A 55,465-nucleotide genomic window follows, 5' to 3' on the forward strand; every position below is an offset into this window, starting at 1 on the left:
ACCGTCCCGTTCTCGATGAGGCGCACCATCGCCTGGGCCGTCGGTCGATGGTCGATCGCGTCGAGGCGCAGCACGGTGTTGAGCATGTCCTGATGGCTGCAAGCGGTGACCACGGGGCCGTAATCGGGGCCGTTCCGGAAGAGCTCGGCCGCCCACCACAGCCTGGCGAAGACCTGGGTGTGATGCGCTCCTCGGAAGCGGTTGGCCGCGACCGCAGAAGCCCTTCCGTCCTGTTTGGGCTCGGGCATGTGACGCCAGGTGACGTAGTCGGGAGCGACTCCCAGGGCCAGGTGATTCCATCTCCTGCGGTCGGCGGCCTCTCGCCGGTCGAGCCGCACGGTGGCGTGGAGCCTGGGAGCCAGCCAGGCGTCCGCCCTGGTTGGCTTGGAGTCGCGGTACCGGCGCATCGCCTCATCGCAGAGGTCGCGTACCGGCTCGAGCGCCACGCGGGCCTCGTCACCAGGGATTGGCTCGGCCACTTTGCCGAGCGCCATGGCCGGTACGTTCTCCCTGCCCGCGAGCAGCCCTTCAGTGATGTAGGCGGCTGCGTTGAGGTCGGACAGCAGCGCGAGTCTTTCGGGCAGATAAACAGGCTTGTCGGTCATACGTCGTTCCTCTGGTGAAGTCGGTCCAGGCCTCGCACGGCGGTGGCCAGGGCCTTGGGCACTTCGGCCCTACGGGTGGCGGCGAACTGGATGCGCGGCTGGAGGTCGATCCAGCCGAACGCTCCGGTGCGTCGTCGATGTACCTCTCGCAGAGCTTCCTCGACCGGGCGTCCGGGCACGACGTCCGGGAGCATTTCACGCAGCACTTCGCCTCGCCAGTCATGGGGGAAGAGCGGCATGCCGTCGTCCTCGACTTCGAGGTCTCCGATGGCGGTATGGAATACGGCGGTCCACACGTCCGTGCACATCTGGGCGATCAGCATCTCTCGGACCAGGCCTTCGGTCTCGGAACTGTCTCCGCCCACGAGTTCGGTGATGCCCTCGAAGTCGGTATTCACATGTACTGTGGGCAATTCGCCGGAGGTATCGACGATCCAGGGCACATCCCGGAAGGGGCGCAACCATTCCGGCCCTTCACGGAAGCCGATCTCGATCACATCGAGTTCACGCTGCCGCAAGGGTGCCCGGGCCCTCAGATCGACGACCCACTCCTTCTCCGCCGTGGCGATGACTCGTCCCGGCACCCCGTCGACGGTCGCCACCACGTGGACAGCCAAGGTGGCGCGGTCCAGGTGGTCGGCACGCCAGAGCTCGAGGGAGCCCACCCAGTCCCGACCGCTTGCCGTCTCGGGTTCCAGTTGAACCGTGACTCGTGTATTGGTGGCCTTCTCGGTCAACACCGCGACAACAGACACCTCGCTCCAGCAGCCGTTGGGCTCGGTCGCCCTAGCCGGAACCGTGGCGGACAGCTTGATCCGGGCACTCTCCCAGTCGTCACGCTCCGCCCGCCCCAGAGCGACCACCTGCTCGACGACGGAGTACGCCTTGGTGTCGAGCGGCTCCCTGTTGTCACCTGGTCCTCTCAATCCCACCGACGTCACGCGCAGCGAGACGACCCCCGGCAATCGCCGGTACGGGTAGGCCCTCATTACTTCTTCTCCTTGTCCGAACGGAGTTCGACGACCAGACCGGTGAGCGACGCGCGCACCGGGTGTGTGGAGGCGTCGGTAACACCCCGGAAGGTCGCCTTCCGCGCCCCGGGCTCGAACCGCAGCGCACCGTCCACCAACTCGCAGTTCCGTACGCCGACGAGTTCGGACCAGGCCACCACCGGCCGCGGGCCGGATCGCACATCCAACTTGGCCACGGGCGTCACGGCTACGGCGTCGACGCCCGCAGGGATCTTGACCTCAGCGGTGACGCACCACGAGCCGTCGGTGTCGATGCGTGCATCGAGTTCGTCGAGAACTGGAGTCCCCGCGCCACCCGCGTTCCGAGGTGTGCTCCTGCCCGATACGGCCAGGCGCTTGCGCAGTCGATCGGTCGCACCACGCCGCTCCGGTTTCGGTAGCGTGACGAGTGCGCGAACAGCCCTGTTCGTGTCGCGCGTCAGAGCCGCGATGCGCCGGTAGGCAGAGGGCGAGTACCGCATTCGCAGTTCCTCGGTCTGCCCCCACTTGTTGTGCTCCGGAGGCTCCGACGTCCGCAGAAACGCCTCCGCCTCGTCGGCGAGGGGCGCGTCGGCGCCTGCGGCATGTCCGACGAGAAGCACGGCCTGGAACGGGTTCGTGCCCAGTGCCAGGTCGGGTACCCGACTCGTTCGGACCGTCATGCGGTTTCCCCTCATGGCGACCACGGTGTTCGGCCGCCCGTCGGCGTCATCGGCGTCGGTCACCAGGAGAACCGCCTTGTGCTCGCCACATTTCTTTCCGCCCGCAAGACCCGGTACGGCCAGCGGTACGGTCGACATGGCGACCTGACCGGACTCGGTCAGACGCTCCACGGTCGTACCGTTCAGGAACGCCTGGAGAGCACGGGTACGGGAGGGCTGGGTCGTACTGGGATCGACTCGCTCCTCCTTGAGGATCTCGACACCGTTGCGCAACGTACGGACAGACGCTTCGAGCAGCGGCTGTCCACCATCGCCCGCGGTCATCGCGGCCCAGAAGTTGCGTCCGAGCGCCTGCAGCAGACGCTTGTGCATACGGTGGACGCTCTCCTCGTCCTCGCCCGCCTCGTTCTCGGCCGTCGAGTCGGCGTCGGCGAGGCTCGCCACGTCATGTGCGCCGACGATGAGGAACGAGGTTCCCGGCTCATCGCTCTCCCGAGCGAGATGCAACCGTTCCACGCTCTCCTCGTCGGCCCACCACGAGCGGGCGACGTCCGCTCCGTCCACACGTGGATCCTGCAGGCCGAACCAGGCCGGACCGGCCCAAGGTGTGCCGTCGACCTCGCGCCAGGGAAGATCGAGACGCCCGATCAGCCGCCTTTCAGTCTGTCCTTCGTGGGGCTCCGACAGCGTCGAATTCATGAGTACCAGGCCGAGGCGACTGGTCGCCCACAAGGTCGCCTTCCCCAGACCGTACGAACCGCCGGCGCCGTCCACGGACTTGTGGCTGTCCAACTGGCGTCGGACGACAGCGGCGAACCGACCGGTCTCGTAGTCGTCGCCGGTCAGACCTGAGGCGTTGAAGTCGTCGACGCGCAGCAGTACGAGCCGGTCGTGCTCGCGCATTTCGCGCAGCCCCGCGTCGATGACCCGGCCGACCTTCTGGTCCTGGGCCGCGGCGGCCTCGTAGTGCGGTAGGAGTCGAGCCCACTGGATCGCCTCACGAAAACGGGCCAAGGCCTCCCCGGTGAGCTCGTGCAACGTGTATCGGACGCGTACCGGGCGGGTGAGGTCGAGGCGTTCGTCCAGGCTGTTCTGCGTGGCTTCTCGGGCAAGCACCTCGACGTCCGCCTCGAAGGCGAACGCCGCCGCGTTACCGAAGTCCCGACCGCCATCCGCATACGCGGGACGGTGGTACCAGCCAGGGCATCCAGTCGATTCGGTCAAATCCTCTTCACTCTCTTCGAAATTCCCATGCCCGTCACGCAGCTCCGAGAGGGAATGGATCTTCTCCATCGCCTCTTCCGGGACGGAGCGTCCTTCCGTCCACTCCTCGACAAGCCCTGCCGACACCCCGAGCAGATCTGCAAGTTGGGTGGCCGTCATTCCGTTTCCACGCATTCGATCAACCAGCCAATCGCTGAATGATCCCTCGTTCGAAGTCAACGATCCTCCTTCAGTTTCCGATCGATGACTGACCCTCCGCGCGGCCCTGACCACGCCGATCGTCGCGACATTCCTCCGGCGAAGTCGGCTCAGTTTCTCGCGGCTCCGCGCAAGCCTGTCCATCACGTCTCGGCACCGCCGCTCGGTCGCGACTGCGGGGTCCGATTCCAGATCAAGAGCTATACGAAGGTCCTGGAAGGCTCGAACCTCGAGCTGGCGAATTCGCTCACGTGTCACGCCGAAGCGTTCCCCCAACGCTTCCAGCGTCCAGGGCTCCCCGTCCACGAGCCCATGACGGTACAAGAGCACATGGAGCGTGCGCTCGGGCAGGATGCCGAGCAAGGGGCGGAGCTCCTCCACGGCGAAGTACGAACGCAAAGCCTCATGGGGCTCCGGTGCGCCACGTCCCACCCCGCCGATCGCCCCGGTCATGTCCGAGCTCTCGTAGAGCCCGTCGAGCGACAGCACACCGCGCGTCAACTTCAGGTACTCGACGACCTTTTGGTGATCCATGTCGCACTCGGCCGCCAGGTCGACCTCGTCCGGTACCCGTCCCAGGCTCTGGAGCCTGCGTTGTGCCTTCCGGACCTTTCTGATCGCATCTCGCACATAGACCGGGTATCGGATCACGGATCCGCAGTCCGCCACTCCTCGGTCGGCCGCTTGCCTGATCCACCAAGTCGCGTAGGTGGAGAACTTCAACCCTCTCGTGACATCAAATTTCTCCACCGCACGTATCAGGCCGAATTCTCCGAACTGGGCCACCTCCTCATACTCCAACCCTTCTCTGTCGAAGAATCCATCCTTCACGATCGAATGAATCAGCCCCTGGTTATGAGCCACCAGCGACTCGTAAGCACGACGTGCTTCACTTGTGTCCGGCAGTTCTCGCAAATATCCCACCGGCAGGTCGCCAGTCAGTGGAAGGCCGGCCCTCAGGAGCACGAAGAGGCCGTGCTCCTCCTCCAAGGTCAAGATCCGTTTCTGAGGCCGCCGATTCCATCTATCGTCCTCCAGGACCTGTCGAGCCGCCGAGACCGCGGAGTCGAGGACCACCGCTTCCCGTGCCCGTTCAACGAGGTCGGGGGCTCCCTGCCGTCCGGTCGCACCGTCGGCGAGCTGCTCCGGAACAGCAAGCCGCTCCTCGGAGTCGGCGATCGCGACGCCGGGGCCCGTCGGGGACACCACCCATCCTTCGGCTTCCATCCAGGAAGTCAGCGCACGCCGGGCATCGGCATCGAGCAGCGCGGCGACGGCAACCTGCGAGACGGCGAAGTCACGGTCGACACCCTCAGCCCGAAACCGCCGCAGTAGTCGCCCGATCCGGTCCGAGTCGAGCGGATGCAGACCGCCGCCAACCGCGGAACGATGCTTCGCCGCCATATCCCCTCCCCGCACACTTGCTCCGTGACTGAGCCCAAGTCATATCGCTATCTTTACCTTGTTGATGCGAGTGCCGGGAGAGTTGATGAGGATCGTTCCGAGCGAAATCTCACGCAGGACCAGGAGCGCCGCCGAGCGGAGCGTCTTCGCGGCCCTCAAGGCCATACCGGACAAGGACAGCGTGGCCCTGCACTCCGTCCATCTACCGGCGCATCGCTACAAGCGCGTGGGCGAGATCGACTTCGTGGTGATCACACCCCAGTTGCTCCTGTTCATCGAGGTGAAGGGCGGCGGCGTCGCCTTCCGCGACGGCAAGTGGCACTACACCCGCGGCGACGGCAAGGTGTACACGCGGGACGAAGGCCCGTTCGAGCAGGCGAGCAGCGGCATGCACGAACTGGAGCGAGAGTTCCGAAACACGGTCGACGGCCTTCGCTATCGCGACGTGGTGGGGGGCTACCTCGTCATCACTCCGGATGTCGATCTCCCGAAGATGACCACGTACGAACCCGAACAATATCTGGGCAGCACGGCCTACGCCGGCGGCCAGGGCCTCGAGGCCGCGATTCGCCGTGCCGGTCGCTACTGGCCGAGCAAGGGCAAGAACAAATCCGCCATCTCTCCCATCTCGGCACAATTGCGCGCGGACATCATGAAAGCGGTACGCCCCGACTTCGATCTGGTGCCCAACCTCCGGTCACGGATCACCGATCTCGAGGCATCCTTCGAGCGCCTCACTTCCGAACAGCTGGTACGTATCGATGAGTTGGAGGAGAACCCTCGGCTCATCTGGTCGGGAGGAGCGGGGACGGGCAAGACTTTCCTCGCGGCAGAGGCCGCCCGTCGCAAGTCCGTCGGCGGCACCGTGCTCTTCACCTGCGCGAGTCGCACCCTGGCGGCTCATGTCTCCGGCATCCTCTCGGACGACTCCGTCGTCGTACTCCCCTACGACCATCTCGACCAAGTACGGGGACGCGTCTTCGACCACTTGATCGTCGACGAAGCGCAGGACCTGATGCGGTTCGAGTGCCTCGAAAGGCTCGAGACGTTCATCAAGGGCGGTTTGGACGAGGGCCAGTGGATCTTCATGCTCGACCGCAACAATCAGATCCTCGCCCCCAAGGGCTACGACCCCGCAGCACAGAAGTACCTTCGCGATCTGGGAGCGACACCGGCCTCGTTGACACGCAACTGCCGCAACACGAAGCAGATCGTGAGGCAGGTACAGCGTTACACGGGCGCCGACCTGGGAGTCGCGATGGCCGGGCAGGGGGAACAGGTGATCTTCTCCAAGGTCTCCTCCAGGGAGGATGAGGCCTCCGCCCTGGACGCGCATCTGGATCACCTGTTGGACGACGGGATCGCTCCCCGGGACATCACCCTCGTGTCGTCGTCGGGCGACTGGGAGAGCACCTGCGCCCGGCTTTCACGCCGCTTCTCCAAGATCGAGCGCTACGCGGACACAGTCGGACGCGCCGGGTCCAGGAATCGCATCACCTGGTCGTCGGTAGCGGACTTCAAGGGACTGGAGAACCAGGTGGTGTGTCTCATCGACCTCGGCGTCGAAGCCCTCGAAGGTCGGCTCGACTCCCTCTACGTCGCGTGGACCCGAGCCCGAGCACACTTGTGGATCGCCACCCTGCCCGAAGTCAACCGCGCGCTGAGAGACATCGGGGCTGCCACGCTCAAGAACGCGGGTGAGTCCGCATGACCATCTCCGAACAGGAAATTGCCGATTATCGGGACAAATTCGTCAAGTATCTACGCAGACAGCTCGTCGGCCCAGATGCCGACGTGGAGGAGACGCTCGTAGACCCGCCGGATCGGCGATATCTGATGGGCACTCTCTATCCACGTGGGACCGAGTTCCATGACCACACATCGGCCGCCGGTGAGCAGGAACTCTCGGAGAATGCCGCGGGCACCGGTGAAGAAGACGGCTTCGCCGACGATCCCGTGGCCGAGGCAAATGCCTGGATGCCGTCGTCGCTCGGCTTCTCGTTCTTCACCGACGCCACGACCATCGAGGTGACTTGTTCCGCCGCTCGTTACGAGACACAACGCGACGGCGGGCGCAGAATCTGGGTCAGGCACCCGGCCCGATCCCAGACGGTCCCGATCGTCCGGGGCACAAACGGCGAGAGCGTACTGGACGGACACGCACGTCTCTACATCCGCTGGCGGCGCCATGGGGTCGGCCATCTCGTCACCTGTGTACTCGCAAACGCCCACTACGAGGAAGAAGATCCCCGAAATTCCTGGAACCTCATGCTCTTCCAGGCTGGACTCGAGGCAAGGACCGTCGACGGAAAGGTCTTGGAGTACCCGAGCACGCGCCTCAACAGTCGGGATCCCGAAGAGGCGGAGCTCCGGGTTCAGTACCGTCATGTCTTGACACGCGCCGTCGGACACGGCTGCGCGGTCGAGTGGGACGAGTCTGATGAGGAGGTCACCACCCTCCACGCCGAAGTCATGCCCCGGAAAGTGGTCGAGCACATCCGCCCTGACGGCCCGAAGAACCTACCAGTGCTCAATCTCGCCCACCTGTACCGACGAGATCTTCCCGTCGAGACGTTGCGTACCGATCTCGAGTCGTTCGTCGAGGGCTATCGCACATGGTACGAAGCCCGTGTGGCCGAGGCGTCGTCCAATCTCCCCCAGTGGGCTCAGAAACCGGCCCGACGTATCCTCGGCCGCGTCGAGAATGCCCTGCGGCGGATGGAGTCCGGGACCAGGATCCTCACCGAGGACAGCGCAGCGGGCGAGCATGCTCGAGAAGCGCTCCGGCTTGCCAATCGGGCCATGGCATTGCAGATGCTGCACAGCCGAAGCGAGTTGGCGGGGACCCGGCGCCGCCGGAACGACGATGTCGTCGAAGTTTCCGAGCCGGACGGGAAGGCCAGCTGGCACCCTTTCCAGCTCGCCTTCTTTCTGCTCGTTGTCGAAGGGCTGGTGAACCCCAGCCACGACGACCGGGACACGGTCGACCTCATCTGGTTCCCCACCGGCGGCGGCAAGACCGAGGCATATCTCCTCACGGCGTGTTTCGAAATCGCCTGGCGTCGGCTGCACTACGGACCCGCGGGTGGGGGCACGGCTGTCATCAGCCGCTACACGCTCAGTCTTCTCACCACCCAACAATTCCAACGAACAGCGACGGCCATCTGCGCGCTCGAGTACATGCGACTCGGGCATGACGGTCCCGAGGGGGTGGCGCTGGGGAGTGAGCCGATCACCGTGGGACTGTGGGTCGGCAAAGACACGACACCCAACAAATACATCGACGCACAAACGGCTCTCGGCGAACTCAAACAGATGAGCGAGCCCGATGACAGGTTCCTCCTGGAACGCTGTCCCTGGTGCGGAACCGAGATCGTGCCCCAGCGCCATGCGCGGGAGAGCGACTTCGGAATCGTCGCCAGTGCCACCGAATTCTCGTTTCGCTGCCCTCGGGACACCTGCGTCTTTCACGACTTGCTGCCCGTCGCCGTGGTCGATCAGCACATCTACGACCAGCCACCGACCTTCCTGCTCGGCACCGTGGACAAGTTCGCTCGGCTGGCCTGGGAGCGGGATGCGGGACGCATCTTCGGCGGACGAGGCAGACGCAGACCATCATTGGTGATCCAGGACGAGCTGCATCTGCTGGCCGGCCCATTGGGGACGACGGTCGGCCTCTACGAGGCCGCGATTCTGGAACTCTGCGCATGGGACGGCATCAGACCGAAGGTGATCGCGTCCACCGCGACGATCCGCCGGTCCGAGCAACAGGTCCAAAGCCTCTACGGTCGCAGCACCCAGCTCTTCCCCCCTGCCGGGCTCGACGCCCGATACTCCTACTTCACCTCTCCCGACGAGAAGCGCCCGGGGAGGCTGTACGTCGGTGTCATGGCACAGGGGCACACCTCCTCCACGGGAACGGTGCACGTGGGCGCGGCGGCGCTCCAAGCCCCCAACGACGTGTGCGAGACGGATGATCTGCGTGATGCCTACTGGACGGTGGTCGCGTATCACAACAGTCTGCGGGAACTCGGACGCACGGTGACCATCGCCAGGGACGACATCCCGGCTCGGTTGGAGCACCTCACGCATGACGAATCGGCGCGCCGCGAACTCCCCGACCACTCCGTCGTCGAGCTGACGAGCAACATCCCACGCGCCGCGCAACCGCGGCTGCTGGACCGTCTCGGCCGGCCTTTCAGCGACGGCGAGAGCATCTCCTTCCTGGCGACGACCAACATGCTGTCCGTCGGCGTCGACGTGCCACGTCTGGGCCTCATGCTGATGAACGGGCAGCCCAAGACCACTTCCGAGTACATCCAGGCGACCAGCCGTGTCGGTCGTCGAACCGTTCCTGGGTTGGTCGTCACTCTCTTTCGATCGAGCAAGCCCCGCGACCGTTCCCATTACGAATCCTTCGGCGTCTATCACTCCTCGCTCTATCGGCATGTGGAGCCCACCAGCGTCACTCCTTGGTCGCCACCGTCCCGAGACCGGGCTCTCCATGCCGCACTCACCATCCTCGTCCGCCATGGCATCGGGCTGAGCGCCGAGGACAGAGCTGGGGACGTGCTCGATCACCGGGAGGCGGTCCAGCAAGTACGGGATCGCATCGTGAAGCACGTGAGCGACTCCGACCCCGAAGAGAGCGCAGCCGCGAGGGAACAACTCGACTCGAGGATCGAGGAGTGGATGCAGGAGGCGAACATCGCCCGGGTAGAGGGAAGTCGGCTCTATTACCAACCTCAGGGGCGTGGACACATGTCGCTGCTGACCGACTTCGGAAAACAACAGGGCCTCTGGGAGACTGCCCAATCCATGCGAAGCGTCGACCGGGAGTGCCTGGTGGCGGTCAGGGGGGCTTGAGGAATGAAGGACATCAGGAGAAAAGTCCGCAGGACTCAGACCATCTCCCCGTTCGGCGTCGGCGGCATCATCGACCTCCAAGGAGAGTCGTTCGTCGCCGCTGACATTCGAAGTTGGGGTAAGCATGGTGAACCGGTGGAATCGCCGCGGCTGGCCCGCAAGCTCGGCGTGAGAGGGTTCCGCGCGGCACCGGTGATCCCTTCGGGTAAAGCCCAGTTCGTCTCCCGCAGAGGCCCCGGATACGTACGTTTCCCTCGGTGGATCTTCTGCCCGAAGTGCAGAGTCATGACTCTGTGGCGCATCGAGATGGAAGAGAAGGACAAGCCTCCCAGATGCGGCAGATGCCTCAATACCCCGCAGCTGGCTCCCATGCGTTTCATCCAGGTCTGCAGAGAGGGGCACATGGCCGATGTCGACTGGCAGAGGTGGGCACACTCGCGGGCGACAACCCACGACCAACGTCAATGCCGGGTGAAGAGCCTCAAGTTTATCGCCACCCCGGAGTCGTCCGGACTCGACGCGCTGAAGGTTTCGTGCACCACCTGCGACGCGTACCGGACGCTCGAAGGAATCAGCCAGAAGCACGCGCTGAAACAGATCGGTGTGCGCTGTTCCGGGAGTCAGCCCTGGCAACCCGCCGACGACGAGCGCGACGAGTGCGAGGAGCAACCCCGTGTGGTTCAGCGGGGCGCTTCCAACGTTTATTTTCCGCTCGTTCATTCGGCCATTGAAATACCCACCTCTTTGGAATCGGAGGCTGACGGGACCACAGCCCGGAGAGTCATGGCCCACGACCTGTGGGGAGACCTCTTGGAAGAGGCTGATTCACCACTCGTAGAGACCCTCGTCACTTTCATTGCGAAGAAATGTGAAGTGTCCAAGGAATTCGTCGAATCCTTGCATCGGTCACACACGGTTGAGAACTCGACGAGAACGACAACCAGTACCGTGGTCGAAGATCTCAGCATCGCCGAGTGGGAGGCATTCGCCACTTCGGAGCCGGAGACGAAATCAACCAAGGACTTCAGCATCAGACAAATCAACCTCGGAGTGCAGGAGGTCGATTCTGATTCGCTGAAGTTGTTGCACCGCCGAGTGGATCGAGTCGTCGTGGCCGACCGAATCCGCGAGGTACGGGCACTCGAGGGCTTTTCGCGCTACGAATCGGAAGGCCGTGAACGTCTGATCTCGGTCAATCCTGTGGCAAGCACGCAGTGGCTGCCTGCCGTGGAGTCGTACGGCGAAGGAATCTTCATTTCCTTCGCCGAGGACGCGCTCCAGGAATGGGAGTCGCCGCAGACTGTACAAGGTTGGGTCGCGAGCATCGAAAAAAACCTGGAGGCATCCTTCCAGGTCGAACGCCTTCGCGAGAAGACGGGACCTCGCCTGCTTCCCAGGTTTGTGATGCTGCACACACTCGCCCATCAGTTCATCCGGCAGCTCTCATACGACAGCGGGTACAACGCGGCTTCACTCCGCGAACGCGTCTACGCAAGAAGTAATCCCGCAGGAAGTCAGGTTCCTCGGCAAGCAGGGATCTTTATCTACACAGCGGCCGGGGATTCAGAGGGAACGCTGGGCGGCCTGGTTCGCCAAGGGATGCCTCCTCATCTGAAAGAAACGATGGTGCGCCTTCTCGAGTCGGCCCAGTGGTGCTCCCAGGATCCTCTCTGCGCCGACTCCACGGGACGCTCTCTGGCGAACCTCAACAGGGCCGCCTGTCACGCCTGCGCGCTACTCCCCGAGACATGTTGCGAAATCGGAAATACATTGCTTGATCGCACCCTCCTCATTGGCGACGATCGAGTGCAGGGCTTCTTCCAGCCGGTACTTCAAGCTGCTTTCGAGGAATCTGCCGCAGCTGTCGATGCGCCATGAAACTCCCTAGCCTGCTCGACTTGACAGCAGACCAACAATCGGTCATGGACCTTCCGTTTGGGGGTCGTCATTTGGTCACCGGACCTCAAGGGTCCGGAAAGACCGTCATGGCCGCCTACAGGGCCTGGATGCAGGCTGTCACCGGACGCGAGAGCACCCTGATCACACGATCCAATCTGCTCAGCCAATATATCGACCAATCCTCGAATCGCCTGTCCGGAAGATTCCATGTCACCACTTTTCATCGTTGGCTGCACAAATTCTGGAATGAAATTTTCCAGGCCGAACCACCGACAGACGGCGCTGACGAGTGGAGTTACGATTGGCCCCGGATGCAGATCCAATGTCTGGGCCTACAAAAAAACCTGGGCCCGCCCATCCACCTGGTGGTCGACGAGGGACAGAACCTACCGCGTCAATTCTACGAGCTCTGCGGCATCCTCGACATTCATGCCACCGTTTTCGCGGATAAATTTCGCAGCTTCGAAGAAGAACAGATAACTCTCGCCGAAATCAGGAAAGGACTCGAAATCGAGACGGATACACTTGCCCTAAGAAATAACCACCGCACTTCACGCGCGATCGCTCTCCTTTCAGAGCATTTCCGAACGGGCGAAGCTCGCGATGAAGGAAATCTCCCCGAGAGTATCGGCGAGACCCCAAACCTGATGCATTGCTCCCCCCTGCGCCCTTTCGTGACGCAACTCGCCCAATACATTTCCAGTCGCCCCCAGTGCACTGTCGGCATCATCTGTAGAACCACCGAGCTACAGCGTGAACTCCATCGCCAGCTGGCCAGCCAGGGACTTCATTCCTCGACCGAGTCCTACATCTCGAGCGACAAGAACAGATCGAAAGTCGATTTCGCAACAAACAGAATTCAGATCCTGAACGTTGCGAGCATGAAGGGGCTCGAATTCGACATCGTCTTCGTTCCGGACCTCGACAGCTACTCCGAGGACTCCACTGGGGCGACGGCTCGTGAACGGTTTCACGTCTTGTGCATGCGGGCACGGCAGGAGTTGCACCTCGTTCACCACGGTGAACGAGAACCCGAGATCGTCGCGGACGTGCCGACATCCATGCTGCACCGACGGGCCATCTGAGCTGTCACCCCGGCGGCCCTCCCGGCACCCCAGGGGGCGGTTGCGGTCCGCGCCTCGCTTGACTCCGGTCAAGGCCCAGCGACACCGGGCAACCCACTGCGCACCAGCCCTAAAGGTCACCCGACCTGGCTCAGCTCTGCCTCGAAGCGCACCTGAGCCAGTTCCAACGCCTCGTCCGGGTCGCAGCCATGAGCCCGCAGCCAATGCAGGAGGTCGACGATCAAGCCGATAGCCGCCTTCTGCTGAGAGGCGGTACGGATCCGCCCCTCTCCGAGAGACGACGCCGCATCTCCCAAGTGCAAGGTCAGACAAGCCTCACCCTTCGATACCCTCGGGTCGTTGACATGCCCATCCGGCGAAGAAAGGGGCGTGGCGAGGTCACACCAGACGAGCTTGGACTCCGCGCCGAGAATCACACCCCACCGTTCCGACACGGCGTCCAGCATCACCAGCCCACGCCCCGACTCGTCGTGCGGGCCAGCAGACAGCAGTGAGGGCAGGGCCCGCGTGTCCGGGTCGCGAAGCGCGACCCGGAGGCATGTGCCGTTCATCTCGACCGCGAGCGTGCTCGGCGTACCCGCACCGACATGTCTGATCACATTCGCCACAAGTTCGCTCGCGCAGATCTCAGCGGCGGCGGCCACATCCGCCAGGCCCCACAGGCGCAGATGCAGCCGCAGGAGGCGCCTTACGCCAGCGACCTCTTCGGGCTCCGCCAGGAACGGCAGTTCCCAGGGCCTACGTGTCATGCAACCGCCACTTCCGTTCACCACAAGCACACGCCTTTCACACGACCGAACCGCCACACCTCACCATGCGTGAGATGTCATGACTCACGGTTGTCACGATCGAGAGAATGCCAACCTCACATCCCGATATGCAATGTGCACGGAGAGATTCCCTCCATAGGGTGATTGGCGATCACGGACGCTTCCGATGAGATGTGACTCCCGCTATCGGAAGAGGTGTTGACGTGGCCGGTTCACCCACAGCCCGCCGCCGACGTCTGGCGATCGAACTGAAGAAGCTCCGCGAAGAAAGCGGTCTGACCTGCAACCAGGTCGGCAAGGAACTCGATTGGAGCGGCTCCAAGGTCAATCGCCTGGAGACCGGTCAGGGGCGTGTGCAGCCTTCGGACGTGGACGCGCTCTGCCGCTTCTACGGCACGCCCGACGACATGCGCGACCTACTGCGCTCTCTTGCGAAGGATTCCAAGACCAAGGGCTGGTGGCACGCTCACGGCGATGCGATTCCCGCCTGGTTCTCGGTCTACGTGGGCCTGGAACAAGCGGCATGCAGCATGCGCACCTACCAGGGCGAGTTCGTGCCCGGTCTACTTCAGACCGCCGAGTACGCCACCGAGATGAGCCGTGTCACGCCAGGCCTCCCCCATGACGAGATCCAACGGCTTGTCGACGTACGCATGCGCCGTCAACGGCTCCTGCTGGAGCCGAAGGGTCCCGACTTCTGGGCCGTGATCCACCAGAGTGCGCTCATGCATGTGATGGGCAATCGGAAGGTCATGGTCGCCCAACTCGAACATATGCTGGAGATGGCGAAGTTGAGGAATGTGACGGTGCAGGTACTGCCGTACGATGCTGGCGCGTACCCCACCACCGGGCCCTTCACCGTGCTCGGATTCCCCGAGCAGGAGGACCCCGACCTGGTGTACCGAGAGGGCCTCACGGACTCGATCTACTTGGAGCTCCCGGGAGACGTCAGCGTCTACACGCGGGCGTTCGACCACCTCAGGGCCCTTTCCTTGAGCCCGCAGAGATCAGTTGCGCTGATCCGTTCCGTCATGAAGGAGCACGCACAATGAACCAGCCTCCCATAGCGGTCCAGTGGCGGAGGAGCAGTTACAGCAACGGTGCTGGGGGCGAATGCGTCGAGGTCGCGGACTTGCACTCGATGGTCGGCATACGGGACTCCAAGCGGCCCAGCGGGTCTCATATTGCGGTACGTCACGGCTCGTGGGCGCGGTTCGTCACCTCTCTGCGCGCCCAATAGGCCAGCATTCGAGTACCTGCGCACACGCAGGCATGTGACATCAACTTGTCTGCCGCGCTCCTGAGTCAAGCCTGGGGGAGCTGTGATGGATCACGAACGGGCACACTGGTTCAAGTCGTCATACAGCGGAGCGAACACAACCGAGTGCGTTGAGGCCGCCCACCTCCGGCATGCGGCTGCGGTCCGCGATTCAAAGGCTCCCGACGGCCCAGTACTGACGTTCAGCAACGCATCGTGGACAGATTTCCTCACCGCTGTACGCCATCAGCAATTCGACAAGTGACTAACCGGTTCCCCTCGAAGCTGAACGCCCGCCTTGCCATATAGCGACACAACACGCCCGTCCCGCACCCGGGCACGTAGTCCATCAACGACCGGACAGACCCACCACGAACCTCAAAGCCCGTGGCCGACCAGAGGTTCGACCACGGGCAGAGGGTGAGAGACAGGCTCAGCGGCCACGTGGCGCGGGGCCACGCGGGTGCGTCAGTGCTGCTGGGCCTTGCGGCGGCGGATCACCAGGAAGCCGCCGGCTGCGACGAGCGCGGCAGCCGCTGCGGCGAGCAGGCCGACCGGCGCGCCGGTGCCGGTCTCGGCGAGGTCGCCTTCGGCCCCGGCGGACGGGGAGGACGAGGGCTTCTCGGTCGACCCCTCAGGGGCGGACGTGGCGGGCGACGCGGTCGGCTGCGTCGAGCCGGACGGGGCGGGCGTGGACGGGCCGTCCGACTCGGACGGACTGGCCGACTCGGACGGGCCTGCCGACTCGGACGGAGCCTCGGGGCTCGGCTCGCCGGGGGTCGCCGACGGGGAGGGCGAGGTGACGGGCTCGCCGCCCCCGGGGTTCCCCTTGTCCTCGCAGTCGACCCAGAAGACCTTGTGCTTGGCCTTGCCGTGCTCGCCGTCGAAGTTCCAGAACAGCTTGTAGTGGCCGTCGGGCAGGGACTGGTCCGGCGAACGGCCGTGGCCCTTGGCGTCGAGCGCCAGGGACCCGGTCTTCACGATCTCGCCCTTGACCTTGGCGGTGGGCGGCCAGGCCTCGATGCGCCAGTCGACGTCCTGGTCGGCGTCGAAGCCGAAGGCGTCGAGGTAGAAGGTGCACACGTGAGGCTCGTTCTTGCGGAGCTCCTCACCGGTCGCGGCATCGTGGATCTTCACGGTGCCGTTGTCGCCGGGGGCGGTGGCGTATGCCGTAGGGGCAAGCAGCAGGGCTGCCGTGGTGGCAGCCGTAAGCGTGCATGCGGAAGCAACTGTGCGCATGAGAAATCCAACGGTTGAAAGAGATGGCTACCGTGGGGGGACTGCGTCACCTTCCTTCGGCAACACACACGCGTCAAAGACCTTATGGCCACATCTGTCACACAGAGTGAAACTCACCCCATAAGTTCCCCATAACGATTCAGGCCAGCCCCTGGCCGATTCCGACAGTTTGACTCGCCCCCCACATATCGGGAAAGTTAGATGCGTACCGTCTGCCACATGGAGAGGCGAACGCGATGGACCCCCTGGCCGTGCACAAGGCGCTCGCCAACCCCGCTCGACTGCAGTTCATGCAGTGGCTGAAGGAGCCGGAGAAGTACTTCGACGAGGGCTCCTACCGGCAGCAGGGGCTCGGCTTCCACATCGGGGTGTGCGTGGGTGACATCCAGAAGCGCTCCGGGCTGGCACAGTCCGTCGTGTCCGGCTATCTGCAGACGCTCAAGGACGCGGGGCTGCTCGCCTCGGAGCGCATCGGCAAGTGGACGTACTACCGGCGCAACGAGGCTGTGATCGCGGAGTTCGCCACGCACGTCCGGGACGCCCTGTAGGGCCCCGCACCCCCTCGCTCCCGCCCCCTCGCTCCCGGCCCGGCCGGGGGCGGTGCGTACCGTCGGCTGCCGCATGGTCGAACATATCCACTTTTCTAGATTTGATGAAGGGTTGAGATGAAGAGAACCTCCCTCACCGTCCTGGTGCTCGCCCTGGGCGTGTTCGGGATCATCACCACCGAGATGGGCATGGTCGGCGTGCTCCCCCAGGTCTCGGCCGAGCTCGGCGTCGCGCCGTCCGCGGCGGGATGGCTGGTAGGGGTGTTCGCCCTGGTCATCGCGGTGTCCGGGCCGTTCACGACGCTGCTGGCCTCCGGTGTCGACCGCAAGAAGGTGCTGGCATCGGCGATCGCGGTGTTCGCCGTGTCGAACGCCGTCTACGCGATCACCTCGCAGTACGAGGTGATGCTGGCCTTCCGTATCGTCCCCGCCCTCTTCCACCCGGTGTTCTTCGCCGTCGCGCTGGCCACCGCCGCGCGGATGGTGCCCGCCGAGGACGCGACCCGGGCCACGACGACCGTGTTCGGCGGGGTGACCGTCGGATTCGCCTTCGGGGTGCCGCTGAGTTCGTATCTCGCCGAGCACGTGTCCCTGGCGTCGGCGTTCTGGTTCGCTGCGCTCGTCAATCTGGCCGCCTTCCTCGGCATCCTGCGGTTCGTCCCGGCCATGCCCGTCGGCCGACGGATGTCGTACGGGTCCCAGTTGGGCATCCTCGGGCGATCGCGTACGTGGCTGACGATCGTGTCCGTCGTACTCGTCTTCGCGGCGATGTTCTCGGTCTACGGCTACTTCGCCGAGTACCTCGGACAGGTCACGCACATGGACGGCACGTGGGTCAGTGCCATGCTGATGGCGTTCGGCATCGTGATGATCGCCGGGAACTTCGCCTTCGGTGCCTTGCTGCGGCGCAGCCTCATAGGCACCGCGGTCGCCTATCCGGTGTTGTGTCTGGCCGTGTACGTGCTGCTGTACGTGGTCGGTCCGTCGTTCGCTCCGATGGTGGTGGCCGTGCTCGTCTGGGGCGCGGTGCATTCGGGCGGGCTCGTGGTGAGTCAGAGCTGGCTGGGGCGCGACGCCACCGACGCCCCGGAGTTCGGCAACAGCCTCTTCATCTCGTTCTCGAACCTGGGCATCACCGTCGGAACCGCTGTCGGCGGATGGGTCATGAGCGGCTACGGAACCCGCCGGCTCACCTGGGCCGGGGCCGCGTTCGCGGTCGCCGCCGTGCTGGTCATGGCGCTGCGGCTGGCCATGGACCGGATCGGTACGCGGCGTACCCCCGCGCCGCCCGACCCTGCCGGGCCGGTGCTCGGAGAGGTCCGCACGGCCTCCCGCGAGACCTCCTAGGGTGGGCGGCCAGGAGCCGACCGAAAGGCGATGTCTCATGGGAACGACAACGGGTGGCGCGGACGTACGCGACGGGGAGCGGGAGGACCTGCTGGCCATCGTGGCGGATCAACGCGGCAACTTCCTCTACACGCTCACGGGCATCACGGAGCCACAGGCCGCTCTCACCACCACCGTCAGCGAGTTGACGCTCGGCGGTCTGGTCAAGCACCTCGTCGAGATGCAGCGCACCTGGCTCGCGGTGATCGACGGCACGGCGCCCGCGGAGGTCGGTCAGGACGAGCTGGACCCCGACCGCAACCGCATGACCGGGAACGAGACCCTGGCCGGGCTGCTCGACGCCTTCCACGCGACGGCAGCGGAGTTCGATCGCACCGTGCGGCAGGAGCCCGATCTCGACCGGGTCCTGACGCTCCCGTCGTATCCGTGGGCGCCGGGGCCGATCACCTGGACCGTTCGGCATGTGCTGCTGCACGTCTTCCGGGAGATCGCGCACCACTGCGGGCACGCCGACATCATCCGCGAGGCGTTGGACGGTGCCAGCACCACGACGTACATGGTCGAGGCCGCCGCGCGCGGCAACCGTGCGGACGGAGACGGAGACGGTGTGGACGGCAAGGGTACGGACGACGGCGGTGCCGACGACGGCGGCGGAACGGAGGGCGACTGACCGCGGGCGTACCTGACAGCGGTACGCGCGAGCGGTACACGCACGCGGTACGGGTCGGCAGCAGACACCGGGGCGGGGAGCGCCCGCCCGGTACGGGCCCGGAGCGAGGTACGAAGCCTCGCTCCGGGCCCGTACCTCTTCGCGTGACGACATGTGCGCCAGGGTCCCCGTATGCCGCCGCCTCGGGGGTCGCCATGCGGCCGAACGAGTGGCTCCTGGCCGGCTCCTGGGCGCACGGCGGCGGAATTCAGGAGACTGGCCGTCAACGCGAAGGTGGGCGCCCGACCGTTTGTACCGAACGTCGATTTCCGGCCACAACACAACGCCCCTTACGCTGCACCACATCAGTCACCAACAGTCGGCCGGGAGAGAAGGGCGACAACATGACCCCCGAGACCAGCACACTTGGCACCATCGATGCCACAACTTCCCTGTTGCAGGAGGAACTTCCTCGTCTGGAGCAGCACCAGCAGAACCTGCAGAACGAACTCGCCGCCGTCACCGAGCGGCTGGAGTCGGTGCGCACCGCGCTGACGGCGCTGCGCGCGCTGTCCTCCACCGCCGCCCCGTCCTCGGACGCGGCGCCGCGGGCGATCGAGACCACGACCGCCTCGGAGCAGAAGAACGCCGAAGCCACGGACGTCGCCGAGGTCGGTGCGACCGACGGGGCCGACAAGGCACCGGCGAGCGCTGCCGCTCCTCTGATTCCGCAGCAGGCGCAGGAGTCCGTCGACGCCGTCGCCCCCGCACAGGCCCCGCAGGATCCTCAGGACTCGCAGGAGTCGCAGGTGCAGGCGGAGGTTCCGGAGGAGGAGCGTACGGAATCCGCGCCGGAGCAGGAGGCGGCTCCGTCTGCCGCACCCGCGCGACGCACCGCCGGTAAGGCAGCCGCGTCCAAGGGGCGCAAGCAGGCTGCGGCCAAGCCGAAGACCGAGCGCGCGCAGACGGCCAAGAAGGCCACCGGTTCCAGGGCCGCGGGTTCCAAGACCGCCAAGTCGGCTTCCGCGGCCAAGACGGTCGGAGCGAGCAAGACGACGGCTTCCGCCAAGGTTTCCGCCTCTGCCAAGGGTTCTGCTTCCGCCAAGGGCTCCGTTGCCGCCAAGGCGGCGAAGGACACCAAGGACACCAAGGACACCAAGCCGACCAGGGCCAAGGCGTCGAAGAAGACCGCGGCTCCCGCGCCGGCCGCCGACGACAACGGCGGCCTCACCGAGATGGCCATCAAGGTGCTGGCCACGTTCGGCGACACCCCCGTCCGCGCTCGCGAGGTCACGAAGGCCCTGGGGCGTGAACTCACCCCCGGCAGCATCAACACCGTGCGCAGCACCCTCGACCGGCTCGTCGGCACCTCCCGCGCCCGCCGCGCCGGCCGGGGCCTCTACCAGGCTCCCGCCAACTGAGCAGTCGGCCGGTTCACCAACCGGTCCTTCTCCCGCGCGCCTTCGGAAATCCGGGAACCTCAAAAGCCGGAAGTCCGCAAGTCCCGGGAGAACCCTACGCCAGGTTCCAGACCTTGGCCACCACGTACAGCGTGAGCAGGCTGGTCACGGCCGACCCGACGACGAGGAGCCAGGCCCAGGCGCCGCCGTCCTCGNGCGCTCGCGAGGTCACGAAGGCCCTGGGGCGTGAACTCACCCCCGGCAGCATCAACACCGTGCGCAGCACCCTCGACCGGCTCGTCGGCACCTCCCGCGCCCGCCGCGCCGGCCGGGGCCTCTACCAGGCTCCCGCCAACTGAGCAGTCGGCCGGTTCACCAACCGGTCCTTCTCCCGCGCGCCTTCGGAAATCCGGGAACCTCAAAAGCCGGAAGTCCGCAAGTCCCGGGAGAACCCTGCACCGCGCTCGCCCTCGTCACGCCCGTTCTCCGGGTCCGTGACGAGGGCGAGCGCGGTGTGTGACGTGTGGGCAGCACGTGGCACGGTGGAAAGCCCTGGACTCCCCGCAGAAGTCGTGAGTCCATGGTCCGTGGTCATCGTGGTCGTGGGTCACGGAAGGCCGTACGGAACGGTCCGGGTCCGGACCACGTACTCGGACCGGACAGGACAGGACCCGACCTGGCCCAACCGGATCGGAACGGATCGGATCGGCGGATGCGGGGAGGGTATCGATGCGACAGCTCCGGGTGAGGGTTCCCAGCGGTCGGATGTGCGCGGGAATCACGCTCGGGATCGCCGCCGGACTGGTCACCCTGTGGTTGTTCACACTGCTCGGCCGCTTCCTCCACACCACGGACAGCCTGGTCAAGATGCTGCTGCTGCCGGTGTGCGGCATCGCTGTGGGATGCGCCGTGGGCCTCGCACGCGCGGGTACCGGAGTCGGCGCCTCGTGGGGACTGCTGGCCGCGATAGCGAGCATGTTCTTCTGCGCCCAGCACATGCAGTACCTCTCGTCCAACGCCCTGCACGACCGGGGTCAGGAGGTCTACGGCGTCATACGGGACGTGTCCTCCCTGACCGACCCGGACGGCGTGACCACGCACACCTACGACGTTTCCTATCCGGGGAATCCGCGTCAACGCAAACTGTCCACCGTGGGACAGGAGTTGGAAGTCGGTCAGCGGTATCTGATCACCATCGACCCGCAGCACAAGGTTCCTCCCGCCCTCGGCCCCAGGCCCGGCACGGACGTCTTCCACCTCGTCTGGCAGATCGTCTGCGCGGTCTTCGTCATGTTCTTCTCGACCATCTCCGGCGTGCTCGCTTTCCGGCCGCCCGAAGTCGACGGCTGGTGAAGCGCCCGAGGGGCGTCGGGGCCGCGTCCGGGTTTCGGGTTCCGGTTCGTGGTTCGGGCCGGGCAAGGACCGGGTCCGGGCCGGGTCCGGGCCGGGTCCGGGCCGGGTCCGGGCCGAGTCCGGGCCGAGTCCGGGCCGAGTCCGGGCCGAGTCCGGGCCGGGTCTGGGCCGGGTCCGGGCCGGGTGCCGCCGACGGACGCCGGGGGATGTCAGCGGTGGTCCTCCGGGTGGCCCTGCATCCAGGTGTTGATGCGGTCGCGGGTGCCGAGCAGTCCGGAGCGGTGCTTCTCCAGGTTCTCCGTGGAGGCGTCACCCTTCAGCGCGCCGCGCAGGGCGTCGATCCACGCCAGTGGTTCCTTGAAGTGGCCGGGGCCCTTCGAGTCCGCCTTCATCGCCTTGCCCAGGCGCGCGAGTTCGTCGTTGACGCGGCCCAGGAAGTAGGCACAGCCCGACGATCCGGGCGTGCAGGTGTCGTTCAGCGTGGCCTGGAGGCCCGCGAAGGCGTCGCGTACCGCCTCCGGCCTGTCCCCTGCGGCCTCGGCCGCGTCGGCGGCCCCCGCGCCCGGACCCGCCCCGCCCACGGCGTCGTTCGACGATTCGGCGGCGGCGGCCGTGCCTCCCGCCACCGCGGCACTCGCGGACGGTGACGCGGCGGCGACGTCGTCCGTCGGCTCCTGCGAAGTCCGCGTCCCGGCGCAGCCGGTCAGGAATGTCCCGAGCAGCACGGCGGTGACGGTCACGGCCGTCGTGGCGGCACGGGCACGGACACAGGCACGGGCACGCGTACGGATGAACACGAGGCCCCCTCATCCGGTTGTCCCCGGACCCTACCTTCCCGGGCCCGTGCCGTCGGCCGCTCGTCCCGTGATGAGCGCCTGGAGCGCGGGCGCGTACAGGTCCGCGATGTGCTCCGGCGTGGCACGGGCGCCCGCGCCGTCGCGGTGGAGGCTGAGGGTGGCGCCGAGGCCGAGGAGGTGGCCGGCGATCAGTTCGGCGCGCAGCGCTGCCTCGGGGCCGTGGAGGCGGGCGGTCAGGGCGTCGGTGACCTGTTCGTGGAAACGGTCGCGGAGCAGGGAGCGTTCGTCGCGGTTGCCGAGCGAGAAGACGACGCGCAGCAGGGGGTCGGACTGCTTCTCCCGGCGGCGGCTCACCAGGGTCAGCACCATGTGGCGGCCCAGCGTGCCGAGCGGCGCGGCGAGGAGTTCCGCCGCCGCGGGGCCGAAGTCGGCGACGGTGTTGAAGAGTTCTTCCTTGCGGCCGAAGTGCTTCACGACCAGGGACGGGCTCACCCCGGCGTCGGCGGCGATCCCCCTGATGGTGACATCGGCGTACGGGCGCTGGGTGAACGCCCGGCGGGCGGCGCGCAGGATCGCGTCCCGTCCGGTGCCCGGATCGGCGGAGGACCTGCCGGAGGCCTTGAGAACCGTGTCCGGGTCGGCGGAGGAAGCACCGGGGCCCGTGGGAGCCGCACCCGGATCGGCGGGCGTCGTGCCCGGACCGGCCGCGCCCACGATCGGCTCCGACCCCGACTCCGGTCCCGGAGTCGGCGCCGATTCCGGCTCCGTGCAAGGCCCCTGCCCCTGCCCCGTTCCCGGGCCGGGGGCCGGGGACGGTGCGGTGGCCTGGCCGCTGGTCATGCGTTCTCCTGGATCTCCTCGGCCTCACGGACCTCATGGACCTCGTGGACCGGCGCCGACCGCCTGCCCTCCGTCCGGGCCGCCGGGGTGTCGCCGCTCTCCTCGACGGTACCCGTCGCGGGTGCACGGCCGCCCGGCAGGCACAGGGTGACCAGCAGTGCCGCGAGCGCCGCCCCCGCCGCGATGAGGAAGACGAGCTGGTACGCGTGGAGCGTCGGGGCAGCCCGGCCGCCCACCCGGAACGTGAGACCGGAGAGGACCGCGGCCACCGTCGCGCTGCAGCACGCCTGCCCGATCGACCGCATCAGGGTGTTGAGCCCATTGGCCGCGCCCGTCTCGCTCACCGGGACACCACGCATGACCAGCGCGGGCAGTGCCGAGTACGCGAGGGCCGTGCCCGAGGCGACGACCGTCGCCCCGGCGATGATCAGCCAGAGACTGTGGCTGGTGAAGTACCGCACCACGTAACCGGCCGCGATCACCCCGCCCGCCAGGGCCAGACTGACCTTCGGCCCGTACTTCCCGGAGATCCGGGCCGAGACCGGCGAGAGCGCCACCATCATCACGCCGCCCGGCAGCAGGCACAGCCCGCTGACGACGAGCGAGGCGCCGAGCCCGTAGCCCGTCTCCTTCGGCTCCTGCACCATCTGGGCGGTGACCAGGGAGTTCGCGTAGAAGGCGAAGCCGATCAGCAGGGCCGCGACGTTGGTGAACAGGACGGCCGGACGAGCGGACACCCGCAGGTCGACCATCGGCGTCGGGACACGCAGCTCGTACCGGCCCCACGCCAGGGCCACCACGACGGCGGCCGTCAGCAGACCGACGGTCCGGGCCGAGGTCCAGCCCCAGTCGGCGCCCTGGGTGACGGCGAGCAGCAGACAGACCAGGGCGGCGGACAGGCCCAGGCCGCCGACGGCGTCGAACCGGCCGCGGGTGCGGAGCGGGGACTCGGGCACGTAACGGAGCACCAGCAGGATGTCGATGACGCCGATGGCCCCCGAGACCCAGAACATCGTGTGCCAGTCGAAGCTCTCGACGACCAGCGCGGCGACCGGCAGCCCGACCGCCGCGCCGATGCCGAGCGTCGAACTCATCAGCGCCACCGCGGACAGCACCCGCTCGGGCGGGAGTTCGTCGCGCAGGATGCTGATGCCCAGCGGGGCGACGGCGAGCGCCGCACCCTGCAGGGCGCGGCCGGTGATCAGTACGCCGATGTGGGAACTGACCGCGCACAGCACCGATCCCAGCACCAGGACCATGAGCGAGGCGACGAGCACCCGCCGCTTGCCGTACATGTCGCCGACCCGGCCCAGGACGGGGGTGAAGACGGCGCCGGTCAGCAGCGTGACGGTGACCAGCCAGCTCGCGGCGGCCGGCGTGGCGCCCGTGAGCTCGGGGATGTGCGGCAGCAGCGGTACGACGATCGTCTGCATGACCGCGACCACGACACCGCAGAAGGCCAGCACGCCGACGGCGAACCGGGGATGCGGGGCGGCGACGGCGGACGGGGGCGGGGCGGGTATGTCCGCGGGCATGGTTCTCCGTACGGTGCGTCGGCGGCGGCATGGCTTCGGGCGGAGCCCACGAGATGACGAGGTGCACACTTGTTCACCCCCAGGGTAAACGCCTGTGCACCCCCTCGGCGACCGGATGACCTCGGACCGCGTTAGCCTCGAAGTCCCGGGCCGACGGCCCGGACGACACGGATGAGAAGGCGAAGGTGGCTGCGATGGCGAAGGTTCCGGCAGCGGCGGTGGCGGCGAGCGGGCTGATCGGCGGGTACGCGGTCGCACGGTGGACCGGGAAGCGTCCGCTGGGCGGGGTCGCGCTCGCCGCCGCGGGCAGCGTCGCCGCGTACGAATGGAACCGGCAGGCCGGGCCGCGCGCGGCCGCCGGACTGACCGCCGCCTATGTCGCCGCGTTCGCCGGTTCGCACCCGCTGGCCAAGAAGATCGGCGCCTGGCCGTCCGTCTTCGCCGTGGCGGGCGGCATGGCCGCGGCGTCGTGGGCGGTCACTCGCTGCCGCTGCTCCGGCTGAAACCGTCCGGAAGCGACGCGGTCCGGGCGGTCCGCGAGCGGTACGGGTCGGCCGGGAGCAAGCGGTACGGCCCGGCCGCCCGACCGGTACGCCCCGGGCCGCCGAAGCGGTACGCCCCGGGAGCCGGGCACCGCCGGGCCGCTTCAGCCGACCCGCCCCGGCCCGCCTGAGCCGACCGGCGCACCCGGCCCGCCCGGCCCCGTCGCACAACCCCCGGGACCGCGTCCAGGGCCCGTCGTGGTCCGCTGCCGCCGACCACCGACCGCCGCCCACGAAGCCGCCGGGAGCGGCACTAGGCCCCCAGCACCCTCGTCACCGTATGGATCAGCAGCCCCGCCAGCGCACCCACCACCGTGCCGTTGATGCGGATGAACTGCAGGTCACGGCCGATGTGCGCCTCGATCTTCTTCGACGTCTGCTCCGCGTCCCAGCTCGCGACCGTGTCACTGATCAGTGAGGTGATCTCCGCGCGGTACGTCGTCACCACATAGACCGCCGCGTCCTCCAGCCAGCCCTCCAGCTTGGCCTGCATCCGCCCGTCCGTCGCCAGCCGCGCGCCGAACGTCAGCAGCGAGGCCCGGGCCCGCAACCGCAGTTCGCTCTGCTCGTCGTCCGCCGCGGTGATGATCATCGCGCGGACCGACGCCCAGGCCGACGCGATGACCTCCTGCACCTCGCTGCGCCCCAGGATCTCCGACTTCAGCCGCTCCACCCGCGCCCGGGTTTCCGAGTCCGTCCGGAGGTCGGCCGCGAAGTCGGTGAGGAAGGTGTCGATCGAGGCGCGCGCCGGATGCCCCGGCATGTCCCGCATCTCCGTGACGAAACGCAGCAGCTCCTTGTAGACCCGCTCCCCCACCCGCTTGTCGACGAACCGCGGGGTCCAGCCCGGCGCCCCGCCCTGCACCGCCTCCATCACCGAGTCGCCGTGCAGCACCAGCCAGTCATGGGCCCGTACGCAGATCAGGTCCACCACCCGGCGATGACCACCGTCGGCGACGACCTTCTCCAGCATCTTGCCGAGCCCGGGCGCGATCTCCGCCGCGTTCGCCCGCCGGGTGATCGCCTCGCCCACCACGGCCTGCACATCGGAGTCGCGCAGCACCGTCAGCGCACCGCGCAGCGCGGTCGCCAGCTCGGCGGTGACCCGGTCGGCGTGGGCGGGCTCGGCCAGCCAGGCGCCGAGCCGGCCGCCGATGCCGAGAGCATGTATACGGCTGCGCACCACGTCGCCGGAGAGGAAGTTCTCGCCGACGAAGGACCCCAGAGACTGCCCGAGCTGGTCCTTCTTGGTGGGGATGATCGCGGTGTGCGGGATCGGCAGGCCCATCGGACGCTTGAACAACGCCGTCACGGCGAACCAGTCGGCCAGCGCGCCCACCATCCCCGCCTCGGCGGCCGCGGCGACATAGCCCGGCCAGCCGCTCACCCCCGCGTGCTGCGCCCAGGTGGCGAGCACGTACACCAGCGCGACCAGCAGCAGGAGGCCCGTGGCCGTGGCCTTCATCCGGCGCACACCGCGCCGCTTCTCCTCGTCGGCCGCGGTGTACGCGAACGAGGCGAGCGGGGCCGGGTGGCCCCCCGGCCGGGGACGGGCCGCGCCCGTCACCCGCTCCGGGGCACGCCCCGGACGCCCCGCGCCCCGTTCCCCGGGGCCGCCGGTCCCTCCCGTCCCGTCCGCCCCGCCGGTTCCGTCGGTCCGTTCCATCGCTCCACCTGTCCGCATACGCATCACCCCCCGGTGTCCGTACGCATTGTGCCTGTCTGTCCTACTCCCACGCCGCACGTGGAGTTCCCGATGCCTGCTTCATCATGGGACCAGCCCGACACGTACGAGGAGAAACACCGTCCATGCCCAGGCTCCGGGGACGTGCCCCGCTCATCGCCCTCGTGGCGGCCACCGCCGCACTCGCCGCCGGGGCGGCGTCCGCCGGTCCCCTGCTGTTCCCCGGCTCCCCGTCGCTCACCGGTCGCCTGCCGTCCTCCGGATCCCCGTCGTCCGCCGGTTCCGTTCCGCGTTCCGGCCCGGAGACCGGTGATACGCATCCGTACCCGCGGCCGATCGCCGGGCCCGTGATCCCCGCCCCCGCCGCATCCGTTCCCCCTGCCGCACCGGTTCCGTCGGCCGCACCCTCCGCGCCCGTCTCCTCGGCCGTACCGGCCGCGCCCACCCGTTCCACCGGCCGCTGGCTCGCCACCTGGTCGGCGGCCCCCACGGCCGGGGTGGACGACACGTACTCCGCCGGCGCCCCGGTCCGCCGCACCATCCACAACATCGTGCACACCAGCATCGGCGGAGACGCGGCGCGCATCACCGTGTCCAACCTCTTCGGTACGCGTCCGCTGGTCGTGGACCACGCCGCGGTCGACGCCCGCCCCGTGACGTTCCGCGGCGCCACCGCCGTGACGATCGCCGCGGGCGGACAGGTCGTCAGCGATCCGGTCGTCGTCCCGGTCGCCGCCGACTCCGACCTCGTCGTCACCCTGCGCACCCCCGCCGCCGCGGGCCCGGTGACCGCGCACCCCCGCAGTCACCAGACGTCGTACGTGGAGGACGGGACGGGCGTCCGGCCCACGACCGACTGGCGCTACCTCACCACCGTCGACGTACGCGCCACGACCGCCACCGGAACCATCGCGGTCATCGGCGACTCCCTCACCGCCGGCACCGGCTCCGCACTCGACACGAACAGCCGCTGGCCCGACGTGCTCGCCGACCGGCTGCGCGGCCGGTACGGGGTGGTCAACGCGGGCATCGCGGGCAACCGCGTGCTGCGCGACGGCACCGGCATACGGGCGAGCGCCCGCTTCGACCGCGACGCACTGGACATCGCCGGGATACGGACGGTGGTCATCGCCCTCGGCATCAACGACGTGCAGAAACACCCGCAGGAGACCGACCCGCGACGCATCGCGGACGCTCTGCGTTCCCTGACCCTGCGCGCCCACGCACGCGGACTACGGGTTGTCGGAGCCACGCTGATGCCGTACGAGGGGTACCGCACGTGGACGCCCGCGCGGAACGCCGTACGGGAACGGGTCAACGAGCTGATCCGGGCGGGCGGGGTCTTCGACGCGGTCATCGACTTCGACGCGGTGGCCCGCGACCCGCACCACCCGACCCGGCTGCTGCCCGCCTACGACTCCGGCGACCACCTCCACCTGAACGACGCGGGCTACCGGCACCTGGGCTCGTCGGTGGATCCGGTGAGCCTCATGGACCCGACGGACCCGACGGACCCGGCGGACTCGACCGGCCCGGCGGACTCGACCGGCCCGGCGGGGCTGCCGCACCGACAGCAGCCCGTCGGCGGCCGGTTCTGAGGCCGGGGCGGTCCCTTCCCATTCCTGCGGCTACGACTCGGCCACAACGCGCTCGACGCGACCCGAGGAGGGCCTGACAGGATCGAACGGGATCGAAGGGACTCGAAGAAACCCAGGGAGGTCTAAAGGCCGTCCCGCCCCTCGCCCTTCTCCAGCCGTCCGCGCCCGCGCCCCAGCTCCCGCTCCCGCTCCGCCTCCTTGAGCCGCTTTCTTTCCGCCTTGCTTCTCTTGCGTTCCACGCCGACACCGCCCATCAGCGCGAACCCGGTGATCCGCACGCGAGGCGCGTCCGGCGACGGGACGCCTTCGTCCTTCGAGCTCTCCCCGAAGCCGCCCATGATGCCGATGCCTCTGACCTCGACGTTCAGCTCCGGCGGAACCGTCACATGGATGCCGCCCATGATCGTGAAACAGCGGATGACCACCTCGCGGTCCTCGAAGTTCGCCTCGCGCAGGTCGATGTCACCGCCGCCCCACATCGCGAAGCCGGTGAACTTCCGGCCCACCGTCCAGTTGCCCCGGCGGCCGAACCCGCCCCAGAGGGCGAACCCTCCGCTCGACGTGGCCGGCTTGCCGATCCGGTCCGCCCAACGCAGCTCCGAACCGGTCGTCGCAGGGGCCTGGCCCACCGGGCGCCCATGGGTGCCGGGTGCCGGAAGATCCCGTACGAGCGGTTCCAACTCCCCATGCGTACGCGCCTTGTAAGTCGCGTCGAGCCGCTGCTCGAACTCCTCCATCTCCAGCCGGCCCTCGGCCACCGCCTCGCGCAGGATCTCGGCGATGCGCTCACGCTCGGCGTCGGAGGCACGCATTTCAGGAAGCTCACTCGTCATACCGCGCAGCCTATTGAACCCCGCGTGGTTCCGTCACCGATCCACATGCGCCCGCACGCCGTCGGCCGACGCGTACATCTTCGCGATCACCGCCTCGATGTCGGGCTCCCGCACCGAGAGATCGACCAGCGGATGGTCCGCGGCGATCCGGGCGACCAGTGGCGCGGCCGACTCCGAGGCCGGGAAGGACAGCCACTGACGCGGCCCCTCCACCTTCACCGTACGCACGAAGGGCGCCGACTCCAGCCGGATGGGCGGGAGTTCACGCTCCAGGTCGACCACCAGCATCCGCTCGCTCTCCCCCACCTCGTGCAGCCCGGCCAGCGCGCCGTCATACATCAGCCGACCGTGGTCGATCACCATCACACGCTTGCAGAGCTGCTCGATGTCGGTCAGATCGTGCGTGGTCAGCAGGACCGTCGTACCGCGTTCCGCGTTCAGGTCCCGCAGAAAGCCACGCACCTTGGACTTGGAGACGACGTCGAGGCCGATCGTCGGTTCGTCCAGGTACAGCACCTCGGGATCGTGCAGCAGAGCCGCCGCGATGTCGCCACGCATCCGCTGCCCCAACGACAGCTGCCGCACAGGAACGTCCAACAACTCACCCAGATCGAGGAGTTCGACGCACCGGTCCAGGTTCTCGCGGTAGCGGGCGTCCGGGATCCGGTACATCCGGTGCATCAGCCGGTACGAGTCGCGCAGCGGCAGGTCCCACCACAGCGTGGTGCGCTGGCCGAACACCACTCCGATCCGGTGCGCCAGCCTCGTGCGCTCCCTGGACGGGTCGATGCCCGCCACCCGCAGCCGGCCGCCGCTCGGGGTGAGGATGCCGGTCAGCATCTTGATCGTGGTCGACTTCCCGGCGCCGTTCGGGCCGATGTAACCGACCATCTCGCCGCGCGGGACACGGAAGCTGATCGAATCGACCGCCCGCACCTGACGGCGCTCACGCCGCAGGAAACCGCTTCTGCGGCGCACGTCGAAGACCTTCTCGACGTTGTCGAGCACGATGAAGTCGGCCTCTCCACCGCTCCCGGCGCCGGACTTGCCGGCGACCTCGGCGGTGGCCTTCCCAGCGGCCTTCCCACCAACCTTCGCACCCACTCCTCCACCGGCCTTCCCGTCGACTCCTGCACCGGTCCCGGCGCCGGCAGTGCCACCGGGACGGCCCCTTTCCCCCGTACGGGTGCCCTCCCCCGCCGCCATCCCCGCCCCGGCCTCCGCCTCCGCCTCTGCGTCCATCTCCGATGCCCCTGTTCCTGTCCGTGTCCCGGCCCCGGCCCTCGCGGCTGCGCCCGCGTCCGTACCCGTGCCCGCCCCGTACTTAGTACTTGCTCCTGCCCCGCACCTCTCGGCCTACGTCCTCCTGCCCCCTTCGCCGCCCGCCCCTCGCACCGCCCCCGTCGCGCATCCCGGTCAGCTGCCCGTGCTGCGGTACGCGCGCAGGCCCTTGCGCCAGGCCAGGCCCGCGCCCACCCAGCACAGGGCGGCCACCGCCGGAGGCAGGAACGCCACCCACTCCGGCAGTCCCAGCGGGTACTCCCGGCCCAGCACGTACAGCGCGGGCAGCCAGTTCACGAACGCCAGCGGCACCACGAACGTCACCCCGCGCACCAGGTCCTTCGCGAAGATCGACGGCGGGTACTGGAGCAGTGTGTTCCCGCCGTACGTGAAGGAGTTCTGCACCTCGGAGGCGTCCTGCGCGACGAACTGGAACGCCGCCCCGACCACGAACACCGCCGCGAAGATCGCCGCACCGCTCAGCAGCATCAGCGGGACCACCACCACCTTCAGCGGTGTCCACTCGATGTCCAGCACCACCAGCGCGTACCCCAGGACCAGCACGCCCTGCGTGATGCGCCCCAGCCTGCGCAGCGCGAACCGGTCCGCCGCGACCTGGGCCAGCACCGGCACCGGCCGCACCAGCAACGTGTCCAGCGTGCCGTCGCGCACCCGCCGCCCCAGCCGGTCCATCGAGCCCATGACCAGGTCGGCGAGACCGAACGCGGTGCCCGAGGCCCCGTACAGCAGGGCGATCTCCGGCAGCGAGTATCCGCCCAGCGCGTCGACGTGCGAGAACATCAGCATGATCGCGACGAAGTCGAAGGCCGTCACGGCGAAGTTCCCGAACGCCGTCATCGCGAACGAGGCCCGGTACGCCATGGTCGAGCGCAGCCACATCGTCGCGATCAGCCCGTACGCCCGGACCCCCTCGACGAACCGCGACCGCTCGACGAACACCACCGCGGGCCGGTCCGCCCCGGCCCTCCCTGTCGTCTCAGCCACCCTGGACCACCACCCTCCGCGTCGCCACCGACTGCAGCAGCCGTCCCGCCAGCAGCAGCGCCAGCGCCCAGCCGCCCTGGAACGCGTACGCCTCCACCAGCCCCCACCCCGTGTACTTGCCGAGGAACACATCGGCCGGCACCTGAAGCAGCGACGACCACGGCAACACCCGGGCCACCTCGCCCAGCACCCCGGGAAACAGCGTCAGCGGCAGCAGCATCCCGGAGAAGAACAGCCCGGCCAGGGACGTCATCTGCGACACCCCCGCCCCGTCCAGCAGCCAGAACGCGGAGAGCGCCACCAGATAGCGGATCGCGAAACTGACGACGACACCGAGCGTCACCGAGACGAGAAAGGCCGACCAGACCGCCGGCGAGGTCGGCAGGGCGAGTTCGAAGGCGAGCGAACCCAACAGCATCGGCGCCACACCACGGCCCAGCAGATGGAAGGCCGCGCGCCCCAAGTCACCTGCCAGCCACCACAGTTGGAGGTCAACGGGACGGTAGAGATCGACCGCCACATCACCCGTCCGGATGCGCTCGATCAGTTCGTCCTCGAAGCCGCCGCCCATCATGGCGCAGGTCATCAGCAGTGCCTGCCCCAGCCATACGTAGGTGAGCGCCTGAGGCATGTCGTAACCGCCGAGCTGCGGACGCTCGTCCCACAGGGCCACGTAGGTGTACGTCATGATGAAACCGAAGACGGTGTTGGTGAACACTCCCGCTGCCGTGGCGGTCCGATAGGTGGCGTAGCGCCGGAAGCCGCCCGCCGCCACCACCGCGTACAACCGCACCCATCGCTCCCGTCACCCGGGTGCCGAGCCACCGTCAGGCACCAAAGCGCATGACATTAGCCCCAAGTGGGCGGTCGCCGCGAGCGCTTTTCGATGGTCGATCCGGTGCGTATGAGACAGAAAAGTGCACTATGGGGGAAGTGACCGCGGCCGAGGAGTCTGCACGACATGAGCGACGAGCCACAGCAGCCGAGCGGAAGACACGAACCCGGCAACCAGCCCTCCGGGGCCCCGTCCGCCCGCGCCGACAGCAGCACCGGCACCGCCGGAATCACCGACACCACCGGCAACGCCGACCCCGCACGGCACAACGACGGCAGTGGCACCGACGAGCCGCGGCAGAGCGACGGCGCCGACGAGCCGCAGGAGGACGGACACCCGGGGCGGACCGGCCGACGCCGGATCGCCGGCGCCCTGCGCACCGCCGTCGGCGCCCTGCTCCTGATGGCCCTGCTCCTGCTCGGCGGCCTCATCGCCGGATACGAACTCGTCGACATCCCGGCCGCCAACGCCAACGCCACCGCGCAGTCCAACGTCTACCTCTACCGGGACGGCAGCGTCATCGCCCGCTCCGGCAAGATCAACCGGGAGAACGTCAGACTCTCCCAGGTCCCGCTCACCGTCCAGCGCGCCGTCCTCGCCGCGGAGGACCGCGACTTCTACTCCGAACGGGCCATCGACCTCAAGGCCATGACCCGCGCGGCCTGGAACACCCTCACCGGCAAGGGCACCCAGGGCGGATCGACCATCACCCAGCAGTACGTCAAGAACTACTACCTGGGCCAGGAACGGACCGTCCCGCGCAAGGTCAAGGAACTCTTCATCGCGGTCAAGCTCAATCGCGAACAGCCCAAGAGCCAGATCCTCGAGGGCTACCTCAACACCAGTTACTTCGGCCGCAACGCCTACGGCATCCAGGCCGCCGCCCTGGCCTACTACGGCAAGGACATCGGCCGGATCACCACCGCCGAGGGCGCCTACCTCGCATCCCTCCTCAACGCCCCCAGCGCGTACGACGTCGTCGTCCACCCCGAGAACAGGACCGCGGTCCTCGCCCGCTGGCACTACGTCCTCGACGGCATGGTCAAGGAGAAGTGGATCAGCCCCGCCGAACGGGCCGCCATGAAATTCCCCGTACCCGGCAAGGTCAGGCCGCCCACCGGACTCTCCGGACAGCGCGGCTACATCGTCCAGGCCATCGGCGACTACCTCACCGCCCACGGCGTCATCGACGAGAACACCCTGGCCACCGGCGGCTACCGGATCACCACCACCCTGGAGAAGAAGAAGCAGAACGCCCTCGTCAAGGCCGTCGACGACAACGTCACCTCCCAGACCAGCACCCAACGCGACATCGACCGCCACGTCCGCGTCGGCGGCGCCTCCATCGACCCCGCCACCGGCCGGGTCCTCGCCATGTACGGCGGCTTCGACTACACCAAGCAGTACGTGAACAACGCGACCCGCCGCGACTACCAGGTCGGCTCCACCTTCAAGCCGTTCGTCTTCGCCTCCGCCGTCGCCAACGACTCCATCACCCAGGGCGGCCGCCGCATCACCCCCGCCACCATCTACGACGGCACCACCAAACGCATGGTCCAGGGACGCAACGGCCCCACCGGCTACGCCCCCGCCAACGAGGACGACCGGAGCTACGGCCGCATCACCGTGAGCACCGCCACCGACCGGTCCGTCAACGCCGTCTACGCCCAGATGGCCCAGGACGTCGACCCCGCCAAGGTCGGCCGGACCGCAGTCGCCCTCGGCATCCCCAAGAACACCCCCGACCTCACCGCTTCACCATCCATCGCCCTCGGCGTCGCCACCGCCAGCGTCCTCGACATGACCGAGGCCTACGCCACCCTCGCCAACCACGGCGTGCACCACGCACGCATCCTCGTCGACAAGGTCAGCAAGGACGGCGAAGACCTGACACTGCCCGGCCCGAACACCGGACAGGCCGTGCCCCGCGAAGCCGCCGACACCACCACCTGGATGCTCCGGAGCGTCGTCAAGGACGGCACCGGAACCGCCGCCCAGTCCGCCGGCCGCCCCGCCGCGGGCAAGACCGGCACCGCCGAGGAGGACCGGGCCGCCTGGTTCGCCGGCTACACCCCCGACCTCGCCACCGTCATCGCCGTCATGGGCCAGGACCCCAAGACCGGTGCGCAGAAATCGCTCTACGGGGCACTCGGGCTCTCCCGCATGAGCGGCGGCGGACCACCCGCCCGGATCTGGGGCCAGTACACCGGCGCGGCGCTGCTCGACAGCGCGGCCAAGAACTTCGACCTCCACCTCGAAAACGGCTTCGACGAAGAAGACCTCGACTACGCCGAGTGGGAGATCGAGGACCACTACGGCGACGGAAGGTACGACAACGGGAGGTACGACAACGGAAGGTACGGCGACGGAAGGCACAGCACCAGAAGACCGTACGAGAACCTCTACGGCCCACCGGCCCACCGCGGATCCGCCCCGCCCGCCAAACCGCACAAGCCCGGAAGCGGCACACCCACCGGCGGCGGGACGCCGGTCCCCGGGGCCGGGCACGCGACCGGCAACGGGGGCGGGGGCGGGAACGGCGCCGACGACAAAACCGGAGGCGCCACAGAGCACGCACCCCGCCCGAGCACCGGGGTCACTCCCGCACCCCCGGACACGCACACCCCCCGGGCCACACCCCCGCCGCACACCAGCACGGCACCGCGTCAGTGACCGGACGTCGCCTTCAGCCCCACGACGGCCACCAGCAGCAGACAGACGAAAAATATCCGGGCGGCGGTCGCCGGCTCACCCAGGACCACCATGCCGAGCACCGCCGCACCGGCCGCACCGATGCCGACCCACACCCCGTACGCCGTACCGATCGGCAGCGTCCGCGCCGCATGGGACAGCAGCACCATGCTCGCCACGATCCCGAACCCGGTGAACACACTCGGCCACAACCGCGTGAACCCATCCGTGTACTTCATACCGATCGACCAGCCCACTTCCAGGAGACCGGCGAGCACCAGCAGAACCCACGCCATGACGACACCTCCGACGAGACAGAAAAACGCGAACCATCAGGTGCGTCGTCTTTGCGAATCCCGGTACGGCGCACGTCTCGTCGGGTGGGCTCCACCGTAGCAAAACACACGCAAAGCGGCTGGTGACCCCGGTCACCAGCCCCTGCACGGCACACAGCACTCACGCCCCGCGCGCCAGGACAGCGCGGGACGAACGACGCGGGCCGCGAATCGGACTGCGGGCCACGGATCGGACTACAGATACAGCCCGGTCGAATCCTCCGAACCCTCGAACCGGTCCGCCGCCACCGCGTGCAGATCCCGCTCACGCATCAGTACATACGCCACACCGCGCACCTCGACCTCCGCACGGTCCTCGGGGTCGAACAGCACCCGGTCCCCCGGCTCCACCGTCCGCACGTTCTGGCCCACGGCGACCACCACGGCCCAGGCCAGCCGACGGCCGACCGCGGCCGTCGCCGGAATCAGGATCCCGCCGCCCGAACGCCGCTCGCCCTCCGGCGCATCGGACCGGACCAGCACACGGTCGTGCAACATGCGGATGGGCAGCTTGTCGTCGGTGTTGTTCTCACTCACGACCCGCAACCTACCTGCCCGACACCGCTCCGCAAGCCTCCGGGGTGCCCAGAGCGCCGCATCAGTTCTTCCGGCGCTTCCTCGACGTCGCGATCAACCCCACGACACCGACCGCGAGCAGCGCCACCGGCACGACACGCTCCAGACGCGGCACCCCGTCCTCGGTCACGAACTGCGCCTTCACGTCCGACACCGCCCGGTTCACCGCGACAAAAGCCCGGCCGGCCGTCCGGTCCACCGCCTCGGCGGCCTTGGCCTTCGCATCGTCCATGATCGTCTTCGGGTGCACCCGCACCCCGATCTCATCGAGCACCACCGCGAGCTGTTCACGCCTGCTGATGATGTCCGCCTCGATCTGCGCAGGGGTCCTGGCATCCGACACCGCGCCGCCTCCGTGGTACTCGTCCGTCAATCTTCATCGACAGTCTGTCAGCTCGACAGCCCACGCACCCGGCGGCACCCCTATTACGCTCGGTCCCGTACACCGCACGCGCCACTTGAGGAGAACCATGAGCGAGCGACTCCAGCCCGGCGACACCGCCCCCGCCTTCACCCTCCCCGACGCCGACGGCAACGAGATCTCGCTCGCCGACCACAAGGGCCGCAAGGTCGTCGTCTACTTCTACCCGGCCGCCCTGACCCCCGGCTGCACCAAGCAGGCCTGCGACTTCACCGACAACCTGGCGCTGCTCGCCGACGCCGGATACGACGTCATCGGCATCTCCCCCGACAAGCCCGAGAAGCTCGCCAAGTTCCGCGAGAAGGAAAACCTCGAGGTCACCCTGGTCGGCGACCCCTCCAAGGAGATCCTCACGGCGTACGGCGCCTTCGGGGAGAAGAAGCTCTACGGCAAAACGGTGACGGGAGTCATCCGTTCCACGATCGTCGTGGACGAGGACGGCAAGGTCGAACGAGCCCTCTACAACGTCAAGGCCACCGGCCACGTAGCCAAGATCATCAAGGACCTCGGCATCTGACCCCGCCACCCGATCCCCGGCAGCCGGCCCCGACGCCCCGGCATCGGGCCCGACTCCCCGACCCCCGCCCAGGACCACCCCGAGCGGCCCAACGCGGATGAGGAACACCCGCATGCCACGGGAAGCATCCGCATGTGAGGGACGTCGCATTCGACCACCGCACCGGTTTGAGGCCGCCATGACCGCGCAGAAGCCCTTTCTGGAACACCCATCCGAGGAAAGGACCCGGTCATGGCGGCCCCCGACCCCCATCAGGCGGCCGATCCGGAGGCGGTGAAACGCCACCCCACCCTCTTCCGCGCGATCCGGCAGCGGAAGAACCCCAGACTGCGCCGGACGGACATCACCGTCACCGACGAACGGGCCGTCCGCCGCGCCGTGAAGGCCGCGTCGCTCGGCAACGCCATGGAGTGGTTCGACTTCGGGATCTACTCCTACCTGGCCGTCACACTGGGCCATCTCTTCTTCCCGTCCGGGAACGACACCACCCAGCTCCTCTCCTCCTTCGCCACCTTCGCCGTCGCCTTCCTCGTACGGCCCCTCGGCGGCCTCTTCTTCGGCCCCATGGGCGACAGGATCGGCCGCAAGAAGGTCCTCGCCCTCACCATGATCATGATGGCGCTCGGCACCTTCGCGATCGGAGTCATCCCCTCCCACGCCTCGATCGGCCTCTGGGCCCCCGCCCTGCTGATCTTCTTCCGCCTCGTCCAGGGGTTCTCCACCGGCGGCGAGTACGGCGGCGCCTCCACCTTCATCGCCGAGTACGCCCCCGACAAACGCCGCGGCTACTTTGGCAGCTTCCTCGAATTCGGCACCCTGGCCGGCTACGTCGGCGCCGCCAGACTCGTCACCGCCCTCACCGCACTGCTCGACTCCGCCCAGATGGAGAGCTGGGGCTGGCGCATCCCGTTCCTCGTCGCGGGCCCCCTCGGCCTGGTCGGCCTCTACCTGCGGCTGCGCCTGGACGAGACCCCGGCGTTCCAGAAGCTGGAGGGCGGCACGGTCCACGCGACGGACGCCGCCGACGGGGTCGAGACCACGACCAGGGGCGACCTCGCCATCATCTTCCGGCAGTACTGGCCGACGCTGATCCTCTGCGTCTGCCTCGTCGGCGCGTACAACATCACCGACTACATGGTGCTGTCGTACATGCCGACCTATCTCTCCGACGAACTCGGCTACAGCGAGACCCACGGCCTGCTCGTGCTGCTCGCGGTCATGGTCCTCCTGATGCTGGTCATCAGCCGGGTCGGCCGGCTGTCGGACCGCTTCGGGCGCAAGCCGCTCCTGATGACCGGCATGCTCGGCTTCGTCTTCCTCTCCCTCCCCGCGTTCCTCCTCATCCGCCAGGGCGGCATGTTCGCCATCACGGCCGGCATGCTGATGCTGGGCCTCTCCCTGGTCTGCATGCTCGGCACCATGTCCGCCGCCCTCCCGGCCCTCTTCCCCACCCACATCCGCTACGGCTCCCTCTCGGTGGGCTACAACCTCTCGGCGTCCCTCTTCGGCGGCACGACCCCGCTGGTGATCACGGCCCTGATCAGCTGGAGCGGCAGCGAACTGATGCCCGCCTACTACGCGATGGCCGCCGCCCTGGTCGGCGCGATCTCCGTGGCGTGCATGAAGGAGACCGCCCGCAAGCCCCTGGCCGGCTCCCCGCCGTCGGTGGAGACCCCCGAGGAGGCGGCGGAACTTGCCGCGTCCCAGACACCCGACCCGAAGTTCTGACCCGGAAGGGCCGTACGGCGGGCCCGAACGGAATGGTTCGTGCCGCTTCAGCTTCGCCCGAAGCGGCGCGACCCACTCCACATCTTGTCGGATATAGGACGTAACTCTCCGACAAACGGACCGTTACTCCGTACGAGACCACGAACGCGCGGTCGGATGCGGAGGGGATCGATGACCCGTCGATACACGCGAGACCTGCTCGAAGAGGCAGCACGCAAGACGAACACCTACGACGACGCGGTCCGCTGGTGCGGGGGCACGCCCACAGCGGGCAGCAGGCGTTATCTGCGGCAGAAGATGGCGGCGGCGGGGGTGGACACCTCACATTTCACGAAGAAGTGGGTTCGCTACTCGGACGAGGCTCTTCGGGAATCCGTAGCGGCGTCCACCTCGGTCAAAGAAGTCTTGCAACGACTGGGAGTCAGCCCCGTGGGCGGCAGCCACACCCACTTCAGTCGACGGATCGCCGCGCTGGACATCGACACAACCCATTTTGCGAAGCGCCGAGGTCGCATCGAGGTCCCACATGGCGGGCTGCTCGTGCTCGGCTCTCCGCAGGACGGGCGAATCCACCACGCTCGGCTGCGGCGAGAACTTCTCCGGCTGGGAGTGCCGGAGCGCTGCGCAAGATGCGGAACAGGCACGATGTGGAACGGCAGGCCACTGAGGCTTGAGGTGGATCACAAGAACGCCGACTGGTGGGACAACCGGCCGGAAAACTTGCGGTTCCTCTGCCCGAACTGTCACTCCGTGACCGACACCTACCGCGGGCGGAAACGGACAACCGGATGAGCGCCCGGAAGTACACACGCGACTTGCTGGTGCGGACCGTGGCCGAATCGGTCAGCATGGTGGACCTGATGCGCAGGCTCGGTATCGCACTCGGCAGTGGTCCGCACGCCTATCTGAAAAGGCGCCTACGGCACTACGGCATCGACACTTCACACTTTCACGAAGAATCCCTGCCAGAACGGGAACGCCGTTCCTACCCAAGAAAGTTGCTTGCCGAAGCGGCGGCGCATTCCCACAGCATCCGGGAAGTGCTGGAGTACATGGGTCTCCCCCCACATGACAGCCCATACGGCCACATCCGCAAGAAGCTTGATCAATACGGCATCGACACCTCGCACTTCACGCGTGGCCGTCGCTACGAAGCAGGCGTCCTGGATCGAAACGAGTTGGCGGCGGCGGTCGGGGCATCGTTCAGCGTCTCCGCCACACTCAAGCTTCTCGGCCGTGCCGACAACGGCGCATCCCGCGCGCTCGTGAAGCGGAGCATTGAAGCGCACGGCATCTCGGTCGAGCACTTCACCGGACAGGGCCACTTCCTGGGGACGACGTCTCCCCGCCGCAAACCTGCGGCGGAGATCCTGACACGGCTCGCCCCGTCCTCGCCCAGAACGAGAACCGTACAACTGCGACGCGCCCTTGACGACCTGGGCCTACCGCACCAGTGCGCCGCATGTGGTCTCGGGGATGTCTGGCAGGGCAGGCGCCTGGTTCTGGAGATCGACCACATCAATGGGGACAGACTGGACAACCGTCGTGAGAACTTGCGGTATCTGTGCCCGTCCTGCCACAGCCAAACAGGCACTTTCGCCAATCGCCCCCGCCCACCCCTTGCAACGCAGTAACATGGCGTTGGCCTGCGCCCGTACGCCAACTGGGGAGCGACGGCTTTTAGGTAGCCGTGTTGTGTCGGTTCGAGTCCGACCGGGCGCACCGAGCACGGAAGGTGCCTGGCCTCCCTCGAAGGAGGCCAGGCACCTTCTGTCAATCACCTCACCAGCTCCCGCACCACCGGTACCAGGGCCCGGAACGCCTTGCCGCGGTGGCTGATCGCGTTCTTCTCGGCCGGGGTCAGTTCCGCGCAGGTGCGGGTCTCGCCGTCCGGCTGGAGGATCGGGTCGTAGCCGAAGCCGTTGGTGCCGGACGGGGTGTGGCGCAGGGTGCCGGTGAGACGGCCCTCGACCACGCGTTCCGTGCCGTCGGGGAGGGCCAGGGCCGCCGCGCAGGCGAAGTGGGCGCCGCGGTGGGAAGCGTCGATGTCGGAGAGCTGGGCCAGGAGCAGGTCCAGGTTGGCCCGGTCGTCTCCGTGGGTGCCGGCCCAGCGGGCGGAGAAGATGCCGGGGGCGCCGCCCAGGACGTCGACGCAGAGGCCGGAGTCGTCGGCGATGGCCGGGTGGCCGGTGGCCTTCGCGAGGGCGTGGGCCTTCAGGAGGGCGTTCTCCGCGAAGGTGACGCCGGTCTCCTTGACGTCCGGGACATGGGGGTACGCGTCCGCGCCGACGAGTTCGTGGTCGAGGCCGGCGTCGGCGAGGATCGCGTGGAGTTCGGTGATCTTCCCGGTGTTGCGGGTGGCGAGGATGAGGCGGGTCATGTCCCCCAGTATCGGGGGTGGCGCGTGGGGCCCGTTCGGCGCGTCGGGTCCGGTCAGGGCGTGCAGATCTTGCCGATCTCCGTGGCGGCGTCGACGACCGGGGTGATGTCGGGGGCCGTTTCGCCCTTCTCGACGGCGTCGCGGATGTTGCCGACGGCGGTTTCGAGGTGGTCGACGGCCTTGCCGAGGTCGGCGTCACCGGCGGTGTCGCCGAGTTCGCCCAGTTCCTTCTCGATCTCGTCGAGGGCTTCGGATGCCTGGGTGGGGTCGTTCGAGGCGTTGGAGGCGGCCTGTTGGAGGTTGTCGACACTGGTGGCGATCGCATCGGCGGTGCGTACGCAGTCGAGTGCCTTGTCGACGGCGCCGCAGCCGGCCGCCGCGGTGAGGGTGAGGGCGAGGGCGGTAAGGGTCAGCGCGACGGTGGTGCGGCGGTGGCGGGTTGCCTCGGCCATGGTGCGATTCCTCCCCGGGTGCGGATACGCGGACGGGCGCACGGTTCGATCCGTGCGCCCGTGCTCGTAACGACGCCTTGCGGTGCGTACGTGGTTGCTTCCTCACTCGCCGGTCGTGCGGGCGAGGGCCTCGGCCTGGAGGGCGGTGAGCTCGGTGCAGCCCGCGGTGGCGAGGTCGAGGAGGGTGCCCAGTTCCTTGCGGTCGAAGGGGGTGGTCTCGGCAGTGCCCTGGACCTCGACGAAGCGGCCGTCGCCGGTGCAGACGACGTTCATGTCGGTCTCGGCGCGGACGTCCTCCTCGTAGCAGAGGTCGAGGAGGGGGGTGCCGTCGACGATGCCGACGCTGACGGCGGAGACGGTGCCGGTCAGGGGCTTGCGGCCGTGCTTGACGAGCTTCTTGCCCTGGGCCCAGGTGACGGCGTCGGCGAGGGCGACGTAGGCGCCGGTGATGGCGGCGGTGCGGGTGCCGCCGTCGGCCTGGAGGACGTCGCAGTCGAGGACGATGGTGTTCTCGCCGAGGGCCTTGAAGTCGACGACGGCGCGCAGGGAGCGGCCGATGAGCCGGCTGATCTCGTGGGTACGGCCGCCGATCTTGCCGCGTACGGACTCGCGGTCGCCGCGGGTGTTGGTGGAGCGGGGCAGCATCGAGTACTCGGCGGTGACCCAGCCTTCGCCGCTGCCCTTGCGCCAGCGGGGGACGCCCTCGGTGACGGAGGCGGTGCAGAAGACCTTGGTGTCGCCGAAGGAGATGAGGACGGAGCCTTCGGCGTGCTTGCTCCATCCGCGTTCGATGGTGACGGGTCGGAGCTGTTCGGGGGTGCGGCCGTCGATACGAGACATGGTGTCGACCCTATCGGGTGCGGGGATGGCGCCCGTTCGGGTGCGGTGCGGGTCCGGTCGGGTGTGGTACGGGCCTCCGGGGGCGAAGGGAGCGGCCCGGGCCCGTCCTCGCGCGCGGTCGGCACGGAGGGCCGGAGCCGTGGTGCGGGGAAGCGGTCGGCGGGGTGCGGCACAGGCCCCGTCCGGCGGGGCGGGGCCTGTGGTGACGCCTGGCGGTCCGGCTCAGCCGAGGGGCCGGAGGCGGCGGGCTCGGCGGGAGGTTCCGCGTGCGGTCGCGGTCGTACGGGAGGTGTCGCGTACGGTCTGGCGAGTAGTCGCGCGGGAGGTCCTGCGTACGGTCCGGCCGGTCACATCATGTCTTCGATGTCGGCGGCGATGGGGTCGGCGTCGGTGCCGATGACGACCTGGATCGCGGTGCCCATCTTGACGACGCCGTGGGCCCCTGCGGCCTTGAGCGCGGCCTCGTCGACCTTGCTGGGGTCGTGGACCTCGGTGCGGAGGCGCGTGATGCAGCCTTCGATCTCGTCGATGTTGTCGATGCCGCCGAGCCCGGCGACGATCTTCTCGGCCTTGCTGGCCATGGCGTTCTCCCTGCTTGTTCACGTGCGTGCGACGGCCCACCCTGGGTCCGTTTCGTCACCGTAACGCACGTTTGGCCCAGCTTCGCGGGCGAGTGACCGGCCCATCCTCAATGATGACGATCACCGGCACCCTGCCCGCCGGACGGGTTACGCACCGTACCTCAAGTGGTCTACACCAGTTTGCGCCGACCGGTGAACGCGCCGGTTCCGGGGAGGACACCGATGAGCTCCAGCAGTGCCGCAGTACCGCGGAAGACATGGTGGAACACCTTCTTCCAGGGCCTTCAGAAGATGGGGCGCAGTCTCCAGCTCCCGATCGCCGTCCTGCCCGCTGCGGGCATCCTCAACCGGCTGGGTCAGCCGGACGTGTTCGGCGACGAGGGTCTGGGCTGGGACGGCGTGGCCAAGGTGTTCGCGGCGGCGGGCGGTGCGCTGCTCGATTCGGGGCTCGGTCTGCCGTTGTTGTTCTGCGTCGGTGTGGCGATCGGCATGGCGAAGAAGGCGGACGGGTCGACGGCGCTCGCCGCGGTGGCGGGCTTCCTCGTCTACTACGCGGTGCTGCACGCCTTCCCGGTGGACTGCGCGCCGGGTTCGACGTTCACCTCGGGCGGCACCTGGTCGGGGACCTGTGTCACGAAGGACGCCAAGGTCACGGCGGCCGAGTACCAGAACCCCGGGGTGTTCGGCGGCATCGTGATGGGGCTGCTGTCCGCCTGGTTCTGGCGGCGCTACCACCGGGTCAAGCTGGTGGACTGGCTGGGTTTCTTCAACGGCCGCAGGCTCGTGCCGATCATCATGGCCTTCGTCGGCCTGCTCTTCGCGGCGCTGTGCGCCTGGCTGTGGCAGCCGATCGGGGACGGCCTGACCAGCTTCTCCAAGTGGCTGGTCGACCTGGACTGGGCGGGTTCCGGCGTCTTCGGCATCGCCAACCGCGCGCTGCTGGTCATCGGTCTCCACCAGTTCCTGAACACCTTCACCTGGTTCCAGTTCGGCGACTTCACCAAGCCGGACGGGACGGTGGTGCACGGTGACATCAACCGGTTCCTGGCGGGCGACCCGACGGCCGGGCAGTTCACCTCGGGCTTCTTCCCGATCATGATGTTCGCCCTTCCGGCGGCGGCGCTGGCGATCTATCACTGCGCCAAGCCGCATCGCCGCAAGGCGGTCGGCGGCATGATGCTCTCGGTCGGGCTGACGTCGTTCGTGACGGGCATCACCGAGCCGATCGAGTACTCGTTCCTCTTCGTCGCACCTCTGCTGTACGGGATCCACGCCGTGCTCACCGGCGTCTCGATGGCGGTGACCTGGGCGCTCGGGGTCAAGGACGGCTTCAGCTTCTCGGCGGGCCTGATCGACTACGTCATCAACTGGAGCCTGGCGACCAAACCGTGGCTGATCATTCCGATCGGCCTGGTGTTCGCCGCCGTCTACTACGCGATCTTCCGGTTCGCGATCACCGGATTCAACCTCCAGACCCCGGGGCGGGAGCCCGAGGAAGTGGCGGAGGAGATCGAGGGGAACCTCACGAAGTAGCACGTCGAACGGGCCTTTCGGCCTGCCCGGAGAAGGCCATCGACCCCTGCCGTCCGGGGGCCTTCACGCTGTTGCCCCGCGCCCGGAATCACGATTGCGAAGCAATCCGGAATCATAGGTTCCTTATCTGTCCCACACCGTGTTACAACTGGTCTAAACCACTGAGTGGTGCAGACCACGTGGCGCTCTGCCGCGTTCTCCGAGTCGCCGCCCTTCCCCCCTCGTCGATGGCTCCCCCATCGACGCCGCGGGCAGCGCCTTGCCCCCATGGAGGAAGTTGATGTCCACGGCAGACACCGCCCCCGCGGCCACCGGGAAGCCCTCGGCCGACAAGAAGAAGGGCGCCGGTGCCATGGCTGTCATGCAGCGCATCGGCCGCAGCCTCATGCTGCCGGTCGCGGTGCTGCCCGCGGCCGCGCTGCTGGTCCGCCTCGGCAACGACGACATGCTCGGCAGGGAGTCGTTCCCCGGCTTCGTCACCAGGATCGCGGGCTTCATGGCCGCGGGTGGCAACGCCATCCTCGACAACATGGCGCTGCTGTTCGCCGTCGGCATCGCGATCGGCTTCGCCAAGAAGTCGGACGGCTCGACCGCGCTCGCGGCCGTCACCGGTTACCTGGTCTTCCAGAAGGTGCTCGCCACCTTCACCGACAGCAATCTTCCGCAGGTCGCGAAGGTGGTCGACGGCAAGATCGTGATGACGGACGCCCCCGTGGACGCGAAGGTCCTCGGCGGTGTGGTGATGGGCATCGTGGTCGCGCTGCTCTACCAGCGGTTCTACCGGACGAAGCTGCCGGCCTGGGCGGGCTTCTTCGGCGGTCGCCGCCTGGTCCCGATCCTCTCCGCGTTCGCGGGCCTGGTCATCGGCATCGCCTTCGGCTACATCTGGCCGGTGCTCGGCACCGGACTGCACAACCTCGGTGAGTGGCTGGTCGGTTCCGGCGCGGTCGGTGCGGGCATCTTCGGCGTCGCCAACCGTGCGCTGATCCCGGTCGGCATGCACCATCTGCTGAACTCGTTCCCGTGGTTCCAGGCCGGTGAGTTCAACGGCAAGAGCGGCGACATCAACCGCTTCCTGGCCGGTGACCCGACGGCCGGGCAGTTCATGACCGGCTTCTTCCCGATCATGATGTTCGCCCTTCCGGCGGCCTGCCTCGCGATCGTCCACTGCGCCCGTCCGGAGCGTCGCAAGGTCGTCGGCGGCATGATGTTCTCCCTCGCGCTCACCGCGTTCGTGACCGGTGTGACCGAGCCGATCGAGTTCACGTTCATGTTCATCGCCCCGGTGCTGTACGCGGTGCACGCGGTACTGACCGGTGTCTCGATGGCCCTCACCTGGGGCCTCGGCATGAAGGACGGTTTCGGCTTCTCGGCGGGTGCGGTCGACTTCCTGCTGAACCTGGGAATCGCGACCAAGCCGTGGCTGCTGGTGCTGGTCGGGCTCTGTTTCGCGGTGGTCTACTACGCGGTCTTCCGCTTCGCGATCACCAAGTTCAACCTGCCGACGCCGGGCCGCGAGTCCGACGAGGAACTCGCCGAGATCCTCAAGGCCGAGGCGAAGTAACCGGGGCGAAGCAGCCGGGGCGAAGCAGCCGGGGCGAAGCAGCCGGGGCGAAGCAGCCGGAGCGAAGTTGCCGGAGCGAAGCCGGCGCGGCGAAGTTGCCGAAGCCGCCGAAGCGGAAATGTGGAGGCGAGGCGGCGGAGGCGGGCAGCGGGCGCGGCACGGTGGCCGTCCGGGTGCGGCAGCCCTTCGGGGCGCGGTCCTCGGGGTGCGTTCAGACCTCGTAGACCGCGCCCGCCGCCGCCACCGACGCCGGGCCGTCGAAGACCGCGCGGGCGTCGGCCAGGTTGCGGTCGGCGTCGGTCCACGGCGGGATGTGGGTGAGGACGAGCTGTCCGACTCCGGCGCGGGCGGCGATCTCGCCCGCCTCGCGGCCGTTGAGGTGGAGGTCCGGAATGTTCTCCTTGCCATGGACGAACGATGCTTCGCAGAGGAAGAGGTCGGCTCCTTCGGCGAGCTCGTCCAGCGCCTCGCAGGTCCCGGTGTCGCCGGAGTAGGTGAGCGAACGGCCGCCGTGCTCGATCCGGATGGCGTAGGAGTCGACCGGGTGGCAGACCTTCTCGACGCGTACGGAGAAGGGGCCGATCGCGAACGAGCCCGGCTTCAGCGTGTGGAAGTCGAAGACCTCGCCCATCGCCCGCTCGGACGGGGTGTCGCCGTGGGCCGTGGTCAGCCGTTGTTCGGTGCCGTCGGGACCGTAGACCGGGAGGGGTGCGGGGCGACCGCCGAACCGGTAGTAGCGGACGACGAAGTACGCGCACATGTCGATGCAGTGATCGGCATGGAGATGGCTCAGGAAGATGGCGTCGAGGTCGTAGAGACCGATGTGGCGCTGCAGCTCTCCGAGGGCGCCGTTGCCCATGTCGAGGAGCAGCCTGAAGCCGTCGGCCTCGACGAGGTAGCTCGAACACGGTGAGACCGCGGACGGGAACGAGCCGGAGCAGCCGACGACGGTGAGCTTCATGGAGCGTGAACCTCCGGGACGTGGGAACGGGGAGGGTTCGTACGGTCTGTTGAGCGGTCCGACGAGCGTAAGGTGCGAAACCATCGGTCGCTCCTCCGTGGCCGTCCGTTGTGGGGGAACTCACCTGTGCTGTCACCGGTTCGACGGAAGGGCCGGGGGCGCCGGTACCGTCGGGGCATGAGCATGTCCTGGTGGTGGATCGCGTTCGGCGTCGTCGTGCTGCTCGCGCTCGTGGTGGCCGTGGCCGACGGGCGGGGTCGCGGCGGGCGGCGGCCCGGTCGTTCCGGTGGTCCGGCGGGGGCGCGCCGCGGTGGTCGTCCGGGTGGGCGCACGCGTCCTCCGGCGGGACCGGGGCGTGGGCCGGAGCCGGGGCGTGGGCCGCGGCCGGGTGAGATCTGGTGGGCCGAGGTGCCGTACGAGGACGGGCCGGGGGCGAAGGACCGGCCCTGTCTGGTGCTGCGGGTGCGGGGTGGTTCGGTGCTCGTCGCGAAGATCACCAGCAAGTACCACGAGGACCGGCCGGGCGTGATCGCGCTGCCCGCCGGGGCGGTGGGGGACGCACGGGGGCGGGCGAGTTTCCTGGAGACGGACGAGTTGCGGGAGGTCGCCGTCCGGGTGTTCCGGCGCCGGGCGGGGGTCGTGGACCCTGAGGTGTGGCAGCGGGTGCGGAAGCTGGGGTGAGGCTTCGCCCCGCCGCATGTGTGACGGGGCGACGCGTTGGTGCTCGTACGGGACGGGGCCGATGGCGGGTCCGGACCGATGGCCGGCCCGTGGGGGCCCGGACCGACCGCGGGCCGTGCGGGGACCGGGCCGGCGACCGGCTTGTATCGGGACGGGCGGGCTTCTCGTGGACGGGCGTCCGGCTCGTCCGGGTCCGGACCCGGTCCGGACGTGCGAGTCCCGGACCCGGTCCGGACGTGCCGGTCCCGGACGGATCCCGGGGCCGTGCCCGGTCCGGGACTCGGTCCGGTCCCTATGCCCAGAGCTGGCCGTGCAGTGTTTCGATGGCGGCCTCGGTCGTCGGGGCCGTGTAGACGCCGGTCGACAGATACTTCCAGCCGCCGTCCGCGACGACGAAGACGATGTCGGCGCTCTCCCCCGCCTTGACCGCCTTCTTCCCGACTCCGATGGCCGCGTGGAGCGCGGCGCCGGTGGAGACGCCCGCGAAGATGCCCTCCTGCTGGAGGAGTTCGCGGGTGCGGGTGACCGCGTCCGCCGAGCCGACGGAGAAGCGGGTGGTGAGGACCGAGGCGTCGTAGAGCTCGGGGACGAAGCCCTCGTCGAGGTTGCGGAGCCCGTAGACCAGGTCGTCGTAGCGCGGCTCGGCGGCGACGATGCTGACGTCGGGCTTGTGCTCGCGCAGGTAGCGGCCGACGCCCATGAGGGTGCCGGTGGTGCCGAGACCCGCGACGAAATGGGTGACGGACGGGAGGTCGGCGAGGATCTCCGGGCCGGTGGTGGCGTAGTGGGCGCCCGCGTTGTCGGGGTTGCCGTACTGGTAGAGCATGACCCAGTCGGGGTGCTCGGCGGCCAGTTCCTTGGCGACTCGTACGGCGGTGTTGGAGCCGCCCGCCGCCGGGGAGGAGATGATTTCGGCGCCCCACATGGCGAGCAGGTCGCGCCGTTCCTGGGAGGTGTTCTCCGGCATGACGCACACGATGCGGTAGCCCTTGAGCTTGGCCGCCATGGCGAGCGAGATGCCGGTGTTGCCGCTGGTGGGCTCCAGGATGGTGCAGCCCGGAGTCAACCTGCCGTCCTTCTCGGCCTGTTCGACCATGTGCAGCGCCGGGCGGTCCTTGATCGAGCCGGTGGGGTTGCGGTCCTCCAGCTTGGCCCAGATCCGGACGTCCTCGGACGGCGACAGCCGCGGCAGGCGGACGAGCGGGGTGTTGCCCACCGCGGCGAGCGGGCTGTCGTACCGCATCAGCGCATTCCCGCCCGTCGCCCGGCCACCGCCCCGGCCGGACGGGCCTTCGCCCCGGCAGCCCCTCCGGCGACGGCCGGGAGGATGGTGATGCTGTCGCCGTCGCTGAGCTTGGTGGAAATGCCGTCGAGGAAGCGGACGTCCTCGTCGTTGAGGTACACGTTCACGAAGCGGCGGAGCTCGTCGCCGTCGACGATGCGCTCACGGATGCCGTTGTGGCGGCTGTCGAGGTCCGTGAGGAGGTCGGCGAGGGTCGCTCCGTTGCCCTCGACGGCCTTGGCGCCGTCGGTGTAGGTGCGGAGGATGGTCGGGATGCGGACCTCGATGGCCATGGCGTGGGCTCCTGTCGGAAGCTCGGAAGCGGAGAACGGAGAACGGTGAACGGGGAAGAGCGGGTGTGGCGGTAACGCGGGGCGCGCGGCTCCGGCCCCGCGCGGGGGCGTCGCGTCGTGACCGGGTCCTCGGGCTGCAAGCCCCCGGTTCAGGCCCTGCGGCCGTCGGACCGACGGTTCGTACAGATCGCGCTGGAGAGCCTGCACAGGTCGACGTGCAGCCGCGCGACGAGCAGCATGCCCGGCGTCTTGTCGCTCACGTCATGGGGAACCATGCGGTCATCGTATCGATTCCTGGTCGGCGAATAAGAGTGTGATCTCACCTGGTGGATGGACGACGCTCGACAGGTGGACGGGACCGTGGCGGGACCGGTCCCGTCCAGCCTGCGGAGTGCCGGGTCAGGCGGGTTCGTACGCCTCGACGACCTGGACGTCCTCCTCGGTGATCTCGCCGTCCACGATGCGGTAGGAGCGGAACTGGAAGGGGCCCGCGTCGTCGGTGTCGGCGGTGGAGACGAGGACGTAGTGGGCGCCGGGCTCGTTGGCGTACGTGACGTCGGTGCGCGAGGGGTACGCCTCGGTCGCGGTGTGGGAGTGGTAGATGATCACCGGCTCCTCGTCCCGGTCGTCCATCTCCCGGTAGAGCTTGAGGAGGTCGCCCGAGTCGAACTCGTAGAAGGTGGGCGAGCGGGCGGCGTTGAGCATGGGGATGAACCGCTCGGCACGGCCGGTTCCGACGGGTCCCGCGACCACGCCGCACGCCTCGTCGGGATGGTCGGCGCGGGCGTGCGCGACGATCTGGTCGTAGAGCGCCTGGGTGATGGTCAGCATGGCGCCAGGATAGGCATGCGGTCCATGCCGTACCGAGGGACGGTACGGCGGAGTCCGCATCGTGGACATCACGGGCGTCCGCGGGCCGCACCGACGGGAGCGCGGCCCCTGAGCATCCGGTACGAGAGGCCGAGGACGACCGCCCAGAGCGGGGCGCAGTACAGCGAGATCCTGGTGTCCTCGTCGATGCCCGTCATCACGACCGCCACGCCGATGAAGGCCAGCGCGAAGACGCTGGTGTACGGGGCGCCGGGGGTCCGGAACAGCGTGGTGCCGTACGGACGGTCGTGAACGCCCGTCACGGGCGGGCGGGCGGTGGTCCGGACGGCCGTCCGGCTTGCGCCACGGGGAGAAACGGGCGGTCACGCCCGGTGTCGCGGAGGCGGCCGTTCAGGTGACGAGGGGCGCGGCGAGGGGTTGACGAGGACGCGCGGGGCCGGTCGCCGGGAGCACACGGCGATCGGCCGACGGGCACGAGAGGGAGGGCGTGCCCGCTACGGCATCATCGTCTCCACGAGGGTCTCCTGGAGGGCGCCGAGCCAGAGGTAGGCCATGACCATCGGCTTGCGCGGATCGCTGTCGGGGAGCCGGTAGAGCGAATCGGCCCCGCCGTCGTCCTCGTCGGAGACGTCCAGTCGGGTGCCGATGGTGAGCCGGAGGTCGTTGAGGGCGCCGAGCCAGTGGCGGCACTCGTCGCCGGAGAGCGTGAGCACGGCGCCGCCGTCGCCGCCGACGGTCAGGGCGTCGAGGGTGCGTACGACGGCGAGCGCGTCGTCCCGCTTGCGGGCGCGCAGGTCGTTCTCGGTGAAGCGGCGGAACTCGGCGGAGGCGGCGCGCAGTTCGCTGTCGTCGTCGCCGTACGCGTCGGGGAAGAGGCGGGCCAGGGCGGGGTCGGCGGGCCGTTCGCTGGGGCCCTCGGCGAAGAGGGCGGCGAGCGGGTCCGCGCCCTCGGCCGGTTCGTCGCCGGGACCGACGAGTTCCAGCAGTTGGACGGCGAGGGAGCGCAGGATCGCGATCTCCACCTCGTCGAGTGCGACGGCCGCGCCGCCGTCGGGGGTGGCCTCGAAGTGGCCGGCCATGTGTTTACTCCGATGGTGGTTCGGGCGGGGCGGGGCTCGGGCTTGCCGGACGGGCGCTACGGAAGGGCACGGTCCGCGCGGGCGGCACGGGCCGCGGGAGGGACCCTTCCCGCACGGAAGGTACCGCCCCCGCGCAAGGGACCGCCCGCACGCGATGCGCCGTCCGCGCGGGAGACGGCTCTCGCGCGGAGGGTGCTGTACGCGGGGAGGGCACTATCCGCGGTCCTGGGTGAGGGTGGCCCACAGCCCGTAGCCGTGCATGGCCTGGACATCGCGTTCCATCTCCTCGCGGCTGCCGCTGGAGACGACGGCACGGCCCTTGTGGTGGACGTCCAGCATCAGCTTGTGGGCCTTGTCCTTGGGGTAACCGAAGTACGCCTGGAAGACATAGGTCACGTAGCTCATGAGATTGACCGGGTCGTTGTGGACCAGCGTCACCCAGGGGACATCGGGCTCGGGGACGACAACGCTCTCCTCGGCCGATTCGGGACGCTCGATCTCTGTGGGGGCGACGCTCACCTCTCCCATGCTGCCACCCGGGAGGGGGCACCGCACAAACGACCCCGACATCTCGTCACTCTGACGAAATAGGGGTAGCATCCGGAGCATGAACTCTGCGGACCTTGGCCGACGGGTCGGTGTGCCGTCGACCGCGCTCTTCACCGACCAGTACGAGCTCACCATGGTGCAGGCCGCGCTGAAGGCCGGCACGGCGGACCGGCACTCGGTCTTCGAGGCGTTCACCCGCCGGTTGCCCGAGGGGCGGCGCTACGGCGTCGTCGCGGGCGTCGGGCGGGTGCTGGACGCGGTGGAGAACTTCCACTTCGACGACGAGATACTCACCTTCCTGCGCGAGCGGAACGTGGTGGACGGGCCCACGCTCGCCTGGCTCGCCGACTACCGCTTCAGCGGTGACATCTGGGGCTACCCGGAGGGCGAGGTGTACTTCCCCGGCTCGCCGGTCCTGCGGGTCGAGGGCTCGTTCGCCGAGTGCGTGCTGCTGGAGACGGTGATCCTGTCGATCCTCAACCACGACTCGGCGATCGCCGCGGCGGCGTCACGGATGTCCGTGGCGGCGAGCGGGCGCGGGCTGATCGAGATGGGTGCACGACGCACCCATGAACTGTCCGCGGTGGCCTCCGCGCGCGCCGCGTACGTCGGCGGCTTCGATACCACCTCCGACCTGGCGGCGGGCTTCCGCTACAACATCCCGACCGTCGGGACGAGTGCCCACGCCTTCACGCTGCTGCACGACACCGAGCGCGACGCCTTCCAGGCCCAGGTGGACTCGCTGGGCCGCGACACGACCCTGCTGGTCGACACGTACGACGTGGCCGAGGCGGTCCGCGCGGCGGTGGAGGTCGCGGGGACGGGACTGGGCGCGGTACGGATCGACTCCGGGGACCTGCTGCTGGTCGCGCACCGGGTGCGGCAGCAGCTGGACGAGCTGGGCGCCACACGGACGAAGATCGTGGTGACGTCGGACCTCGACGAGTACGCGATAGCCTCGCTGGCTGCGGCGCCGGTCGACGCGTACGGGGTGGGCACGCAGCTGGTGACCGGCAGCGGGCACCCCACGTGCTCGATGGTGTACAAGCTGGTCGCCCGGGCCGACTCGGCCGACCCCGCGGAGCCGCTGCGCCCGGTCGCCAAGAAGTCGCTCGGTTCGAAGTCGTCGACGGGCGGTCGCAAGTGGGCCGCGCGTCGGCTGGACGAGAACGGGGTGGCCGAGGCGGAGGTGGTCGGCACCGGTCCCGTACCGGCGGACCTCGCCGACCGGCAGCTGCTGGTCGAGCTGGTCAGGGGCGGCGAGGTGGTCGCCCGCGAACCGCTGGACGCGGCGCGCGAGCGGCACATCGCGGCACGGGCGGGGCTGCCGATGTCGGCGACGCAGCTCTCCCGGGGCGAGCCGGTGATCCCGACCGAATTCGTGTGACGGAGCGGGGCGGTGCCCGTGGCAGAGGGCGGCGCCGCCCCGGCCACGGGCACCGCACGGGTTGCCCCGCCCCCCTCCCCCGGCCGCTCCCGAGTGCCTAGTGCTGTGACCGGGAAGGTTTGCCGGGTGGCTCGCGGCGTCCGGTGCGCTGCATCGCAAGGCGGAGGATCGCCCTCGTACTGGACGTACGCGGGTGATGCGACAACACCGCGAGGTGCCGTGCCGGGCGTCGCGAGCCGGTGAACCTTCCCGGTCACAGCACTAGGCTCGAACGCGCACCCCCGGCCGCCGCCCGCACTCCCACCCCACCCCCACCGAAGGACACCCGCCATGCACCGCGCCTTGATCGTCGTGGACGTCCAGAACGACTTCTGCGAGGGCGGCAGCCTCGCCGTGACGGGAGGCGCCGACGTGGCCGCCGCCATCACCGACCTCATAGGCGACGCCCAGCCGTGCTACCGCCATGTGGTGGCCACCCGCGACAACCACATCGACCCGGGCGACCACTTCGCCGAGCGGCCGGACTTCGAGCGCTCCTGGCCCGCGCACTGCGTCGCCGGCACGGAGGGGGTGGGCTTCCACCCGAACTTCGCGCCCGTGGTCGCCTCCGGAGCGATCGAGGCGGTCTTCGACAAGGGCGCCCACTCGGCGGCGTACAGCGGTTTCGAGGGCGTCGACGAGAACGGCACCGGGCTGGCCGACTGGCTGCGCGCCCACCACGTCACCGACGTGGACGTGGTCGGCATCGCGACCGACCACTGCGTACGGGCGACGGCGCTGGACGCGGTCCGGGAGGGCTTCACGACCCATGTGCTGCTCGACCTCACCGCCGGAGTGGCCGAGGAGACCACGGACCGGGCGTTGGAGGAGCTCCGCAGGGCGGGCGTGAAGCTGTCCGGCGAGCCGGTCGTGCGCAAGCCGGCGGTGTAGCGGGGCGGAGCGGGGCGGAGCGGCGCGTGCCGTCGGCGACCGACCGGCACGGCCCGCCCCTCTCGCGCCGTCCGCGCGTCGCAGACCGTCGGCCCCACGTCACAGGCACTGCCCGCGCGTCACGAGCCGCGGGCTCCCCCGCCCGCGTTCAGGCCGGGCGGCGGACCGGCGCGGCGGGCAGGCACGGGCGGCGCCCCGTCGCGGACGCCGGGGCCGTCGTGGCCGCGCGGTGGGCCGGTGCGCCCGACGAGGTGGACGCGGCGGACGTCGCGGGCCGGAGCAGGGCCCGGATGGGGTGCCAGAGCTCCTGGGCGCGCTCCGGTCTCGCTCTCCAGAGCATCCCGTCCGGGTGGTGCAGCACGGCCGTGATCTCGTCCGGAGTGGGCGGCTCGGCGTTGCCCCGCAGATAGACGGCCCGGAGCCCCAGATTGCGCAGCCGGGTCAGCGCGCGGGCCCGGTTGCCCGCGTGCACCAGGACCCGGACCAGGCTGCCCGGCCCCGCTCCGTCCGTGGGCCGGGGCAGGGTGATGGCCACCACCACGCTGCCGTTCGGCAACTTGCTGAACCCTCCGCATGCCATGTTCCGCGCTCCCCCGTGAGACGTCGTGTCAATAAGGATGTGGTCAAGACGCACCTAAACACGATCGGCCGCCGCCCGCTAGAGGGCGACGGCCGATCAAGCTCTGACCTGCGGCGATGTAGAACTACTTCCCCGAAGGCCCAACCTTGACGGTGATCGTCGAGCCGTCGCGCGGCTGGCTCACGATCGAGATCCGGGTGTTGGTGTCAGTGACCTGGACGCTTCCGGTCTTGTTCTCGGCGTACCAGTAGGTTCCCTTGTGGTCGTCGAAGGCCGGGATGCCGGGCCGCGACGGGATCCGCACCGGCACGTCGGCGTTGTGCAGCGTGAAGGCGTCCGTCCGGTAGCGGCTGAAGGGCGCGTCGAAGGGCTGGATCTTGTTGCGGATGACCGTGCCGTCCGCCCACTTCAGCGGCTTGGCGTGCGCGTCGACCGGAAGGATCAGGCCCTTGCCCGGGTGGGTGGAGACGTTGTTGTCCTTCTGGGAGGTGTCCCACTGCCAGACGAGCAGACCGGTCTGGTACGGGTAGTGCTCGACCCAGTCCGGGCGGGTCTGGGAGAAGCCGAAGTTGTACGGGCCGACCTTGAGGGTCTGGTCGTAGCTGACGTACTGGCGGTTCTCCGCGATGTAGAACTGCGCGTAGTCCTTGGTGAAGGACTCGCCGACGCGGGAGAAGCCCTTGGCGGTCCAGCCGTTGTCGTCGCCCTCGGCGTTGTCCGTGAACAGCGCGGTGCCGTCGGCGTTGACGGAGATGGTGTCGGCCGCGAAGCCGACGCCGGCCGCGCCGCCGTCGGTGGTGTAGCGGA

Annotated in this window: 52 protein-coding genes, 1 tRNA gene, 3 pseudogenes and 1 riboswitch (2 of these 57 only partly in view); of the genes and pseudogenes, 25 read left to right on the forward strand and 31 right to left on the reverse strand. The window is 68.5% G+C overall.

From position 1 onward, the window contains the following. The 4 genes and pseudogenes from AMK22_RS09585 to AMK22_RS40680 form a co-directional block, all read right to left on the reverse strand. Nucleotides 1-605, reverse strand: the 5' portion of a protein-coding gene (locus AMK22_RS09585) for a DUF6339 family protein (protein ID WP_073783306.1). It extends 289 nt beyond the left edge of the window; 605 of the gene's 894 nt are visible here — the first part of the coding sequence; the start codon lies at nt 603-605; its stop codon lies beyond the left edge, outside the window. Next, complete coding sequence (locus tag AMK22_RS09590; RefSeq protein ID WP_199883175.1) at nt 602-1,594, reverse strand: hypothetical protein; 993 nt, start codon at nt 1,592-1,594, stop codon at nt 602-604. The genes AMK22_RS09585 and AMK22_RS09590 overlap by 4 nt, the downstream gene beginning before the upstream one ends. After that, nucleotides 1,594-3,675, reverse strand: coding sequence for a transcriptional regulator (locus AMK22_RS40675; RefSeq protein WP_073783607.1), 2,082 nt, complete (start codon nt 3,673-3,675; stop codon nt 1,594-1,596). Before AMK22_RS40675 ends, AMK22_RS09590 begins: the two co-directional genes overlap by 1 nt. A 234-nt stretch (nt 3,676-3,909) precedes the next feature. After that, nucleotides 3,910-5,103 (reverse strand): annotated as a pseudogene (locus AMK22_RS40680) (sigma-70 family RNA polymerase sigma factor); the annotation flags it as partial. An 85-nt stretch (nt 5,104-5,188) separates the two neighbouring features. Between AMK22_RS40680 and AMK22_RS09605 the strand changes: the two are divergent. From AMK22_RS09605 to AMK22_RS39115, 4 genes are read left to right on the forward strand one after another with little or no spacing between them, the layout of a single operon-like run. Beyond that, nucleotides 5,189-6,814: an NERD domain-containing protein gene (locus AMK22_RS09605; RefSeq protein WP_073783308.1), complete on the forward strand. Its 1,626-nt coding sequence runs from the start codon at nt 5,189-5,191 to the stop codon at nt 6,812-6,814. Next, the gene (locus AMK22_RS09610; RefSeq protein WP_073783310.1) at nt 6,811-9,969 is read left to right on the forward strand and encodes a helicase-related protein; all 3,159 of its coding nucleotides are present in this window, start codon (nt 6,811-6,813) and stop codon (nt 9,967-9,969) included. Before AMK22_RS09605 ends, AMK22_RS09610 begins: the two co-directional genes overlap by 4 nt. A 3-nt stretch (nt 9,970-9,972) precedes the next feature. Continuing rightward, a complete protein-coding gene (drmB, locus tag AMK22_RS09615) occupies nt 9,973-11,847 on the forward strand; it encodes a DUF1998 domain-containing protein (RefSeq protein ID WP_073783311.1) in 1,875 nt (624 codons plus the stop codon). Nucleotides 11,848-11,867: 20 nt separating this feature from the next. Further along, on the forward strand, nt 11,868-12,953 hold the full coding sequence (locus tag AMK22_RS39115) for a hypothetical protein (RefSeq protein ID WP_143203534.1): 1,086 nt from the start codon (nt 11,868-11,870) through the stop codon (nt 12,951-12,953). A 116-nt stretch (nt 12,954-13,069) separates the two neighbouring features. Here AMK22_RS39115 and AMK22_RS09625 read toward each other — a convergent pair whose 3' ends face one another. Next, nucleotides 13,070-13,702 carry an ATP-binding protein gene (locus AMK22_RS09625; RefSeq protein WP_073783315.1) on the reverse strand — a complete coding sequence of 211 codons (633 nt, stop codon included), beginning with the start codon at nt 13,700-13,702 and terminating at the stop codon, nt 13,070-13,072. 224 nt (nt 13,703-13,926) lie between these two features. Between AMK22_RS09625 and AMK22_RS09630 the strand changes: the two genes are divergently transcribed. The 3 genes from AMK22_RS09630 (at nt 13,927) to AMK22_RS09640 (ending at nt 15,246) form a co-directional block, all read left to right on the forward strand. After that, nucleotides 13,927-14,775: a helix-turn-helix domain-containing protein gene (locus tag AMK22_RS09630; RefSeq protein WP_199883176.1), complete on the forward strand. Its 849-nt coding sequence runs from the start codon at nt 13,927-13,929 to the stop codon at nt 14,773-14,775. Continuing rightward, nucleotides 14,772-14,963 (forward strand): DUF397 domain-containing protein, encoded by a 192-nt coding sequence (locus AMK22_RS09635; RefSeq protein ID WP_073783317.1) that lies wholly within the window; start codon nt 14,772-14,774, stop codon nt 14,961-14,963. Before AMK22_RS09630 ends, AMK22_RS09635 begins: the two co-directional genes overlap by 4 nt. Nucleotides 14,964-15,048: 85 nt before the next feature. Beyond that, nucleotides 15,049-15,246 (forward strand): DUF397 domain-containing protein, encoded by a 198-nt coding sequence (locus AMK22_RS09640; RefSeq protein ID WP_073783319.1) that lies wholly within the window; start codon nt 15,049-15,051, stop codon nt 15,244-15,246. Nucleotides 15,247-15,449: 203 nt separating this feature from the next. Here the strand turns inward: AMK22_RS09640 and AMK22_RS09645 are convergent, their stop codons facing one another. After that, nucleotides 15,450-16,220: an LPXTG cell wall anchor domain-containing protein gene (locus AMK22_RS09645; protein ID WP_073783321.1), complete on the reverse strand. Its 771-nt coding sequence runs from the start codon at nt 16,218-16,220 to the stop codon at nt 15,450-15,452. Nucleotides 16,221-16,456: 236 nt separating this feature from the next. Here AMK22_RS09645 and AMK22_RS09650 point away from each other — a divergent pair, with 236 nt between their 5' ends. The 5 genes from AMK22_RS09650 (at nt 16,457) to AMK22_RS09675 (ending at nt 21,517) form a co-directional block, all read left to right on the forward strand. Further along, the gene (locus AMK22_RS09650; protein ID WP_073783323.1) at nt 16,457-16,768 is read left to right on the forward strand and encodes an ArsR/SmtB family transcription factor; all 312 of its coding nucleotides are present in this window, start codon (nt 16,457-16,459) and stop codon (nt 16,766-16,768) included. Between the two features lie 117 nt (nt 16,769-16,885). After that, nucleotides 16,886-18,115: an MFS transporter gene (locus tag AMK22_RS09655; protein ID WP_073783325.1), complete on the forward strand. Its 1,230-nt coding sequence runs from the start codon at nt 16,886-16,888 to the stop codon at nt 18,113-18,115. A gap of 37 nt (nt 18,116-18,152) precedes the next feature. Then, nucleotides 18,153-18,785 (forward strand): DinB family protein, encoded by a 633-nt coding sequence (locus tag AMK22_RS09660; RefSeq protein ID WP_079186016.1) that lies wholly within the window; start codon nt 18,153-18,155, stop codon nt 18,783-18,785. A 383-nt stretch (nt 18,786-19,168) separates the two neighbouring features. After that, nucleotides 19,169-20,185, forward strand: a complete 1,017-nt coding sequence (locus AMK22_RS09665) for a hypothetical protein (RefSeq protein ID WP_073783327.1) — start codon at nt 19,169-19,171, stop codon at nt 20,183-20,185. A gap of 708 nt (nt 20,186-20,893) precedes the next feature. Next, nucleotides 20,894-21,517, forward strand: a complete 624-nt coding sequence (locus AMK22_RS09675) for a hypothetical protein (protein ID WP_143203536.1) — start codon at nt 20,894-20,896, stop codon at nt 21,515-21,517. Between the two features lie 209 nt (nt 21,518-21,726). Here AMK22_RS09675 and AMK22_RS09680 read toward each other — a convergent pair whose 3' ends face one another. Genes AMK22_RS09680 through AMK22_RS09690 form a run of 3 tightly spaced genes read right to left on the reverse strand, consistent with a single transcriptional unit; the run spans nt 21,727 to nt 24,689 of the window. After that, a complete protein-coding gene (locus AMK22_RS09680) occupies nt 21,727-22,314 on the reverse strand; it encodes a hypothetical protein (RefSeq protein WP_073783333.1) in 588 nt (195 codons plus the stop codon). Nucleotides 22,315-22,344: 30 nt separating this feature from the next. Then, the gene (locus AMK22_RS09685; RefSeq protein ID WP_242433896.1) at nt 22,345-23,154 is read right to left on the reverse strand and encodes a TetR/AcrR family transcriptional regulator; all 810 of its coding nucleotides are present in this window, start codon (nt 23,152-23,154) and stop codon (nt 22,345-22,347) included. Next, nucleotides 23,151-24,689 carry an MFS transporter gene (locus AMK22_RS09690; RefSeq protein WP_079186018.1) on the reverse strand — a complete coding sequence of 513 codons (1,539 nt, stop codon included), beginning with the start codon at nt 24,687-24,689 and terminating at the stop codon, nt 23,151-23,153. The genes AMK22_RS09685 and AMK22_RS09690 overlap by 4 nt, the downstream gene beginning before the upstream one ends. A 194-nt stretch (nt 24,690-24,883) precedes the next feature. On the opposite strand from AMK22_RS09690, the gene AMK22_RS09695 reads away from it, so the two are divergent. Next, the gene (locus AMK22_RS09695) at nt 24,884-25,192 is read left to right on the forward strand and encodes a hypothetical protein (protein WP_073783335.1); all 309 of its coding nucleotides are present in this window, start codon (nt 24,884-24,886) and stop codon (nt 25,190-25,192) included. Between the two features lie 292 nt (nt 25,193-25,484). On the opposite strand, the gene AMK22_RS09700 is transcribed toward AMK22_RS09695, so the two are convergent. Beyond that, complete coding sequence (locus AMK22_RS09700; RefSeq protein ID WP_073783337.1) at nt 25,485-26,897, reverse strand: DUF445 domain-containing protein; 1,413 nt, start codon at nt 26,895-26,897, stop codon at nt 25,485-25,487. 143 nt (nt 26,898-27,040) lie between these two features. Here AMK22_RS09700 and AMK22_RS09705 point away from each other — a divergent pair, with 143 nt between their 5' ends. Continuing rightward, nucleotides 27,041-28,513, forward strand: a complete 1,473-nt coding sequence (locus AMK22_RS09705; RefSeq protein ID WP_073783339.1) for an SGNH/GDSL hydrolase family protein — start codon at nt 27,041-27,043, stop codon at nt 28,511-28,513. Nucleotides 28,514-28,635: 122 nt separating this feature from the next. Here AMK22_RS09705 and AMK22_RS09710 read toward each other — a convergent pair whose 3' ends face one another. The 4 genes from AMK22_RS09710 to AMK22_RS09725 all read right to left on the reverse strand — a co-directional run bounded on the left by AMK22_RS09710 (nt 28,636) and on the right by AMK22_RS09725 (nt 32,425). Next, nucleotides 28,636-29,325 (reverse strand): DUF1707 SHOCT-like domain-containing protein, encoded by a 690-nt coding sequence (locus AMK22_RS09710; RefSeq protein WP_073783341.1) that lies wholly within the window; start codon nt 29,323-29,325, stop codon nt 28,636-28,638. 54 nt (nt 29,326-29,379) lie between these two features. Further along, nucleotides 29,380-30,450: an ABC transporter ATP-binding protein gene (locus tag AMK22_RS09715; protein WP_384412314.1), complete on the reverse strand. Its 1,071-nt coding sequence runs from the start codon at nt 30,448-30,450 to the stop codon at nt 29,380-29,382. Between the two features lie 312 nt (nt 30,451-30,762). Continuing rightward, on the reverse strand, nt 30,763-31,590 hold the full coding sequence (locus AMK22_RS09720; protein ID WP_443333285.1) for an ABC transporter permease: 828 nt from the start codon (nt 31,588-31,590) through the stop codon (nt 30,763-30,765). Between the two features lie 34 nt (nt 31,591-31,624). Beyond that, complete coding sequence (locus AMK22_RS09725) at nt 31,625-32,425, reverse strand: ABC transporter permease (protein ID WP_073783345.1); 801 nt, start codon at nt 32,423-32,425, stop codon at nt 31,625-31,627. A gap of 168 nt (nt 32,426-32,593) precedes the next feature. Between AMK22_RS09725 and AMK22_RS09730 the strand changes: the two genes are divergently transcribed. Beyond that, on the forward strand, nt 32,594-35,140 hold the full coding sequence (locus AMK22_RS09730) for a transglycosylase domain-containing protein (protein WP_079186020.1): 2,547 nt from the start codon (nt 32,594-32,596) through the stop codon (nt 35,138-35,140). Here the strand turns inward: AMK22_RS09730 and AMK22_RS09735 are convergent. The 3 genes from AMK22_RS09735 to AMK22_RS09745 all read right to left on the reverse strand — a co-directional run bounded on the left by AMK22_RS09735 (nt 35,134) and on the right by AMK22_RS09745 (nt 36,412). Beyond that, entirely contained in the window at nt 35,134-35,454 is a 321-nt protein-coding gene (locus tag AMK22_RS09735) for a DMT family transporter (RefSeq protein ID WP_073783347.1), read from the reverse strand. The two genes, AMK22_RS09730 and AMK22_RS09735, sit on opposite strands and share 7 nt — an antisense overlap. A gap of 39 nt (nt 35,455-35,493) precedes the next feature. Next, a riboswitch (guanidine-III (ykkC-III) riboswitch) is annotated at nt 35,494-35,560 on the reverse strand. A gap of 128 nt (nt 35,561-35,688) precedes the next feature. After that, complete coding sequence (locus tag AMK22_RS09740) at nt 35,689-35,991, reverse strand: GroES family chaperonin (RefSeq protein WP_107430514.1); 303 nt, start codon at nt 35,989-35,991, stop codon at nt 35,689-35,691. 100 nt (nt 35,992-36,091) lie between these two features. Continuing rightward, complete coding sequence (locus tag AMK22_RS09745; RefSeq protein WP_073783615.1) at nt 36,092-36,412, reverse strand: DUF3618 domain-containing protein; 321 nt, start codon at nt 36,410-36,412, stop codon at nt 36,092-36,094. A 127-nt stretch (nt 36,413-36,539) separates the two neighbouring features. Here AMK22_RS09745 and bcp point away from each other — a divergent pair, with 127 nt between their 5' ends. From bcp to AMK22_RS09770, 5 genes are all read left to right on the forward strand, one after another. Then, on the forward strand, nt 36,540-37,007 hold the full coding sequence (gene bcp / locus AMK22_RS09750; RefSeq protein WP_073783351.1) for a thioredoxin-dependent thiol peroxidase: 468 nt from the start codon (nt 36,540-36,542) through the stop codon (nt 37,005-37,007). A gap of 231 nt (nt 37,008-37,238) precedes the next feature. Further along, nucleotides 37,239-38,735 carry a glycine betaine/L-proline transporter ProP gene (proP, locus tag AMK22_RS09755; RefSeq protein WP_073783353.1) on the forward strand — a complete coding sequence of 499 codons (1,497 nt, stop codon included), beginning with the start codon at nt 37,239-37,241 and terminating at the stop codon, nt 38,733-38,735. Nucleotides 38,736-38,906: 171 nt separating this feature from the next. Next, nucleotides 38,907-39,527, forward strand: a complete 621-nt coding sequence (locus tag AMK22_RS09760; RefSeq protein ID WP_079186039.1) for an HNH endonuclease — start codon at nt 38,907-38,909, stop codon at nt 39,525-39,527. After that, nucleotides 39,524-40,369: an HNH endonuclease signature motif containing protein gene (locus tag AMK22_RS09765; protein ID WP_073783357.1), complete on the forward strand. Its 846-nt coding sequence runs from the start codon at nt 39,524-39,526 to the stop codon at nt 40,367-40,369. Before AMK22_RS09760 ends, AMK22_RS09765 begins: the two co-directional genes overlap by 4 nt. Before the next feature lie 14 nt (nt 40,370-40,383). After that, nucleotides 40,384-40,457 (forward strand) — tRNA-Leu (locus AMK22_RS09770). A 55-nt stretch (nt 40,458-40,512) separates the two neighbouring features. On the opposite strand, the gene rdgB is transcribed toward AMK22_RS09770, so the two are convergent. The 4 genes from rdgB to AMK22_RS09790 form a co-directional block, all read right to left on the reverse strand. Then, nucleotides 40,513-41,115: an RdgB/HAM1 family non-canonical purine NTP pyrophosphatase gene (rdgB, locus tag AMK22_RS09775; protein WP_073783359.1), complete on the reverse strand. Its 603-nt coding sequence runs from the start codon at nt 41,113-41,115 to the stop codon at nt 40,513-40,515. A 53-nt stretch (nt 41,116-41,168) separates the two neighbouring features. Next, on the reverse strand, nt 41,169-41,567 hold the full coding sequence (locus AMK22_RS09780) for a hypothetical protein (RefSeq protein WP_073783361.1): 399 nt from the start codon (nt 41,565-41,567) through the stop codon (nt 41,169-41,171). A gap of 102 nt (nt 41,568-41,669) precedes the next feature. Beyond that, nucleotides 41,670-42,407 (reverse strand): ribonuclease PH, encoded by a 738-nt coding sequence (rph, locus tag AMK22_RS09785; RefSeq protein ID WP_073783363.1) that lies wholly within the window; start codon nt 42,405-42,407, stop codon nt 41,670-41,672. Between the two features lie 347 nt (nt 42,408-42,754). After that, a complete protein-coding gene (locus tag AMK22_RS09790) occupies nt 42,755-42,988 on the reverse strand; it encodes a glucose PTS transporter subunit EIIB (RefSeq protein WP_014046255.1) in 234 nt (77 codons plus the stop codon). A gap of 222 nt (nt 42,989-43,210) precedes the next feature. Between AMK22_RS09790 and AMK22_RS09795 the strand changes: the two genes are divergently transcribed. Both AMK22_RS09795 and AMK22_RS09800 read left to right on the forward strand, forming a co-directional pair. Next, nucleotides 43,211-44,521: a PTS transporter subunit EIIC gene (locus tag AMK22_RS09795; RefSeq protein ID WP_073783365.1), complete on the forward strand. Its 1,311-nt coding sequence runs from the start codon at nt 43,211-43,213 to the stop codon at nt 44,519-44,521. A gap of 280 nt (nt 44,522-44,801) precedes the next feature. Continuing rightward, nucleotides 44,802-46,085 carry a PTS transporter subunit EIIC gene (locus tag AMK22_RS09800; protein WP_073783367.1) on the forward strand — a complete coding sequence of 428 codons (1,284 nt, stop codon included), beginning with the start codon at nt 44,802-44,804 and terminating at the stop codon, nt 46,083-46,085. Nucleotides 46,086-46,296: 211 nt separating this feature from the next. Here the strand turns inward: AMK22_RS09800 and AMK22_RS09805 are convergent, their stop codons facing one another. Further along, entirely contained in the window at nt 46,297-47,046 is a 750-nt protein-coding gene (locus AMK22_RS09805) for an MBL fold metallo-hydrolase (RefSeq protein WP_073783369.1), read from the reverse strand. A 177-nt stretch (nt 47,047-47,223) separates the two neighbouring features. Here AMK22_RS09805 and AMK22_RS09810 point away from each other — a divergent pair, with 177 nt between their 5' ends. Then, nucleotides 47,224-47,727 (forward strand): type II toxin-antitoxin system PemK/MazF family toxin, encoded by a 504-nt coding sequence (locus AMK22_RS09810; protein ID WP_073783371.1) that lies wholly within the window; start codon nt 47,224-47,226, stop codon nt 47,725-47,727. Nucleotides 47,728-48,019: 292 nt separating this feature from the next. Here the strand turns inward: AMK22_RS09810 and AMK22_RS09815 are convergent, their stop codons facing one another. From AMK22_RS09815 to clpS, 7 genes and pseudogenes are all read right to left on the reverse strand, one after another. Continuing rightward, nucleotides 48,020-48,970, reverse strand: a complete 951-nt coding sequence (locus AMK22_RS09815) for a PLP-dependent cysteine synthase family protein (RefSeq protein ID WP_073783373.1) — start codon at nt 48,968-48,970, stop codon at nt 48,020-48,022. After that, entirely contained in the window at nt 48,970-49,302 is a 333-nt protein-coding gene (locus AMK22_RS09820; protein ID WP_073783375.1) for a MoaD/ThiS family protein, read from the reverse strand. The genes AMK22_RS09815 and AMK22_RS09820 overlap by 1 nt, the downstream gene beginning before the upstream one ends. Nucleotides 49,303-49,451: 149 nt before the next feature. Next, nucleotides 49,452-49,577, reverse strand: a complete 126-nt coding sequence (locus AMK22_RS41735) for a putative leader peptide (RefSeq protein ID WP_274535416.1) — start codon at nt 49,575-49,577, stop codon at nt 49,452-49,454. A 124-nt stretch (nt 49,578-49,701) separates the two neighbouring features. Further along, nucleotides 49,702-50,133, reverse strand: coding sequence for a Mov34/MPN/PAD-1 family protein (locus AMK22_RS09825; RefSeq protein ID WP_073783377.1), 432 nt, complete (start codon nt 50,131-50,133; stop codon nt 49,702-49,704). Nucleotides 50,134-50,201: 68 nt separating this feature from the next. After that, a pseudogene (gene proY, locus AMK22_RS09830) lies at nt 50,202-50,396 on the reverse strand (proline-specific permease ProY); the annotation flags it as partial. Nucleotides 50,397-50,627: 231 nt separating this feature from the next. Further along, on the reverse strand, nt 50,628-51,212 hold the full coding sequence (locus AMK22_RS09835; protein WP_073783379.1) for a DUF2017 domain-containing protein: 585 nt from the start codon (nt 51,210-51,212) through the stop codon (nt 50,628-50,630). A gap of 213 nt (nt 51,213-51,425) precedes the next feature. Continuing rightward, nucleotides 51,426-51,740, reverse strand: a complete 315-nt coding sequence (gene clpS / locus AMK22_RS09840) for an ATP-dependent Clp protease adapter ClpS (RefSeq protein ID WP_073783381.1) — start codon at nt 51,738-51,740, stop codon at nt 51,426-51,428. Between the two features lie 79 nt (nt 51,741-51,819). On the opposite strand from clpS, the gene AMK22_RS09845 reads away from it, so the two are divergent. Both AMK22_RS09845 and AMK22_RS09850 read left to right on the forward strand, forming a co-directional pair. Continuing rightward, nucleotides 51,820-53,148, forward strand: coding sequence for a nicotinate phosphoribosyltransferase (locus AMK22_RS09845; protein ID WP_073783383.1), 1,329 nt, complete (start codon nt 51,820-51,822; stop codon nt 53,146-53,148). 330 nt (nt 53,149-53,478) lie between these two features. Then, complete coding sequence (locus AMK22_RS09850) at nt 53,479-54,078, forward strand: nicotinamidase (RefSeq protein ID WP_073783385.1); 600 nt, start codon at nt 53,479-53,481, stop codon at nt 54,076-54,078. A gap of 259 nt (nt 54,079-54,337) precedes the next feature. Here the strand turns inward: AMK22_RS09850 and AMK22_RS09855 are convergent. After that, nucleotides 54,338-54,658 (reverse strand): annotated as a pseudogene (locus tag AMK22_RS09855) (hypothetical protein); the annotation flags it as partial. A 124-nt stretch (nt 54,659-54,782) separates the two neighbouring features. Continuing rightward, nucleotides 54,783-55,465, reverse strand: the 3' portion of a protein-coding gene (locus AMK22_RS09860) for an immune inhibitor A domain-containing protein (RefSeq protein ID WP_079186021.1). The gene runs 1,717 nt beyond the window's last position; only the last 683 of its 2,400 coding nucleotides appear in the window; its start codon lies beyond the right edge, outside the window — the gene reads right to left on this strand; the stop codon is at nt 54,783-54,785.

The organism is Streptomyces sp. CB01580 (genome assembly GCF_001905795.1).
GTDB lineage: Bacteria > Actinomycetota > Actinomycetes > Streptomycetales > Streptomycetaceae > Streptomyces.

Excerpts from the sequence above, each read along its gene's own strand:
- AMK22_RS09590 (WP_199883175.1), bottom strand. The coding sequence starts at position 1,594 with ATGAGGGCCTACCCGTACCGGCGATTGCCGGGGGTCGTCTCGCTGCGC.
- AMK22_RS40675 (WP_073783607.1), bottom strand. The coding sequence starts at position 3,675 with ATGCGTGGAAACGGAATGACGGCCACCCAACTTGCAGATCTGCTCGGG.
- AMK22_RS09605 (WP_073783308.1), top strand. The coding sequence starts at position 5,189 with ATGAGGATCGTTCCGAGCGAAATCTCACGCAGGACCAGGAGCGCCGCC.
- AMK22_RS09610 (WP_073783310.1), top strand. The coding sequence starts at position 6,811 with ATGACCATCTCCGAACAGGAAATTGCCGATTATCGGGACAAATTCGTC.
- drmB (WP_073783311.1), top strand. The coding sequence starts at position 9,973 with ATGAAGGACATCAGGAGAAAAGTCCGCAGGACTCAGACCATCTCCCCG.
- AMK22_RS09625 (WP_073783315.1), bottom strand. The coding sequence starts at position 13,702 with ATGACACGTAGGCCCTGGGAACTGCCGTTCCTGGCGGAGCCCGAAGAG.
- AMK22_RS09635 (WP_073783317.1), top strand. The coding sequence starts at position 14,772 with ATGAACCAGCCTCCCATAGCGGTCCAGTGGCGGAGGAGCAGTTACAGC.
- AMK22_RS09640 (WP_073783319.1), top strand. The coding sequence starts at position 15,049 with ATGGATCACGAACGGGCACACTGGTTCAAGTCGTCATACAGCGGAGCG.
- AMK22_RS09645 (WP_073783321.1), bottom strand. The coding sequence starts at position 16,220 with ATGCGCACAGTTGCTTCCGCATGCACGCTTACGGCTGCCACCACGGCA.
- AMK22_RS09650 (WP_073783323.1), top strand. The coding sequence starts at position 16,457 with ATGGACCCCCTGGCCGTGCACAAGGCGCTCGCCAACCCCGCTCGACTG.
- AMK22_RS09655 (WP_073783325.1), top strand. The coding sequence starts at position 16,886 with ATGAAGAGAACCTCCCTCACCGTCCTGGTGCTCGCCCTGGGCGTGTTC.
- AMK22_RS09660 (WP_079186016.1), top strand. The coding sequence starts at position 18,153 with ATGGGAACGACAACGGGTGGCGCGGACGTACGCGACGGGGAGCGGGAG.
- AMK22_RS09665 (WP_073783327.1), top strand. The coding sequence starts at position 19,169 with ATGACCCCCGAGACCAGCACACTTGGCACCATCGATGCCACAACTTCC.
- AMK22_RS09675 (WP_143203536.1), top strand. The coding sequence starts at position 20,894 with ATGCGACAGCTCCGGGTGAGGGTTCCCAGCGGTCGGATGTGCGCGGGA.
- AMK22_RS09685 (WP_242433896.1), bottom strand. The coding sequence starts at position 23,154 with ATGACCAGCGGCCAGGCCACCGCACCGTCCCCGGCCCCCGGCCCGGGA.
- AMK22_RS09690 (WP_079186018.1), bottom strand. The coding sequence starts at position 24,689 with ATGCCCGCGGACATACCCGCCCCGCCCCCGTCCGCCGTCGCCGCCCCG.
- AMK22_RS09695 (WP_073783335.1), top strand. The coding sequence starts at position 24,884 with ATGGCGAAGGTTCCGGCAGCGGCGGTGGCGGCGAGCGGGCTGATCGGC.
- AMK22_RS09700 (WP_073783337.1), bottom strand. The coding sequence starts at position 26,897 with ATGGAACGGACCGACGGAACCGGCGGGGCGGACGGGACGGGAGGGACC.
- AMK22_RS09705 (WP_073783339.1), top strand. The coding sequence starts at position 27,041 with ATGCCCAGGCTCCGGGGACGTGCCCCGCTCATCGCCCTCGTGGCGGCC.
- AMK22_RS09710 (WP_073783341.1), bottom strand. The coding sequence starts at position 29,325 with ATGCGTGCCTCCGACGCCGAGCGTGAGCGCATCGCCGAGATCCTGCGC.
- AMK22_RS09730 (WP_079186020.1), top strand. The coding sequence starts at position 32,594 with ATGAGCGACGAGCCACAGCAGCCGAGCGGAAGACACGAACCCGGCAAC.
- AMK22_RS09735 (WP_073783347.1), bottom strand. The coding sequence starts at position 35,454 with ATGGCGTGGGTTCTGCTGGTGCTCGCCGGTCTCCTGGAAGTGGGCTGG.
- AMK22_RS09740 (WP_107430514.1), bottom strand. The coding sequence starts at position 35,991 with ATGTTGCACGACCGTGTGCTGGTCCGGTCCGATGCGCCGGAGGGCGAG.
- bcp (WP_073783351.1), top strand. The coding sequence starts at position 36,540 with ATGAGCGAGCGACTCCAGCCCGGCGACACCGCCCCCGCCTTCACCCTC.
- proP (WP_073783353.1), top strand. The coding sequence starts at position 37,239 with ATGGCGGCCCCCGACCCCCATCAGGCGGCCGATCCGGAGGCGGTGAAA.
- AMK22_RS09760 (WP_079186039.1), top strand. The coding sequence starts at position 38,907 with ATGACCCGTCGATACACGCGAGACCTGCTCGAAGAGGCAGCACGCAAG.
- AMK22_RS09765 (WP_073783357.1), top strand. The coding sequence starts at position 39,524 with ATGAGCGCCCGGAAGTACACACGCGACTTGCTGGTGCGGACCGTGGCC.
- rdgB (WP_073783359.1), bottom strand. The coding sequence starts at position 41,115 with ATGACCCGCCTCATCCTCGCCACCCGCAACACCGGGAAGATCACCGAA.
- AMK22_RS09780 (WP_073783361.1), bottom strand. The coding sequence starts at position 41,567 with ATGGCCGAGGCAACCCGCCACCGCCGCACCACCGTCGCGCTGACCCTT.
- rph (WP_073783363.1), bottom strand. The coding sequence starts at position 42,407 with ATGTCTCGTATCGACGGCCGCACCCCCGAACAGCTCCGACCCGTCACC.
- AMK22_RS09790 (WP_014046255.1), bottom strand. The coding sequence starts at position 42,988 with ATGGCCAGCAAGGCCGAGAAGATCGTCGCCGGGCTCGGCGGCATCGAC.
- AMK22_RS09795 (WP_073783365.1), top strand. The coding sequence starts at position 43,211 with ATGAGCTCCAGCAGTGCCGCAGTACCGCGGAAGACATGGTGGAACACC.
- AMK22_RS09800 (WP_073783367.1), top strand. The coding sequence starts at position 44,802 with ATGTCCACGGCAGACACCGCCCCCGCGGCCACCGGGAAGCCCTCGGCC.
- AMK22_RS09805 (WP_073783369.1), bottom strand. The coding sequence starts at position 47,046 with ATGAAGCTCACCGTCGTCGGCTGCTCCGGCTCGTTCCCGTCCGCGGTC.
- AMK22_RS09810 (WP_073783371.1), top strand. The coding sequence starts at position 47,224 with ATGAGCATGTCCTGGTGGTGGATCGCGTTCGGCGTCGTCGTGCTGCTC.
- AMK22_RS09815 (WP_073783373.1), bottom strand. The coding sequence starts at position 48,970 with ATGCGGTACGACAGCCCGCTCGCCGCGGTGGGCAACACCCCGCTCGTC.
- AMK22_RS09820 (WP_073783375.1), bottom strand. The coding sequence starts at position 49,302 with ATGGCCATCGAGGTCCGCATCCCGACCATCCTCCGCACCTACACCGAC.
- AMK22_RS41735 (WP_274535416.1), bottom strand. The coding sequence starts at position 49,577 with ATGGTTCCCCATGACGTGAGCGACAAGACGCCGGGCATGCTGCTCGTC.
- AMK22_RS09825 (WP_073783377.1), bottom strand. The coding sequence starts at position 50,133 with ATGCTGACCATCACCCAGGCGCTCTACGACCAGATCGTCGCGCACGCC.
- AMK22_RS09835 (WP_073783379.1), bottom strand. The coding sequence starts at position 51,212 with ATGGCCGGCCACTTCGAGGCCACCCCCGACGGCGGCGCGGCCGTCGCA.
- clpS (WP_073783381.1), bottom strand. The coding sequence starts at position 51,740 with ATGGGAGAGGTGAGCGTCGCCCCCACAGAGATCGAGCGTCCCGAATCG.
- AMK22_RS09845 (WP_073783383.1), top strand. The coding sequence starts at position 51,820 with ATGAACTCTGCGGACCTTGGCCGACGGGTCGGTGTGCCGTCGACCGCG.
- AMK22_RS09850 (WP_073783385.1), top strand. The coding sequence starts at position 53,479 with ATGCACCGCGCCTTGATCGTCGTGGACGTCCAGAACGACTTCTGCGAG.